The organism is Dysgonomonas reticulitermitis (assembly GCF_054601275.1).
The window spans coordinates 1-57671 of record NZ_BAAHWU010000011.1 but is presented as its reverse complement, the minus strand read 5'-3'; the positions used below and the strand labels follow the sequence as shown (position 1 = coordinate 57671).

Annotated in this window: 43 protein-coding genes, 1 tRNA gene and 1 pseudogene (1 of these 45 running past the window's edge); 22 read left to right on the top strand and 23 right to left on the bottom strand. The window is 40.4% G+C overall.

Annotated elements, in window-relative coordinates; translation table 11 throughout:
* Both ACYPZI_RS06785 and ACYPZI_RS06780 read left to right on the top strand, forming a co-directional pair.
* Positions 1–824, top strand: partial view of a ribonuclease Z gene (locus tag ACYPZI_RS06785; RefSeq protein WP_459599910.1) — the 3' portion only. It extends 91 nt beyond the left edge of the window; 824 of the gene's 915 nt are visible here — the last part of the coding sequence; the start codon falls outside the window, past its left edge; the stop codon is at positions 822–824.
* Between the two features lie 78 nt (positions 825–902).
* Positions 903–1238 (top strand): T9SS type A sorting domain-containing protein, encoded by a 336-nt coding sequence (locus ACYPZI_RS06780; protein ID WP_459599908.1) that lies wholly within the window; start codon positions 903–905, stop codon positions 1236–1238.
* Positions 1239–1355: 117 nt separating this feature from the next.
* Here the strand turns inward: ACYPZI_RS06780 and mnmL are convergent, their stop codons facing one another.
* From mnmL to ACYPZI_RS06750, 6 genes are all read right to left on the bottom strand, one after another.
* On the bottom strand, positions 1356–2285 hold the full coding sequence (mnmL, locus tag ACYPZI_RS06775; RefSeq protein WP_459599906.1) for a tRNA modification radical SAM protein MnmL/YtqA: 930 nt from the start codon (positions 2283–2285) through the stop codon (positions 1356–1358).
* A complete protein-coding gene (gene argB / locus ACYPZI_RS06770) occupies positions 2275–3048 on the bottom strand; it encodes an acetylglutamate kinase (protein ID WP_459599904.1) in 774 nt (257 codons plus the stop codon). Before argB ends, mnmL begins: the two co-directional genes overlap by 11 nt.
* A gap of 19 nt (positions 3049–3067) precedes the next feature.
* Positions 3068–4537, bottom strand: a complete 1470-nt coding sequence (locus ACYPZI_RS06765; RefSeq protein WP_459599902.1) for a hypothetical protein — start codon at positions 4535–4537, stop codon at positions 3068–3070.
* Between the two features lie 4 nt (positions 4538–4541).
* Complete coding sequence (locus tag ACYPZI_RS06760) at positions 4542–5009, bottom strand: CYTH domain-containing protein (protein WP_459599900.1); 468 nt, start codon at positions 5007–5009, stop codon at positions 4542–4544.
* Positions 5010–5161: 152 nt separating this feature from the next.
* The gene (locus ACYPZI_RS06755) at positions 5162–6241 is read right to left on the bottom strand and encodes a DUF4831 family protein (protein ID WP_459599898.1); all 1080 of its coding nucleotides are present in this window, start codon (positions 6239–6241) and stop codon (positions 5162–5164) included.
* Between the two features lie 78 nt (positions 6242–6319).
* The gene (locus ACYPZI_RS06750; protein ID WP_459599896.1) at positions 6320–7276 is read right to left on the bottom strand and encodes a tyrosine-protein phosphatase; all 957 of its coding nucleotides are present in this window, start codon (positions 7274–7276) and stop codon (positions 6320–6322) included.
* Positions 7277–7482: 206 nt separating this feature from the next.
* On the opposite strand from ACYPZI_RS06750, the gene ACYPZI_RS06745 reads away from it, so the two are divergent.
* Together ACYPZI_RS06745 and ACYPZI_RS06740 are read left to right on the top strand one after the other, a co-directional pair.
* Positions 7483–8544 (top strand): tyrosine-protein phosphatase, encoded by a 1062-nt coding sequence (locus ACYPZI_RS06745; RefSeq protein WP_459599894.1) that lies wholly within the window; start codon positions 7483–7485, stop codon positions 8542–8544.
* Between the two features lie 240 nt (positions 8545–8784).
* Positions 8785–9615, top strand: coding sequence for a phosphatidate cytidylyltransferase (locus tag ACYPZI_RS06740; RefSeq protein ID WP_459599892.1), 831 nt, complete (start codon positions 8785–8787; stop codon positions 9613–9615).
* Between the two features lie 529 nt (positions 9616–10144).
* Here ACYPZI_RS06740 and ACYPZI_RS06735 read toward each other — a convergent pair.
* From ACYPZI_RS06735 to ACYPZI_RS06710, 6 genes are all read right to left on the bottom strand, one after another.
* A complete protein-coding gene (locus ACYPZI_RS06735; protein ID WP_459599891.1) occupies positions 10145–11461 on the bottom strand; it encodes a family 10 glycosylhydrolase in 1317 nt (438 codons plus the stop codon).
* 18 nt (positions 11462–11479) lie between these two features.
* The gene (locus ACYPZI_RS06730) at positions 11480–12940 is read right to left on the bottom strand and encodes a DUF5018 domain-containing protein (protein WP_459599889.1); all 1461 of its coding nucleotides are present in this window, start codon (positions 12938–12940) and stop codon (positions 11480–11482) included.
* Positions 12941–12998: 58 nt separating this feature from the next.
* Entirely contained in the window at positions 12999–13439 is a 441-nt protein-coding gene (locus ACYPZI_RS06725; RefSeq protein ID WP_459599887.1) for a hypothetical protein, read from the bottom strand.
* 23 nt (positions 13440–13462) lie between these two features.
* Positions 13463–15169 carry a RagB/SusD family nutrient uptake outer membrane protein gene (locus ACYPZI_RS06720; RefSeq protein ID WP_459599885.1) on the bottom strand — a complete coding sequence of 569 codons (1707 nt, stop codon included), beginning with the start codon at positions 15167–15169 and terminating at the stop codon, positions 13463–13465.
* Positions 15170–15186: 17 nt separating this feature from the next.
* Positions 15187–18408 (bottom strand): SusC/RagA family TonB-linked outer membrane protein, encoded by a 3222-nt coding sequence (locus ACYPZI_RS06715; protein WP_459599883.1) that lies wholly within the window; start codon positions 18406–18408, stop codon positions 15187–15189.
* A gap of 123 nt (positions 18409–18531) precedes the next feature.
* Positions 18532–19734 carry a n-acyl-d-glucosamine 2-epimerase gene (locus ACYPZI_RS06710; protein ID WP_459599938.1) on the bottom strand — a complete coding sequence of 401 codons (1203 nt, stop codon included), beginning with the start codon at positions 19732–19734 and terminating at the stop codon, positions 18532–18534.
* Between the two features lie 485 nt (positions 19735–20219).
* Between ACYPZI_RS06710 and ACYPZI_RS06705 the strand changes: the two genes are divergently transcribed.
* The 6 genes from ACYPZI_RS06705 to ACYPZI_RS06680 are packed head-to-tail and all read left to right on the top strand — an operon-like array spanning position 20220 to position 29246.
* Positions 20220–21491, top strand: coding sequence for a family 10 glycosylhydrolase (locus tag ACYPZI_RS06705; RefSeq protein WP_459599881.1), 1272 nt, complete (start codon positions 20220–20222; stop codon positions 21489–21491).
* A 21-nt stretch (positions 21492–21512) separates the two neighbouring features.
* On the top strand, positions 21513–23489 hold the full coding sequence (locus ACYPZI_RS06700; protein WP_459599879.1) for a glycoside hydrolase family 97 protein: 1977 nt from the start codon (positions 21513–21515) through the stop codon (positions 23487–23489).
* Between the two features lie 37 nt (positions 23490–23526).
* The gene (locus ACYPZI_RS06695) at positions 23527–25002 is read left to right on the top strand and encodes a calcineurin-like phosphoesterase C-terminal domain-containing protein (protein WP_459599877.1); all 1476 of its coding nucleotides are present in this window, start codon (positions 23527–23529) and stop codon (positions 25000–25002) included.
* Position 25003: 1 nt separating this feature from the next.
* Positions 25004–26827 (top strand): FAD-dependent oxidoreductase, encoded by a 1824-nt coding sequence (locus tag ACYPZI_RS06690; protein WP_459599875.1) that lies wholly within the window; start codon positions 25004–25006, stop codon positions 26825–26827.
* Positions 26828–26849: 22 nt separating this feature from the next.
* A complete protein-coding gene (locus ACYPZI_RS06685; RefSeq protein ID WP_459599873.1) occupies positions 26850–28364 on the top strand; it encodes a Gfo/Idh/MocA family protein in 1515 nt (504 codons plus the stop codon).
* 36 nt (positions 28365–28400) lie between these two features.
* On the top strand, positions 28401–29246 hold the full coding sequence (locus ACYPZI_RS06680; RefSeq protein WP_459599871.1) for a sugar phosphate isomerase/epimerase family protein: 846 nt from the start codon (positions 28401–28403) through the stop codon (positions 29244–29246).
* Positions 29247–29408: 162 nt separating this feature from the next.
* On the opposite strand, the gene cdaA is transcribed toward ACYPZI_RS06680, so the two are convergent.
* The 5 genes from cdaA to ACYPZI_RS06655 all read right to left on the bottom strand — a co-directional run bounded on the left by cdaA (position 29409) and on the right by ACYPZI_RS06655 (position 36337).
* A complete protein-coding gene (gene cdaA, locus ACYPZI_RS06675) occupies positions 29409–30179 on the bottom strand; it encodes a diadenylate cyclase CdaA (protein WP_459599869.1) in 771 nt (256 codons plus the stop codon).
* A 91-nt stretch (positions 30180–30270) separates the two neighbouring features.
* Positions 30271–31116, bottom strand: a complete 846-nt coding sequence (locus ACYPZI_RS06670) for a GNAT family N-acetyltransferase (RefSeq protein WP_459599867.1) — start codon at positions 31114–31116, stop codon at positions 30271–30273.
* A complete protein-coding gene (gene coaBC, locus ACYPZI_RS06665; protein WP_459599865.1) occupies positions 31113–32306 on the bottom strand; it encodes a bifunctional phosphopantothenoylcysteine decarboxylase/phosphopantothenate--cysteine ligase CoaBC in 1194 nt (397 codons plus the stop codon). Before coaBC ends, ACYPZI_RS06670 begins: the two co-directional genes overlap by 4 nt.
* Positions 32307–32357: 51 nt before the next feature.
* Positions 32358–34175 (bottom strand): YgiQ family radical SAM protein, encoded by a 1818-nt coding sequence (locus ACYPZI_RS06660; protein ID WP_459599863.1) that lies wholly within the window; start codon positions 34173–34175, stop codon positions 32358–32360.
* 5 nt (positions 34176–34180) lie between these two features.
* A complete protein-coding gene (locus ACYPZI_RS06655) occupies positions 34181–36337 on the bottom strand; it encodes a polysaccharide lyase 8 family protein (RefSeq protein WP_459599861.1) in 2157 nt (718 codons plus the stop codon).
* Between the two features lie 283 nt (positions 36338–36620).
* On the opposite strand from ACYPZI_RS06655, the gene ACYPZI_RS06650 reads away from it, so the two are divergent.
* The 6 genes from ACYPZI_RS06650 (at position 36621) to mltG (ending at position 45293) form a co-directional block, all read left to right on the top strand.
* Positions 36621–37235 carry an SIS domain-containing protein gene (locus tag ACYPZI_RS06650; protein ID WP_459599859.1) on the top strand — a complete coding sequence of 205 codons (615 nt, stop codon included), beginning with the start codon at positions 36621–36623 and terminating at the stop codon, positions 37233–37235.
* Between the two features lie 162 nt (positions 37236–37397).
* On the top strand, positions 37398–38006 hold the full coding sequence (locus tag ACYPZI_RS06645) for an L-threonylcarbamoyladenylate synthase (RefSeq protein WP_459599857.1): 609 nt from the start codon (positions 37398–37400) through the stop codon (positions 38004–38006).
* 51 nt (positions 38007–38057) lie between these two features.
* Positions 38058–39623 carry a S41 family peptidase gene (locus ACYPZI_RS06640; protein ID WP_459599855.1) on the top strand — a complete coding sequence of 522 codons (1566 nt, stop codon included), beginning with the start codon at positions 38058–38060 and terminating at the stop codon, positions 39621–39623.
* Between the two features lie 20 nt (positions 39624–39643).
* Positions 39644–42085 carry a bifunctional aspartate kinase/homoserine dehydrogenase I gene (thrA, locus tag ACYPZI_RS06635; RefSeq protein ID WP_459599853.1) on the top strand — a complete coding sequence of 814 codons (2442 nt, stop codon included), beginning with the start codon at positions 39644–39646 and terminating at the stop codon, positions 42083–42085.
* A 101-nt stretch (positions 42086–42186) separates the two neighbouring features.
* Positions 42187–43404 (top strand): cofactor-independent phosphoglycerate mutase, encoded by a 1218-nt coding sequence (locus tag ACYPZI_RS06630; RefSeq protein ID WP_459599851.1) that lies wholly within the window; start codon positions 42187–42189, stop codon positions 43402–43404.
* Positions 43405–44276: 872 nt separating this feature from the next.
* Positions 44277–45293, top strand: a complete 1017-nt coding sequence (gene mltG, locus ACYPZI_RS06625) for an endolytic transglycosylase MltG (protein ID WP_459599849.1) — start codon at positions 44277–44279, stop codon at positions 45291–45293.
* A 22-nt stretch (positions 45294–45315) separates the two neighbouring features.
* On the opposite strand, the gene ACYPZI_RS06620 is transcribed toward mltG, so the two are convergent.
* The 3 genes from ACYPZI_RS06620 to ACYPZI_RS06610 are packed head-to-tail and all read right to left on the bottom strand — an operon-like array spanning position 45316 to position 48521.
* A complete protein-coding gene (locus tag ACYPZI_RS06620) occupies positions 45316–46728 on the bottom strand; it encodes an undecaprenyl-phosphate glucose phosphotransferase (protein ID WP_459599936.1) in 1413 nt (470 codons plus the stop codon).
* Between the two features lie 42 nt (positions 46729–46770).
* Positions 46771–47655, bottom strand: coding sequence for a CPBP family intramembrane glutamic endopeptidase (locus ACYPZI_RS06615; protein ID WP_459599847.1), 885 nt, complete (start codon positions 47653–47655; stop codon positions 46771–46773).
* Between the two features lie 2 nt (positions 47656–47657).
* Positions 47658–48521 (bottom strand): N-acetylmuramoyl-L-alanine amidase-like domain-containing protein, encoded by an 864-nt coding sequence (locus ACYPZI_RS06610; RefSeq protein WP_459599845.1) that lies wholly within the window; start codon positions 48519–48521, stop codon positions 47658–47660.
* 216 nt (positions 48522–48737) lie between these two features.
* Between ACYPZI_RS06610 and miaA the strand changes: the two genes are divergently transcribed.
* The 3 genes from miaA to ypfJ all read left to right on the top strand — a co-directional run bounded on the left by miaA (position 48738) and on the right by ypfJ (position 52579).
* Positions 48738–49652, top strand: coding sequence for a tRNA (adenosine(37)-N6)-dimethylallyltransferase MiaA (gene miaA, locus ACYPZI_RS06605; protein WP_459599843.1), 915 nt, complete (start codon positions 48738–48740; stop codon positions 49650–49652).
* A gap of 46 nt (positions 49653–49698) precedes the next feature.
* A complete protein-coding gene (locus ACYPZI_RS06600; protein ID WP_459599841.1) occupies positions 49699–51639 on the top strand; it encodes an NAD(+) synthase in 1941 nt (646 codons plus the stop codon).
* 88 nt (positions 51640–51727) lie between these two features.
* The gene (ypfJ, locus tag ACYPZI_RS06595) at positions 51728–52579 is read left to right on the top strand and encodes a KPN_02809 family neutral zinc metallopeptidase (RefSeq protein ID WP_459599839.1); all 852 of its coding nucleotides are present in this window, start codon (positions 51728–51730) and stop codon (positions 52577–52579) included.
* Positions 52580–52653: 74 nt separating this feature from the next.
* Here ypfJ and ACYPZI_RS06590 read toward each other — a convergent pair whose 3' ends face one another.
* Entirely contained in the window at positions 52654–54069 is a 1416-nt protein-coding gene (locus ACYPZI_RS06590) for an OmpP1/FadL family transporter (protein WP_459599837.1), read from the bottom strand.
* Between the two features lie 292 nt (positions 54070–54361).
* On the opposite strand from ACYPZI_RS06590, the gene ACYPZI_RS06585 reads away from it, so the two are divergent.
* The 3 genes from ACYPZI_RS06585 (at position 54362) to ACYPZI_RS06575 (ending at position 56975) form a co-directional block, all read left to right on the top strand.
* Positions 54362–55777: a tetratricopeptide repeat protein gene (locus tag ACYPZI_RS06585; RefSeq protein WP_459599835.1), complete on the top strand. Its 1416-nt coding sequence runs from the start codon at positions 54362–54364 to the stop codon at positions 55775–55777.
* Between the two features lie 219 nt (positions 55778–55996).
* A tRNA-Lys gene (locus ACYPZI_RS06580) sits at positions 55997–56069 on the top strand.
* A 240-nt stretch (positions 56070–56309) separates the two neighbouring features.
* Positions 56310–56975, top strand: coding sequence for a phage integrase SAM-like domain and Arm DNA-binding domain-containing protein (locus ACYPZI_RS06575; RefSeq protein WP_459599833.1), 666 nt, complete (start codon positions 56310–56312; stop codon positions 56973–56975).
* 3 nt (positions 56976–56978) lie between these two features.
* Here the strand turns inward: ACYPZI_RS06575 and ACYPZI_RS06570 are convergent.
* Positions 56979–57500 (bottom strand): annotated as a pseudogene (locus tag ACYPZI_RS06570) (IS630 family transposase); the annotation flags it as partial.
* Positions 57501–57520: 20 nt separating this feature from the next.
* Positions 57521–57671, bottom strand: a 151-nt coding sequence (locus ACYPZI_RS06565; RefSeq protein ID WP_459599934.1) for a winged helix-turn-helix domain-containing protein, incomplete at its 5' end; no start/stop codon positions are given.

Below are 57671 nucleotides of genomic sequence, written 5' to 3'. Positions count from 1 at the left end.
ACAAACTATTTATGATAGATTGCGGAGAAGGAACGCAATTACAATTGAGAAGAAGCAAACTCCGCTTTGGGCGGCTGACACAAATATTTATATCGCATCTGCACGGCGACCATTGTTTCGGATTGATAGGGCTGATTTCAACGCTAGGCCTCTTGGGGCGGACAGGCGATTTAGTTATTCATTCTGTTCCGGGATTAGAAGAAATACTTCGTCCCGAAATCGATTTTTTTTGTAAAGACCATCCTTTCCAAGTAAGAATACAGACATTCCATCCTGGAAAAAGCGAAATTATATACGAAGACCGTTCTGTAACGGTGAGAACTATTCCGCTAAAACACCGCGTACCCTGTGCAGGCTTTTTATTTCAGGAAAAACAGCAAGAAGCGCATTTAATACCCGACTTAATCAAGTTTTATAATATTCCGATAAAAGAACTGGCTAAAATTAAACAAGGGGCTGATTTTATTACTGAGGAAGGAGATATTATTCCTAATGCAAGGCTTACAACACCTGCCGAACGGGCGCGCTCGTATGCCTATTGCTCCGATACAGCTTATAACGAAAAAATAATACCTATCATCGAGGGAGTCGACATGTTGTATCACGAAGCTACATTCGCGGCTTCGGATAAGGCACGGGCACGCGAAACAGGCCATTCCACAGCCAGCCAGGCGGCAGAGATAGCAAAACGGGCGAATGTGAAAAAATTAATGCTGGGACATTTTTCGGCTCGCTATCCGGATAATAAGGTATTACTGAGTGAAGCAATGGAAATTTTCGAAAATACAATACTCGCTAACGAAGGACTTCGTGAAAAATTGTGAACTCATGTATTTTTTTCCTGTTTTTTAGTATTTTATAATCTTTAATACCTATATTTGCCTTTGTCAGTAGTATCGATAATGGGAAAATTCAAGTATATATTGTTCCTTATCTTGTTCACAGGAATCTCTTTTCAAGCTAATTCGAAAGGTGTGGATTTTCCGGTGAACGGTTTTTCTATTACAGACCAGCCATCGGACAATACCACAACGTTGGAGGTAAACATAAATAATACCACCAAAATAAAAATGGAGAATGTACCTACATCCGGCTATCTGGAAGTGTATAGCATCTTAGGGGTAAAAGTAACCAGCATTAATCTCAAAACGTGTTTTGGAAGCTGTTATATCGACCTGCCGAAAGGGTTATACATATTAAAGGCGGGCAAATCTGCTCAAAAAATAATAGTAAGATAATAAAACCACCAATTCAAATATATAAAATAAGGGTGTCTCAAAAGGTCTTTGATACGTCCTTGGTAGAGTTTTGCCCGAAGCAACCCAGATGGAATGATTTTCGTGCCCTGCCATAGGTTACCCTTTATTTTCATACAGTCGCCCCTGCCACGTCTCCCTTTCGGCAAAACGCTTCCATATTTTTGCTGTAAATTCAAAGTTCTTTAAACCCCAATCGGGAGCTATCAGCAGTTGTTTCGGAGATTGCGATATAAATCTTTCAATAATAAAATCAGGATTCAGTCTTTCAGCAAAATCGATACACAGATCGATATAATCATCTACTTCGAACAGGTTGAACCACTCAGGGTGTTCCCTGTACTGCTTCGCCATTACCGTTCCTTTGATGAGCTGTAATTGATGTAACTTTAATGTAGTTAATGGAAGTTTTGATACGACTCCGGCATGAGCCAGTACCTGCTCCCTGCTTTCGTGAGGCAGGCCTAATATCAGGTGAGCTCCTGTATAAATGCCCTTCGATGCCGTTTTTTCTATTGCAGCGACGCTCTCCGCATGTGTGTGCCCCCTGTTGATAAACTCTAAGGTAGAATCTAATGTAGATTCGAGTCCATATTCTATGATGAGGAAAGTTCGTCTGTTTAGTTCTGCGAAATAATCCAACAATTCATCCGGCATACAGTCGGGACGTGTGCCGATGATCAATCCTACGACACCGGGGTAAGCCAAAGCTTCTTCATACAGGGAGATCAGCTTATCGATGCTGTCATACGTGTTTGTGTAAGACTGAAAATAGGCCAGATATTTCATTTCGGGATACTTGTAGGAAAAGAAAGCAATGCCATCGCGTAGCTGGTCGCTTACGGAACGCTGTTTCCCTCCATATCCCGGGCTGAAACTTTGATTGTTACAATATGTACAACCTCCTACGGCTTTCGACCCGTCCCTGTTCGGGCAAGTGAAACCGGCGTTGATCGATATTTTCTGAACCTTATACGGGAAATGTTTCGTGAGTAATCCCCCGAATTCCTTATAGAATTTATTCTCCATTAATGCGTGTTCCTGTGTTCTTTCCTAATTCCGCGGCGCTGGTAATAATCACTTCCTTTACTCCGGCTTCTATCGAGTTGAAAGCATTCTCCAGCTTCGGGATCATTCCACCCTGAATAACACCTTGCTCGACGAACCGTTCAAATTCGGTTTTATTTATTTGAGGAATAACGCTGTCATCATCCTTCTCATTCATTAGTACCCCTTTCTTTTCGAAGCAATAAACTAAGCTCACATCAAATACCTGAGCCAATGCTTTCGCTGTTTCTCCGGCTATTGTATCGGCATTCGTGTTCAATATATTCCCCTTTCCATCGTGGGTTAACGGCGCTAAAACAGGAATTATACCTTGTTGTATGAGAGAGGATAGGATGTCAATGTTTACCTTTTTTACATCACCTACATAGCCGTAATCTATATCTTTAACCGGTCTTTTATCGGAAAGCATCATATTCATGTCTGCTCCGGTAAGTCCTAAGGCGTTTATACCCAGCGCTTGCAGTTTGGCGACAATGTTTTTATTCACCAATCCGCCATATACCATCGTCACCACTTGGAGTGTTTCCAGATCGGTTATCCTCCGCCCGTTTACCATCCGGCTTTCTATGCCCAGGCGTTCAGCTAACTTTGTCGCTGAGCGTCCGCCTCCATGTACCAGTATTTTGTATCCCTCTATTTGGGCGAAATCTTTTAATAATTGTTGTAAAGACTGTTCTTCCTCTACAATCTTGCCTCCTACTTTTATGATAGTTAACTTGTTCATTCTGTTTATTGTTACTTTTCTAATTTAATTCGCTTACATCGCTTATACCGTTCCGGTTGAACAATATCCGGTATTTTCGGTAATATTCATCGCTGTCCGATTGGCACTGTATGATAAAGTAAAGGGAATATATCTTGTTGCCTTCCATAGCCGCAAGCCCGTTTTCTTTGTCCGGTATATAGAGGGGGATAAACGGGTTATCCATTTTCTGAGTATAGTGCAATAAACTGAATCTGGTGATATCATTAATTCCCGACAAACGATATTCTTTATATTCCTCAATATCTTCTTTCGACAAGCTAACCCATTTCCGGTACAATATGATTTTTTCATCATACACTTGGTTCTCGGCTTCAACTAGTGGAGACCTGGCTCTTATGCTGCGTACTTCATCCGGAAGTTTACTCTCTTCGATGAAGTCAAAGCCTTCTTTCATCCAGCCGATCTCTTGTTTGCGAATACTCAATTTCAATTTCGTGTCAAAGTATTTTTTACTCAGTTTGGACGTGAAATAATAGCGCGTTATATCCTTTATGCGGTCTTTAAACATATAGCTGAACACCAGGATAACGAAAAGGTCAGTGGTGAAATTACCGAAGCGTTGTGTTGCAAAGAAAGAGATCACAGTCGCGAAAATCATGGCAATACCGGCAGCTATACTATAGTAAACCTGCTCGGCCAAAGCTCCGTCTTTTTTCTTTATGATTTGTAAAAACAGGTCGCTCTCTACAAATTTTTTCAGGACATTACGCTGGGTTATAACCAGGCTGTTATGCTTTGTGTCCTCTTTTTCGAGAAGCATAAACCCTCTTTTTCTTTTGTGGGCTGTTTCGTCCTCCAACAATTTATAAAGTCCGGGCTTTATTTTTTCAAACACCTTTTTATTGCCTGACAATTGGCGCATTATCTCAAACGAATACTGCTCTATTATATTTCCAAGAAAATCGTCGCCGAAAAGAAAATAATCCCGTTGTTGTTTCGATATATCTGTCTTTGTCAGTTCTTCCCATTTCTCACGGTACTGAAGGGCTATTTCTCTTACATCATGAATAAAGGATTCTATGTGTGAGATAATCTCTTCGTCGGCAGATGTGTCGCGTATGATCTGTACATGGCGGCGAAGAGCGCTTTTTACAATACAGACGAACATTTTTACCTGATATACAAAGCTCTCTGTTTTAATTTCGTCCGTCGGATTTATAACCAGATCATCTAATGCCTTTTGTAATCTTGGCAAAGGGCCGCGTCCGGCTTTTAGGATTTCTTCCAGAGAATAGACCGGAGTAATCAGACGAATATTGGTATTCACATCCCTGTAGAAATCTGTTTTCTTGTATGTTGACCGGTTAATATCCAGACTATTTGGTACAAATATCCAACTGTTAATCCTGAATTGATTAACGTCTTTCGGATTATCCTTATCGGGAATAAACCCGATTTTGAATTCCAGCGAAAAATTATCGTGGACTTTTACTTCTGTATCAATCATCCGGTCACCATTTAGTGTACGGTTTCTGACTCAAATATGAGTTGTAGTAACGCTCGTCTCCGGTAACTTCATCCCCAAGCCAATCGGGTTTTTCAAAAATGTCGGCTTCATCCGAAAGTTCTATTTCAGCCATCACCAAACCTTCATTGTCACCGTGAAATTCGTCGACTTCGAAAGTATAGTTATCATTCTTAATATAATGGCGGACTTTATCTATTATTCCCGGTTCGCATATATCTATTAACTCCCGAGCGTCATGTAAAGGAATTTCTTTTTCCCATTCGTAGCGAGATAATCCCGACGCGTTGCTGATCCCTTTTATTGTGAGATACGCTTTTTCCCCTTTTATCCTGACGCGGACTGTTCGTTCGGGGATAGACGACAGATAGCCCTGAACAATAACTTCTTTTTTATAAGCGTATTGTTTAAAATCTCCTTTCACCAAAAATTTCCGTTCTATTTCTAATCCCATATAAATATCGAAAGAGGGTGTGTTAAAAGGTCATTTTTTTCGTCATTGCGAACGAAGTGAAGCAATCCAGAGTGTTGATTATTAATGGATTGCTTCGGGCTATCGCCCTCGCAATGACGGGAACTCCATCTTTTGACACACCCTCTGGTGAGTTACTGTATTATTTGCTTGATAGCGCCCATGTCAGGATAGAAGATAACCTTTACCGGCATTTTATTGTTGTCGAACATTTTAGGAGTTAGGACATCCTGTACTCCGTATTGTACGATGTCACATTCTTTTCTTACATAGTCTTTTCCGTTATAAGAAATTTGCAATGCAGCTTTATTCGGGATATTGTAGATTATTCCTGCCGAAAACTTCTTCTCCATTTCTTTTTCTTCTTTAGGGGTGAGTATCTGCTCAACGCGCGGGTCTTTATTTTTCAGAGTAAAGTAAACCGGAGCGCCGGACAGGTCGTTCGCGTCAACAATGCCAAGCTTAGAAGAGAATCGGAAAATAACCCTGTTTTCGATGTCTTTTTTATCCGGAACAATAGTAAATGCTTTCGAACCGGTCTCCACACTTTCAGTCCCGATAAACATTGCCGTTAAAGCTCTTTCCTGTTCTTCGAGTTGTGTCATTACCAGTTTATAGGCATTTCCGTCAGGAGGCATATTGTCGGCTTCTCCTGTCAGGATATTATTCCGGCTTTCCCGTAAACGGTATATTTGTTTGGCGATCAACTCCGCTTGTTTAGCCGTAGAACCTGCCCTCAATATCTCTTCCGATAAAAAACTACGGGGATCAGATGTGAAACTTGACGGGGTAGGAGTGGCTTCTGTTACTTCTTCCTTCGGGAAAGTATAATCGTTATTGATAGCACATATCAGTCCGTCTTTTGTCAGTGTTACAAATGGAGTAGTTGTATTTGAGCGGAATTCTACCAGGTAGGATTTGTCTTTATCAACAACACCTTGTGTAGCAGCATCAATATTATCGATGGAGTAAATTGTACTGTTTTCTATTATAGGGTTTGAGATACTCAGGTAACGTTCGGCGTATTGATAGAACTGCCCGGCCTTTCGCGTAGTCTTTGTATATTTTACGGATACTGTAATAGAGGTTTTGGGTAAAGAATAAGCTACTCCATAGTCATTGCCTTTTACCGCGCTCATCTTAACCGTGCTTTGAGCGGAAAGTTGAGTTGCTCCGGTAAATACTAGGAAAATTAGTCCCCAATAATATTTCATAAGATTTTCGTTTAAAATATTAATATAGCAAAGCTAAGGATTTTTTTGTGAAATTAATAAGAGTTGAAAACAGTAGTTTTATTGAAGGTAAAGTCTTCTCATTTTCACAATGTCTACTTTTAGTACTTTGGTGAGGTAATCCATCACAGATCCGTGATCTCTTTTTATCTGATTGATACCTGCCTGCAAGAACATTTTTTTTACTGTAAATATAGATTCTGCACGTGGATATTTTGCTATAAACGCATCGTACTTGTCACTTAAATATATTTTCGACGACAAATAGTCTTCCATGATCGTCTGTTCGTCTACACCCAAAGAGTATAGGACAAGAGCTGCCGCCATACCGGTCCTGTCTTTTCCTGCCGAACAATGAAATATAAGAGGTGCGCTCAGATTGTTCTGTACTATGGCAAAAAATATGCGGAAGGCTCTTACACAGGCAGGATCGCTTACTAGCAAACGGTTCATGTACTTCATCTGAGTATCTATATTCGTGCTGAGTAAATTTGCCTGAATTCCTTCACTGCTTAGATTCCCGGGAGTGATGGCTATAGGATATGTGAAATGAACAGTATGCGGAAGCTTGTCCGGAGAACGTTTTACTTCGCTTTGCGCCCTGAAATCTATAACTGATGTTATCGGGATGCCGGACAGGTATTTGAGATCTTCTTCTGTGAGATTGGATAATTCGTCTGCCCGGAACAATTTTCCCCATTTTGTATATCTTCCTTCCTTTGTTTTGAAACCTCCCAGATCGCGAAAATTATAACCTCCTGCCATGGGTAAATGCCTTTCGGCCAATAATATTCTTTCCGTTTCACTAACCAGTTCAAAATAAGTGCGGCTAGAGCTGCTCACATTGAGAGGGAAAATACCACTGCCATTACCTGTCAGTATAGGAGCTGTTTTATCTATGCTCTCAAATGAAGTGCCAGCATATAATTCCCAATACTTTTCAGTCTCTATATCGAGACTTGTAGCTTTGGTCTGTTTATCTTTTATTATATAAACTTTTTGAATAACCTTACCCATTAACACTAAATTGTCTTGTTATGCGGCAACTATTTTTCATTAAAGAAAACAAATATAAGCAATTAGTTGGTATTGTATTGTTAAATGTATTTGAAGTGTGAAAAAAAGGTAAATCTTTGCAAAAAGAATACAGGGTATTGAAAAGCATTCGATACTAATGTATCTTTGTTATAATAGTGTTGGTCCGGATAGTTGATTTTATGTGTATGAAGCTTAAATTACTTTTTAGTGCTGCTAGTATTATTCTGTTTTGTAATTGTGCCTCTACCCCGTCTTTAACCGTTCTGTGCGAGAAAGACCGGAAAGGTAATTATGTATTGAAATGGGAAATATATCCTGATATGGATAATGTTCCTGTTGAAATCTTTGTATCGGATAACGACAGTGTGTTCCCATCGGTACCCGAATTTGTGGCAAACTCAAATGACTATATAGCAGTTGTTAAGAATGATTCGGGTGATGTGGAAAAGAGAAAATTCTTTCAAATAAAGCTTGCCGGGACTACGTCAGGTACAATAACAAACCGTTTTTTCGAGTTAGACAGTATCCAGAACTTCCGTGACATTGGAGGATATCTGACAAGTGAAAACCATCGGATACGATGGGGGAAAATCTTCCGATCGGGAAGTTTCTATAAAATGACATCCCGCGATAGCCTTGAGTTAGATAATCTGGGGATTAAAACCTCGATCGATTTAAAATCTGCAGATGCAACAAGAAGAGTGGTGGAAAAGTATACTAAGGTCAATAATATCCGTATTCCGATAGTATATAATGGCTATAGTGCTATTTCTCAAAAAATTATGGCTGGACAGTTTTTACGTGGAGACGCCATTGTTTATACTCAGGATACCTATAGAGATATGGTGAATAATTTTGCTAAAGAGTATGCCACCTTCTTTGATTATTTGTGCGATGAGAATAACTATCCCCTTGTGTACCATTGCTATTTGGGAAAAGACCAATCGGGGTTAGCCACATACTTTCTATTTAAAGCATTGGATGTACCTATGGATGAAATAGAAGATGATTATATGGCATCGGATATAGGCATTGATAGAACAAAGCTTGTAAAAGGAGCTGACAGTCTATCTGAATCGAGACAAGAGACATTTACCATGCTTACAAAAACAGACTTGGCATATTTGAGATACGGCATATCGTGTATCCGTGAAAAGAGTGGTTCGGTTGAAGATTACATGCTGAAAGAATTGAATCTGACCCCTGAGAAACGAAAGAAATTGAAATCTATATTGTTATATAAATAATGCGAATCAGTAGTTAAACTCGCTTCGCGAGTAAGTAGCAAATTAGTCAATATGCCAATGTGCCAATGTGCCAATGGCGCAAAGCGACAAAGGCTATAAGCTAACGGCTAATCTTTGAATCTTTAAATCTTTGAATCTTTGAATCTTTGAATCTTTGAATCTTTGAATTTTTAAATAGAATTTATATAATACTCCTATTTTTACTACTTTTGTCAACAACTTAATAAAAAATTAAACGCCTTGAAACTACCGAATATCGTTGTCCGCATCTTGTCAGGAATTATATTTATTGCCATTCTGGTTGGCGGAATGCTTATAAACCAGTATACTTTTGCCATCGTTTTTTCTCTTATAACAGCGTTGTTACTTTACGAATTTTACGGATTAATAGAGAAAAAAGCTAAAGTTCCGATTGTGCGCACATGGAATATCTTAGGAGGATTTGCACTTGTTCTGGGAGGATTTTATTATGCGGCTTTAGGGAGTTCGTTCGTCGTGTTCGTTCCCTATGTTTCCTATTTACTTATATTATTTGTAAGCGAATTATATCTGAAAAGACAAAATCCTATTCATTCGCTGGCGTACTCTATTCTAGGGCAAGTGTATATCGCTGTGCCTTTTGCATTGACCAACTATCTTGTATTTGCATACGAACCGGCTAGTTATCATTCTGTATATGTACTTGCATTATTTGTCTTTATATGGGTCAATGACTCTTTTGCCTATCTTACAGGTATGGCTTTAGGGAAGCATCGTTTGTTTGAGCGCATATCTCCTAAAAAGTCTTGGGAGGGATTCATCGGGGGTGCTGTGTTTTCGATGGCTTCGTCACTTATATTCGCTCATTTTTATCCTAACTTGTCTATCCTAGCATGGATAGGATTTTCTGCTATAACAGTTGTTTTTGGCACATGGGGCGATTTGTTCGAATCTCTTATTAAACGTACTTTAGGTGTAAAAGATTCAGGGAATATGATACCGGGGCATGGAGGTATCTTAGATAGGTTCGATAGTACGATACTTGCCATTCCTGCAGTGTTTGTATATCTTGTTTTGATAAATCACCTGTAACAATATCAATATTTTATCTATCTAAAGAAATTAATATAATTACTATGAATAAGAAAGTTTTAGCTGTAACTTTAGTAGCTGCGGTAGCGAGCGTTGCCGTTTATGTATATGTTCAAAAAAAGAAAAAAGATAAATGTAAGAATTTCCCGGTAACGTTTATTTGATTCGTTATTTCTTTCAGGTAGCATATCTATTGACCTTTCAGACTATTTGTCAATTGGTTACAGTGTATATATTCTAGAGAGGTAACGATTTGGCAACGGTTCTTTTAACTTTGGTTCGCGTTACTTTACAAATACCAAATAATCCATGTTAAAGATAAATAGAAACGTTGATTCTATAAAATATCTGAAACGATATTTTACATTTCACTTCATCCCTTTTTTACAAAAATAATCGAGGTTGTCCCAAAAGTAAAATTAAGTCTCTGAGAATTGAATATATAGACCCGAAGAAAAACGCATAAAAAAAGAGAGAGGCTGTCCCAAAAGTATGGAACAGCCTCTTATACAGAAACAGTTACTTGATATTATTTTATCACTCGACCAATACCTTCTTTGATAGCAGCCCATTGGCTATTGTTAATCACATGGGATAATTCAAAGACCATCAATCCGTCTGTGTTTTTCAAACACAAATAAACAGCGTCGGAAATCTTTATTTTGTTAGTCCCATAGCCGGGTGTATTTATAGAACCATATACTTTACAATCGCCCATGGTATATGTGGAATAGATGTTAACAAAATTTTCCACAGACCAATCAGAACCCGGAACTTCCGCTTTCCAAATAGCATCGGCGTAAGCGCCCAAAGAGAATACTTCCAATTGGTCGGCAAAACCGGTTTTGTTATAGGCGCTTGTATAAATACCACTGGCAGCGGGAACATACTTTTTACTAGCCCAATTCTGTCCCACACTATAACGTGAAGTCCAATGAGCCGATGCCCATAAATGAAGCTCTATATTAGGATTTATGGATTTTACTTTCGACCGGATATTGGTAATCAAATTGGTTATCGTCATGGAACGAAATTCAATCCATTTATTGTATTTGGGTCCTACACCGCCGGTATTGGTAATTATATCATTATTACTTCCTAATTTTTCTCCGGTATATGCTTCATAAGCTGCGATGGTAGCGTCTCCAAATCCATAATTGGCGCCGTACCAACGACAATAATCCAAGCAAATACCTTTCAGCTTCGGATATTTTGTCACAATTTCCGCTACAATGGAAATAACAAAGGCTTGTACTTCAGGCAAGCAAGGATTCAACATCACCGCGTCCACACCGGTATAATCTTTCATATCCGTAATGACGGTCGGTTTAGTATGATCCAGCATAATCATCTGTGTTTTACCATTCCATGTGTCATTATCGTAAACCAATCCTTCATGTGTGCCTGTAATACCGAAGCCGAGTGTGGAGATACTCGCGTTGACAGCTATACCCAACCGTTCTCCTTCTTCTATAAAGAAGCTCAAATAATCCCAGTCGCGGGTAACTGTTTCCGTACCCCATTTGGTCAATTTCGGCAAAATATCACTATTATACAGCGCATAACCGATACCCGGTTTCACATCCACATAAATTTCAGTGAATCCGGTTTCTTTCATTCTTTCCATATAGGTCGTAATATTCGCTTTGTCCTTAAAACGGCTGAAATTGGCATGCGCGTCAATCCACAATTGTACCGGTTTATTGACTTTTCCACCCGGACCGCCGCCGGGATCGACAGGAATATCAGGCTCTGTACCCGGATCCGGGTCATTGCCTCCATCCGAACAGGCGAAGACAGCACACGAGATAACAAATACTAACAATAAATATAAATATTTTTTCATCTTTCAATTAGTGATTATTCATTCAAAGCAAGTCAGCTTATAAGTACGCAGTCCTAATCGGCCAAACCACACGGCTAAGTAGCCGGTGTCTTCGCCTTCGTCCCAATACCAATCTAAATAGCTGCCATAGCTCCAACCGGAATTTACGCTCTCGGCGATATTTAGGTTTTCATGCGACAACGTTGACAAGTCGGTGCCCATTACGGTAGCCGCGTGCCACCATGCCGTGCCGCTTGTTATCGCCACATAGCTTTTGCCATTGATAACCATACCCGAAACAATAGGTCTGCGAGTGCCTCGCGCGCAAACTTGTCCTGTACCTGCCCACCATGCTTGCAGGATGTTTTGCCACAATCCCGGCATTACGGCAACGGTTGAACCGGCACGTGAATTAACATAACATTTAATGGAATTGTTAGCGCTCGGTGAACCTTCGGCGTCGCCTATCACATAACTTGGTTGATCCGAATCATCCAATGGGGAAATCATCTGGAAACCTCCGCAGTCGCTGCTTGAATAACCGGTGCTTACCGTCGAATAGTCGGAAGCCAAATGACCGCCTGTGACTTTCACACGATAATGTTCGCCGCTTGCGTTGCGTGGCGCTAAAGCTGTAATCCACGCGTTGCCGGTGATGTCGCCGGCTACCTGGAAGTTTGCCGAACCATCGGTAGTCGACGCCATGTTTATTCCAATGCTACCCACCGATACAGGGGCGGAAGTAGGAGCTGTCCAATAGAAAACCTCTGTTGAGCCGCCACTAACCACCAAACCTACGCAATGTCCTTTATAGTCGGAGGTTATCAGTTTCAGATTAGCCAAGGAGATTGATCCTAAGTTGAGAGAACCGGATTCAGCCAACGTGTTTTTATCAAAAACTTTCACTCCATACGAAGAAGTAGGATCGGCGTCAATATAGGCGCGTGAAAGCAATACGATATAATTGCCGCAATACGCGGGATACATTATCAAATCGCCATATTGTTTAGAATCGGCGAGACCGAAATCACCCTGTGTACCCGGATAACCCAATTTATCGAAATTCTTGCTGACGCCGATTTCCGCGTAACTGAAACCTGTACCTTCCGGCATTTTATCGGAAATGCCCCAACCTACGGTATATTCCCTCTTCGTCTTTTGGTCTTCCGCGGTCACGGTATATTTCACACCGCCACTTTTGGCAAAGTTCTGCGGAATGGAAGGATCCGGACTTACCGTAGCGCCTTTGGATAGGTAGAAGGATGGTACAGCATCAGCCAATACCGTAGTCGCGTCAAGGTAAGGAGACACTTTAATAGTCACCGTGTTATCGGTATTGATGACGGCGTTATATACCTCATTCGCCGTATTTTTAACTTTGAAGGAGATGATTATTTCCGCTTCACTCGACAGGTCGTCATCGTCCTTGCAAGCGCCACACAACAAGCTGCAGCCTGCCACCGCAAGCATTAGATATAGTTTTAAACTTCTATTTTTCATAACAAATTGTTTTTAATATTAAGAATGTAAATCAGGAGTTGAATCCCTCCGATTCTCATTACTCATAATAGCCTCTCACTCTATATTGGCGCGTTGTTCCTACTCCCGACTTCACAGTAATAATGATGCCGTCGCCGGTAATGTCATGCCTGCCATCCAAAGAAGGAGTGATAATCTCATCGTAAGTTATAGTGGCTACCAGGTAGATGTTTGTCAAATCCACATCAGCTTGCAGCGACGCGGAAATAGCAAATAAAATCAAGCCGTACCCGCCTTCCACTTCTTCTTGTGTAAAATCCCCGGAGACCATGTCGCCGTTTTTGTCATATTCGAAAATGGTAGAGGCGAACGCCCCTGCCGTATGCGAGGCTTTGCAGGTCATTTGCGAGATAGTGTTCTTTGTATGTACAAATTCGGGATCTGCTTCGGCGCAACTCCACAACGAAAAGACCATAGAGACGCTTAAAAAGAATAGTCCTATTTTAGTTATTGTTTTCATTGTTGCTCTATTTTTGTTTTTAATTACCATAAAGGATTATTTAGACATAATTTATTATTCGCCAATTCGGAATCAGGCAATGAGAAATAGTAAAACCGTTCCTGGAAAATACGTAATGTAGCGGCGTCACAATTTATCGTTTCGTACGTGAGCGGGCTGCCATTTGTGATTCTTACGCCATGCGCGTTTTTACCGTTAATAACATTCATTGCTAATTTCCAACGGCGCAAATCCCAATAGCGGAAACCTTCGCCGGCTAATTCCACGCAACGTTCCTTGCGTAATAAGGTCATGAAAGCCTCTTTGTCCGGCGCGTCGGCTGTGGTTTTTGCCGGTAAGTGCACACGGGCGCGCACTTCGTTCAAGGCTGCCAACGCCTGTGTCTTGTATTGGTTATAATCCCACTCGGCATACGCTTCGGCTTTGTTCAGCAATACTTCTGCATAACGAAGCACCACGTCGGCTTCGTAGCTATAATTCGCCACAAAGTCATTATTTTCTTGTAAATATTTACGTAAGTAATAGCCGGTACATGTATGCGCTTGCGTTGATCCGGCTTTTGTGAAAGCGATAAATCCGTCTGTTCCGCCTACATAAGTCTGGATGGTTCTGCCTTCCCATTGGCTTCCGTTATACAGTATGGTTGCTTTGAAACGCGGTTCCCTGTCTGTGTAAGGATCGGCGTGACTCGCGGAGTAAGTAGTCCAGTTAAAAGCTGTTCCGTCACTAAATTCATAAAGGTCCGCCAGTTCGGCGGTTGGCACATGTGCTCCATATACAGCCGCTCCATTATGTGTCGCTATATCGCCAAAAGGACGGACGAAAGCGTCATACCGATGAGCGTCCGGAGCATTCCATTCAGGGTCTTTCGCAAAATACAGCGTGAATAAATTTTCATGCGAATTGTCTTGACCGCCATCTACCTGAAATACTTTGGCATAGTCCAACGCCAGCGCGCCGCCCAATTCTTTCACTTTTTCCGCCGCTTTAGCCGCTACTTCCCATTGATGGGCGTACAACGCCATGCGCGAAATAAAGCCATAAGCGGTTTTCTTGGTGGCGCGACCTTCCCATGTGCTTGGCCAAGCATCGGGCAAATGAGTAGCCGCCCAGTCTAATTCTTTAAGCACAAAATCCCAGCTTTCCGCTTCGGTAGCGCGCGCTCTATTGACGTCCGCCGGATTGGCGCTGTCATCCAAGCCTCCGTTTACTCCGGATATATCGGTACGGATGACCACGCCGCCATAGACGCGAATCAACCGATAATAGGTAAACGCGCGGCATAGGCGCGCTTCGGCGCGGCGGATGTCGCACCAGTCTTCGCCAAATTTAGGGACGCCATACCGGCTGATATCGTCCAACAACACATTGACGCGGCGAATACGTCCATACGCGTCGCTCCAACAGTCGAACGGACCTGCGCCACCGGTTTGGATATTGGCTTCCAGCAACGCCTTGTTGTAAGGATGATTGTATTGATCCCACGAGGTCGATTTTGTGAGGTCGGAATAACTGTCGTAAAACGCCGATTCATTACTCTTCAGTTGCGACACGTCTGTAATTGTTTTATACGACGCTGTAACGTATAGTTCCGCGGCACGTTCCGTGCTCCAAACGGCTGCGTCGGATAGATCCTTGGTATTCTGCACATCCAACACATCGGTACAAGCAGGCGTGGCCAAGCCGAATACAATACCTGCTGCTAAAATTATGATTGTTTGTTTTTTCATTTTTTTCTTCTCCTACATTAGAATGATACTTTAAGACCCAAACTATATGTTTTTTGTTGCGGATAATATCCGTTGCTTACCGACGGACTTTCAGGATCGACATATTTGAAGTGGCTAAGTGTAAGTAAGTTTGTACCTGCCAAATAGATATATACTGAACTGAACGGGGTTTTCGACAATATTTTCGCCGGAAGCGTGTAGCCGACATTGGCGTTTTTCAATCGTAAATATTCTCCATTTATCAACCACCAAGTGGATTGCCACGCGTTGTTCCCGTTCGCTACCGTAGTCAAACGCGGCCATTTCGCGTCCGGATTTTCCGGCGTCCATGCGTCTTTTATACGATAGCTTGGCGAGTTGCCGTTTTCAGGGAATGTACTGGTATAAACCGTAGAAGAAGTCACCCCTGTCTGATATACGCCCGACAACTGATAGTCGGAGTGCGTTACGCCTTGCCATAGCAACGCGGCGGAAAAACCTTTCCATGACACATTCATATTCAACGAGAAGTTGATTTCAGGGATGTCGCCATAACCGATTCTTGCATAATCGCCTGTCGAATTAATGATTCCGTCGCCGTTGTAATCCAAATATTTAATGTCGCCTAAGTGGAGGCTACCTGATGGCGCGGCAGGATAATTGTCTATTTCTTCCTGCGTTTGGAACAAGCCAAGAGCTATGAAACCTTCCCTATAATTGATCGGTTCTCCTAATTTCGCGCGATAGTTCGGATAATTGTCCGCGACGGCTCGCTTCAATACGCGGTTATGCGCGTACGAAAAGTTTCCGCTCAAGGAGTAAAATAAATCCGAATTGACTCTGTTTTCATGTTTCAGGGTGATTTCAAACCCTCTGTTATCCACTTTCCCTGAATTTTGGTACGATGGGTAATAGCCGCCTAACGAAGGAGGATAGAGACCGCTTTGTGTTTCTAAGATATCGTCGTTGACTTTATAAAACAGATCCAATTCAACGCCTAACTTTTTGTTCCATACATCCACATCGAAGCCTAAGTTATACAAGGTGGCGTTTTCCCAATACAAATTGCGGTAAACGAATGCGTTGACCGTGTATAATTGCGTTATCGGCGCGCCGCCGAGTACCATGCTTTTTTTAGACAAGCCAAAGTTGTTTAGGTACGTCCACGCCGGGATGTTACTGTTTCCCGATTTGCCTATACTGGCGCGCACTTTCAAATAATCCACGGCAGGCAAGGCGTTGGCGAAAAATTCTTCCGACGAAACAACCCAACCTAAGGAAGCCGAAGGAAAAAACGCCTTACGGTTTTCAGGCGCGAATTTATAAGTGCCGTCCTGACGGAAAGATACTTCCGCCAAATATTTTTTGGCAAATACATAATTGAGACGTCCTATCAATGATTGCTCGCCTGTGGTCTGATGAGATCCGCTTACCAATGATCTTGTGGCAGGATCATCATTTCCCGTACCTAAAGTTAAATCTACCGGATCATCGCTAAGATAGTTCCTGTTGGTTCCGGTCATCGTGCTCGAATAGTTTTGTTGCGCTTCGTACGCCAGCATCGCTCCCACAAAGTGTTTTCCGTCTTTTCCAAATTCACGCGCGTAATCCAGTTGCGGACGATACATATAGGTGTCGCCCCATGAAGCCGATTTGGCATAGCCACCGCCCGGAGAGAATCCGTCATTACCGTGTATTCCTTCATCAAAAGTCGTGTTTACGTAATACATTTCAAAATATTTGTCGTAGTCGGAATTGGTGGTGTTATTATAATTATAAGCGCCAAACATCGAAATTTTCAAGCCTTTCAGGATGTCGGTCAAACCGGAGAAGTCGTATTGTAATTTAAAATTGGAATCTAATCCCCATCTGGTCGCTTTTTTGTAACCCGATTCCATCAAGGAGGCATATCCGTTCTTGTAATACGTGGCGCCGTTCCATGCGGTAGGATAGCCTTGGAATTCGGATTTGATAACAGGCGCCGTGTTGATGGCTTGCCTTATCGGGTCAAATTCGCCCTGAATGTTGAGAACCGTCCCCGGATAGTTCGTATCGGTGCGGAGTCCTGCTAAATTGGCTGAGAATGTCAAATTTTTAGCTACTGTAACATCCAAGTTCACGCGCATGTTGTAACGGGTATAATTGGTGTTATGCAAGGTTCCGTCCTGATCCATAAAACCGAGACTGGCATAATATTTTGTTTTGTCCGTACCACCTGCCGCCGAAATATTGTGTTGCTGCGTGATACCTGTACGGAAGATTTTATTGATCCAATCCGTTTCGCCCCATATACTGTTCGGGTCATTGCTCAGCACCAGGTTTTGGATGTCCGCCGAGAAGAGCGGTGTGTTTCCATCCATAGCCCGCGCTTTGTTGTGATAATACATAAATTCCCTCGCGTTCAAGAAATCAGGCATGGCTGTGTTTTGTGTGGCGGTAAAAGAACCGTCGTAGGTGATCTTAGCCGGACCTTCCCCTCCTGATTTAGTGGTAATTAGGATAACCCCGTTGGTTCCATGCACCCCGTAGATGGCCGCCGCCGCGTCTTTCAACACGGATATGCTTTCCACATCGTTCGGATTGACATAGTCCATCGGGCGCGGCACGCCGTCCACAATGATCGTCGGACTATTTCCCCCGTCATTCCAGTTGAACGTATTAAGGCCGCGCACATATATTGTAGTACCGTCGGCGCCGGGTTTCCCTGTTTGCTGGATACTGGTCACGCCGGATACCTTCCCGGTAAGCATATTGGATATATTCTGCATTGGAGCTTTAGTCAATTCCTTCGCTCCAACCGCCGAAACCGCTCCAGTCATGTGAATACGTTTTTGAGTACCGTATCCTACCACCACCACTTCGTCCAGTTCCTTTAGGTTTTCCACCAGTACAATCTTTAGAGTAGTGGCGCGATCTACTTTTATCCATTGTTCTATATATCCGACATAGGATATTTTGATCGTTGAATTAGCGTCAACAGACAGTTCAAATTTCCCATCTATATCTGTAAATGTACCTACATTGGAATTAACCGCCGCGACGGTCGCGCCAATGACAGGTTGTTGGGCTTCATCAACTACTACACCCGATATTTTGATTTTATCGGGAAAGGCTAGCTTCGTTTCTCCCTGCTCCAGCGCTGAGAGGGTGAAGCAATAAAGCAGCATTGGAAATAAGATCAATATCACTTTATATACAAGTAAATTTTGTCTTTGCAGATAGGTATTTCGCCTATCGTACTTGTCTTTCTTTTTTTCCATCTTTTTCTGTATTGATTTTAAGTTCATAAATTAGGAAACAATACTTTTTTTGTTCACTTTTTGATTCAGGTTCATGTTCTTCATAGATTTGTTTTGTCTTCTTCGTTAATTAATTTATTCGGATTATTCTATATCTTCAAGTGTTTTCCAGCATTGATACAATCCTCGAGGGACATGGAAACAACCTTTCCATTTTCCTCCTTTCAGATCGAGCAATACCTCTCCTTGCCTGTTCAAATATCCATACCATTCAGGATATTTTTTGTCCTTAAAATGTTCCCATGTGTAATTGTGTACTATTTCAAACCATTCTTTACAAGTTGTGTTTCCCGTCAGGCGATACCCTTTCGACAGGGCGATAAGCGTTTCGATGTGTACCCACCATAATTTCTGGTCCCATTCCAATTGTTGTGTCGGATGATTCTTATAATCAAGGAAATAAAATATTCCTCCATATTTTTTATCCCATCCGTACTCTAATGTCCGTAGCGTGGTGTCTACCGCGAAATTGATTAAGTCCTTATCTTTGAGGCGTACACCTGCGTCCATCAGAAACCACATCGCTTCTATGCCATGTCCGGGATTAATCACACGCCCTTCAAAAGAGTCGGACAAGTCGCCATTCGCTTTTACGTTCTCAAAGATGAGACCTTTGTCTTTTTGATAAAAATCCTCTCGGATTTCTTTTATAAGAACTTTCAGCAGGGAATCTACGGCCTCTTTGCCGATAATATCTTCTAAAATAAGTGATAAGTTGCATAGAATCATCGGTAAAGAGAAATTTTTGAGAGGTCTTGTTCCCGGATATGTCTTGGAATAGATTCCTTTTGGATTTTCTTTCCTGCTGATTATATTATTATAGGTGTCCAACGCTATCGCGCGATGTTCTTCATTGCCGGTGGCTTTGTACAATTCGCCGAATCCCATACAGGCAAAGCAATCGGAGAATATATTGTAAGGCTGTACTAACGGGCTGCCATCTTGAGCAAGCGCAAAATACCAGTTTCCCGCATCATCCCGCCCATACTTTTTGAGAAATTCCGCGCCATGCAAAGCTATCTCCAACCACTTCTGCTTTCGTTCAATATTATTGTACGCCATAGCGAAAAAATAAACCTCCCTGTTTTGCATCCATAAGAATTTGTCGGTATCAAATACTTTACCTTCGCGATCCAAGCAAGAAAAATACCCTCCATATTCTAAATCTAAAGAATTATTTTCCCAAAAAGGGATAATGCCGCCGATTAATTCGCTATGATAGACAGAGGCGTATTTGTTTAGCTTTTCTCCGTTGTCCTTTTGATATTGTGTTTTCTTAACATTCATATAAAATAAATTATCCATATAAATAAATATTTATGTGCTTATATAGTATTTTAAATAAATTATAATATTCGCATCACAAATATAAATAATTATTTTTTATAAACAATTATAAACAATTATTTTTTTATTAACGAAGATATTTTTTTATTTTCGGAATTTTAATTCACATAATGTGTTGTATAATACAGGTATATACACAGATATATTATATGTACCGCCCGACGTCATTTCAAGAGAAGTTATTTAAAACTAAACAAACAGCTTTTTAGCGCTTTATTATTCAAGGCAGTGTTAATTATTTTAGCTATTCAAGGCGAGACTTTTATTGGAATACGTTATTATTTCCAATTTAGAATATAGATATATGATATATTAATAAAATATTTTAATTTTCAAATAAGATTATAAAAAAATTATTCTTTATATTTGCTGTGTGAAAAGTATCTTATTCCTTAAACTATTAAATGTAACCAAAATAGACAGCCATGTTTAAAAAATTAATCTACCTTGTATTTATAGCATGTATCTTTATATCATGTGGTTCTCAAAAAAATGAAATAGTTGACACGGGTAAGCCGAAATACTTATGGTTTGATTCCGAAGCAAACTTCAAAAGATTCGCTTCAAAGGATTCGATCAAATATTATCTTGACAAAGCAAAAGCGGCTGGATTTAATCAAATAGTTGTCGATGTACGTCCGACACAAGGCGATGTATTATACAAAAGTAATTTTATGCCTCTCTTGACGGAGCACAAAGGATATAAAGTAGAGCGTGATTGGGATTATCTGCGATTCTTTATAGATGAAGCAAAAAAGAGGAAATTGAAAGTAACTGTATCCACAACGATTTTCCCTATAGGAAAACCAAATAATAGGGATGGGGCGGCTTACAGGGATAGTAGATGGGATGGAAAAACGGCGGTTGAATACACCAAAAGTAAAGCGATGATTGATGTCAAGGACGATAAGTCTAAAGTCGCGGCTTTCTTAAACCCTGTATTACCGGAGGCTCAGGATTACGCGATGAAGTTTGTGGAAGAGCTGCTCACAAAATACGATTTTGATTCGTATGCGCTCGATTACTGCCGCTACGCGGGAGATGAAAGTGATTTTTCGGAGGTTTCCCATATCGCGTTTGAAAAATATATAGGAGAAAAAGTGGAAAACTTTCCGGCTGACATATATACGTGGAATGACGATGGAAGTAAAACTCCGGGGAAATTCTATAAACAATGGTGGGAATTTCGGTCAATGGTTATCCATGATTTCGTAAAGAAGGTGAAAGAAAAAATTAAGGAAGTTAAACCTGAAGTTAAACTTGAATACTGGGCCGCGTCATGGATCGGATATTTGTATAATCAGGGACAAAACTGGGCAAGTAAATCGTATGATTTTTCTAGTGACGGTTATGATGAATGGGCTTCTCCAAATTACAAGAATACCGGTTTCGCGGAACACTTAGATGTGTTTTTATGTGGAACTTATTTGGAGCGGATATTCGGTATGGATGATAACGAATCCATAGAATATGGGCTGGCAAGAGCTAACAGGATAATAAATGGAGATTGCGCGATGTATGGAACGATATATGCGCTCAACCATGAAAAGAATATTGAAGATGCTGTATATGTTTGTCTTACTCAGTCGGAAGGACTTATGGTATTTGATATTGTGCAAGTTATTGGATTCAATCTTTGGGATGATATAAAAAAAGGTATTGACAGGGCGGAAAATGCTGATAAAAAAAATAAATAAACACATTAAATATTTATTACTATGAGAAATAGGATTATTTTTTTAGTCATTCTCTTTTTATCTTTCGTTGGAATCAGTAGTGCCAATGATTATATAATAACTTCACCGGATAACAAAATAAAAGTTACTGTGTCGGATGGTAAAGAATTGACGTGGAGCATCCAATACGGCAATGAAGTATTGCTCAAACCGAGTCGGATAGCGTTGTCAATAAAAGAATCGAGCCGAATATTAGGAATCAATACTTCCGCCCCAAAAGTAAGCAGGCGAACTGTGGATGAAACGTTTGAATCGGTGATTCCGACTAAGTTCAGGCAAATCCAAGATCATTACAATGAAATGAGTTTGAGTTTCAAGGATAATTACGCGGTAACATTCCGTGTGTATAATAATGGAGCCGCGTATCGGTTTGAAACGAACATCGCATCTCCTAAGATACATGTGGAAAATGAGAAGGTTGAATTTAATTTCGGAAATAAATATGATACATATTGGCCAAAAGAAGCCAGTCCGAATTTTATAACACATTGTGAAGGTGATTTTGATTATATTCAGCTATCAGATATACCAAATCAAAAATACGCCTATTTACCTATCTATTTATCGTCCGAATTCGGAACAAAAATGGTTGTGATGGAAGCTGACCTTTTTGATTATCCGAATTTGTTTTTGGCAGGAACAGCCGGAACAACATTAAATGGCGTATTTCCTCCTGTTATTTTTGAAAAGAAAATCAAGAAAAACTCCGATCGAAATGAGGAGATTATACGAAATGCCGATTATATTGCACAAACAAATGGAACAAGGAACTTCCCTTGGCGGTTGTTGATAATAAATGCCGACGATAAGTCCCTGCTTGAAAATAACCTGGTCTATCAACTATCTACCCCTAGTGTGGCAGGCGATAAAAGCTGGATAAAACCGGGTAGGATTTCATGGGACTGGTGGAGTACATTGAACGTGTATGGTGTTGATTTCGAAGCGGGTGTAAATACCCAAACGTACAAGTATTATATCGATTTTGCCGCTGAATATGGATTGGAATATATACTATTGGATGAAGGTTGGTCTGCCGGTACATGGAATATAAGAGAGCCGAACAAGGATGTGGATGTACAAGAATTGATAAGATATGGAAAAACCAAAAATGTAGGAGTTGTCCTGTGGGCTTTGTGGAATCCTTTATACGAGGACATTGAAGGTATATTGGATTTATATAAGCAATGGGGAATAAAAGGTGTGAAAATAGACTTTATGCAGCGCAATGATCAAGATATGGTCAACTTCTACGAGAATGTGGGGAAAGCCGCTTTCGAGAGAGGTCTTTTGGTTGATTTCCACGGCGCGTTCAAACCATCTGGTTTACAACGGAAATATCCGAATGTAATGACGTTTGAAGGGGTTTACGGCCTTGAGCACAACAAATCTTCGCATGATATTTCGCCGAACCATGATTTGATTCTTCCATTCACAAGGATGGTGGCAGGTCCTATGGATTATACTCCCGGAGCTACGGTAAACGCGACTGAAAATGATTTTCACATGAACTTTATACATCCGATGAGCCAAGGAACAAGGGCGCACCAGGGCGCGTTATTTGTGGTCTTTGAAAGTCCGCTGCAAATGTTCGCGGATAGTCCTTCCAATTATTACAAGACGCCTGATTTCACGAGTTTTATCGCCCGGATTCCAACGGTTTGGGACGAGACAAAGGCGATAGAAGCCGAAGCCGGGAAATATCTGACAATCGCACGCCGTAGCGGGGATAAATGGTTTGTGGGATCGCTTACAAACTGGGATCAGCGTTCGTTGAAAATCACCCTCGATTTTATTGATAACAAAAAATATAAAATTGATATTTTAAAAGATGGCGTGAACGCGAATCGATATGCTTCTGATTTTAAGATTGAAAACGCGGAAGTCTTTAAAGGACAAACGATTGAAATAAAAATGGCGAAAGGTGGAGGATGGGCGGCTATCCTGACTCCTCTTGAATAATATGAAAAGATTGTCGTAGAACTTAAAAAGAATAGTAATGCGGACTAAAAGACTAATTTATATAGCAATTCTATTTATCACATCGATAAATATAAACGCCCAGGTGGATATACGCAATATAGAATTTATGGGGAAAGTTTGTGACAACAAAGGTTCGGCTATTACGGGTGTTCCTGTTACAGACGGTTACAATATTGTTGTGACAAATCAGAAAGGCGAATACCGCTTGTTAAGCAATGCGACCGCTGAATTTATTTATATTACAATTCCATCCGGATATATTATCCCGATGAAAGACAATTCACCCTATTTTTACTACAGGATTGATGATAAATTGAAGCTAAAGCAAAAATTTGATTTTGTTTTGGAAAAGTCGCGACAAGATGAAAATAAGCATATAGTTATTGCGTGTGCCGATCCGCAGGTGGGGTTTGACGAAGAGATACCAATGGTAGAAGAAGCCATAAAGGATATAAAGTCATTGATAGCCCAAAATTATGCGAATCTCCCTGTACACGGGGTGATATGTGGGGATATAATAGCCGAGATAAGCAGAGAGCCGAAGTTCTTTGAATGGATGAAACGTACTTTCGCGGAAAGTAATATACCGTTCTTTTACGCGGCGGGCAACCATGATATGGATGTTAGCGGTCGATCTAATCACGATTCCAAAAAGACATTCAAGAATGCTTTAGGTCCTACCTATTATTCCTTCAATAGAGGAAAAGTTCATTACATAGTGCTCGATGATGTCTTCTTCATCGCGAGAGGATATGCTTCGATAGGATACCTTGACGAGGAACAATTATGCTGGTTAGCACAAGATTTAGCCCTGATACCGGAAGGTTCCACCATAGTAGTGTCATTCCATATACCGACATATTCACGCGAAGCCCGTCGGGGAGAACCGGCAAAAGAAGAAATGAATAAAGTATTGCAAAACAGGAGCGCTTTATATAAAATGTTGAAGCCGTACAATGCTTATATACTTTCGGGGCATGAGCATTACAATGAGAATTATCAATTAGCGGATAACCTTTTTGAGCATGTGCTTGCCGCCCTTTGTGGCATTTTCTGGCAAGCGCCATATAATAGCGATGGAACGCCCTTAGGTTACGCCGTTTACGAGTTTGACGGCGACAAGGTAAAATGGTATTACAAATCGGTTGGAAAGGATAAAGACTACCAATTCAACGCTTATTTGCCCGGAGCTGATAAAAACAGGCCGGACGCTGTCATCGCCAACGTATGGAATTATGATCCCCAATGGAAGGTATATTGGTATGAGAATGGTGTAAAAAAGGGAGAAATGAAACAATATACAGGTTGGGATCCGGCTATCGCGCGTTACGTGGATAAAAACAAAGGAAATTTCAGATATAAATATATCGGAGCCGGTTCGACAGATCACCTATTCTTTGCTGAACCTGCCTATAAAGGCGCGAAAATAACAATAGAAGTAATAGACAGATTCGGTAATAAATATATCGATGAAGCGATAAAAGAAGAATAGTATGAAATATATAATGTATGTATTCTTAATCTTTGTTGCGACAAACGTTTTTGCTCAATCCTGTAAAGGTAGTCGGAACACAGAAGAAATCACTACCGATATTTTAATCATCGGAGGCACGACCAGCGGTACTTCCGCCGGAATTACCGCCGCGCGGGAAGGTGTGAAAACGCTTATCGTGGAGGAAACGCCATGGTTAGGCGGTATGCTAACAGCTCAAGGTGTTGGTGCCTGCGATGGCAATAGTAATTTACCATCCGGCATTTGGAATGAATTTAGAGATAAACTCCGTACTCGTTATGGAGGGATAGGTGGCGTATGGACAGGATGGGTAAGTAGTACCTTGTTTGAACCGCATGTAGGAGATAGTATTTTCAAGGCGATGGTTCACGCGGAAAAATATTTGGATGTTGTTTATGGTTATCATTTAAAAGATATTATAAAGAAGGGCGATACCGTAGAAGGAGCTATCTTCTTAAATGAAAAGAATGAAAAACTGGTAATAAAAGCCAAAATAACGATTGACGCCACCGATATAGGAGAAAGTCTAAAAATGGCAGGAGCCGCGTATCGTTATGGAATGGATTCAGGGAAAGAAACTGGAGAAAGCAATGCTCCGGAAGAAGCCAACAATATAGTCCAAGACCTTACTTGTGTCGCTATTCTTAAAGATTACGGGAAAGGAGTGGATAAAACGATTCCGAAACCACAGGATTACAATCCTCTGAATTTCCATGGCTGTTGCGAAGAAACGGTAGATAAGGTTAAGATAGATTGCCAACGTATGCTCGAATATGGGAAAATGCCGAATAATAAATATATGATCAATTGGCCTAAGTTTGGTAATGACGTGTATCTAAATGTGGTAGAACTTCCTCGTGAGCAACGTGAAAAAGAGCTGCAAAAAGCAAGAGATTTCACACTACAGTTCGTTTATTATATACAGCATGAATTAGGTTTTAAACATTTGGGTTTAGCGGATGATGAGTTTGATACACCGGATTTATTGGCATATAAGCCATATCACAGGGAAGGACGAAGGCTTAAAGGTTTATCCTTCCTGACATTTAATCATGTGGCTGACCCGTATGGGCAAAAGGAATCATTATACCGCACAGGCATATCTGTCGGCGATTATCCTGTCGATCATCATCACGGAAAGAATCCCGATGCGCCGAAAATAGGATTCGATCCTGTTCCCTCTTTCAATATTCCGTTGGGCGCTCTCATCCCCGAACAAGTAAATGGGTTGATCGTTTCAGACAAAGCTATTTCCGTGTCGAACCTTATAAATGGGTCAACACGGCTACAACCGATAGTGCTGCTCACGGGACAAGCGGCAGGCATCCTCGCGGCGTTAGCTGTAAAAGAAGGAAAGCAACCGAGGGAAGTGTCTATAAGAGCGGTGCAAAGTACCTTGTTGGAAAGGGATGCTTATATCGCGCCTTTATATGATATACAACCGGATGATCCCGATTTTGAAACAATACAAAAAATATGCGCGACCGGCATCCTAAAAATGATAGGTGAACCTTTCGGATGGGCAAACCGCACATGGTTCTACCCTGATAGCACTATTACGATAGCTGAATTTACAAAAGGGCTGAACTTGTATGACATAAGTGTGGAAATTGTGGATAGCGACAAGCAATTAACAGGAAAAGCGGCGATCGATTACATTCAAAAGGTTATAGGTCAAGACAAACCTATTGCGAATGAATATAAAGATACTCCTGTCACAAAGCGGGAATTGGCAAGGATACTGCATGCCACATTAAATCCTTTTGGCAAAGAAATAGATTTTAACGGGTATTATAAGAATTAAGATAAATTTAATAATTGAATCCATGAAAGACATAAGCAGACGTAAGTTTTTAAAGACAGGGGTTGTGGCCGCCGCCGGATTAACTATTGTGCCGAGTACCATTTTAGGGAAATCATTTGGACACACAATGCCCAGCGATAAATTGAATATAGCGGGAATTGGCGTTGGAGGAATGGGTCGCCGTAATTTGGCGAATATGAAGACTGAAAATATCGTGGCTTTATGTGATGTGGATTGGAGCTACGCGGATAAGACTTTTAAAGATTATCCGGCGGCTAAACGCTTCAAAGATTGGCGGGTAATGTTTGAAGAAATGGGGAAATCCATTGATGCTATTGTGGTAGCTACTCCCGATCATACGCACGCGGGCATAACAGCTCACGCGATTACAATGGATAAGCATTGTTATACCCAAAAACCGCTTACTCATTCTGTGTATGAGTCTCGACTGCTTGCCAAACTGGCGAAAAAGCATAAGGTCGCCACCCAAATGGGTAATCAGGGGAACTCTTTCGACGATTGCAGGAGGGTTGCCGAGTGGATTCAGACGGGAGTGATTGGCAGCGTTTACGAAGTACATTGCTGGACTGATCGTCCTATTTGGCCACAGGGACTACAAGAGCCTAAAGAGATTGTGAAAACACCTAAAACCTTGGATTGGGATTTGTTTATAGGACCGGCGAAAAAACGTCCGTATAATCCTGTATATACCCCTTGGAATTGGCGTGGTTGGTGGGATTTCGGGACAGGCGCGCTTGGTGATATGGCATGTCATATTATGGATCCTCTTTACTGGGCTTTAAACTTGAAATACCCAACCAGCGTGATAGGAAGCTCCACATTGAGTAATTTATACTCGCCTCCTTATTCCCAGATTGTAACTTATACGTTTCCGGCGCGGGATAATCAGCCTAAAGTTACGATGCCGGAAGTTAAGGTTTATTGGTACGATGGAGGTTTGATGCCCCCTCGCCCTGAAGAACTGGAAGACGGAGAAATGATGGGCGATTCCAATGGCGGGATTATATTTATAGGTACAAAGGGCAAAATCATGACCGGTTGTTATGGATTGAATCCAACGCTATTGCCGAAATCAGAGATGGCTCATTTCAATCAGCCTAAGCCTACCATACCTCGTATAAAAGGAGGAGCCGGAGATATTTGGAATACTGATGCCCATGAACAGGATTGGATTAGGGCTTGTAAGGAATCTCCTGAAAACAGGGTGGAAAGTTCATCTAACTTCCAATTCTCCGGTCCATTCAACGAAATGGTGGTAATGGGAGTGTTGGCGGTACGCTTGTCGGGATTGTATGGCTTGCACCGTGAGTTGAAATGGGATGGGGAAAATATGCGGTTTACCAATATATCACCAAACGATAAGATAAAGATAGTAACCTCCGACGACTTTCAGGTTATCGATGGCGACCCAAGATTCGACAGGCGGTTCGCTGACTTCTCGGCGATAGACATGGCGAATGAATGGATAAAGCATACTTACCAAAATGGCTTTACATTGCCGGAAATGCCTAAATAATTGATAATAAACTATAAACACATAATATTTGAAATAATGAAAAAAGTGCTTTATTTATTGATTATTAGTGCTCTGGCTATTTGGTGCGTTTCATGCGGGGGTAAACAGAAACCGGGATCGGGACAGGACGACTGGCGATTATCCATGCAGTCTTATTCTTTTCACAAGTTTACCCTTGTCGAGGCTTTGGATAAGACGAAAGAATTGGGATTGAAATACATAGAGGTGTTCCCGGGACACAAAATCGGCGGCAAGTGGAACGATAAAGTGTTTGGTTTCGGCCTTACCCAAGAAGAACGCGAGGAGCTGAAGGACTATGCCCAATCGAAAGGGATAAAGATTATCTCCACAGGGGTGTATGTGACTGATGATCCCGCAAACTGGGAGAAGATATTTACCTTGGCTAAAGACATGGATATGGAGTTTATATCCTGTGAGCCGGCTATTAATGATTGGGATCTGGTAGAGAGCCTGGCGAAAAAATACAATATAAAAGTGGCGGTACACAATCACCCTCAACCATCGGTCTATTGGCATCCCGATTCCCTGTTAACCCATATCTCAAAGCGTAGCGATATGATTGGTTCGTGCGCCGACGTGGGACACTGGAGAAGAGAAGGCCTCGACCAAATAGATTGCCTAAACAAACTTAAAGGGCGCGTCGTATCCCTTCATTTCAAAGATATAGCGGAGAAGAAAGAGGGAGAGGCGGAACAGCATGATGTAATATGGGGAACAGGTATCCTCAATGTCGCCAAAATGCTGGAGGTATTAAAGGCTCAAAATTTCAAAGGCGTCTTTACTATTGAATATGAATATAATTGGGACAATTCCACGCCTGACATCAAAGAGTGTATAAAATACTTTGAATCAGTGAAATAAGTTCAATTTACCGCGAACGCGGTTACTTTCCAAAATGATAATAGAAGCCGGGCTGTCCCGGCTTTTCTTTCTGTAACGCCTTAATAGGATTGTTTTGAAAAAAGTGACAAACGTACTATGCAAACGTAACACTTTTCTCCTCTTTCGACAACCTCGGATCTCTCAGATCCTTATCGTTTCTGTCAGTAGTTCCTGTAATTTTTCGGGAGTAATGTTTGTCTGTATCTGGCCATCATCTACAAAGGATATTTTACCTCTTTCTTCGGAAATGATAATTGCTTTAGCATCTGTTTCCTGCGAAATGCCTAAGGCAGCCCGGTGTCGCAATCCGAATGATTTTGGGATATCCTGGCTTTGCGATATAGGCAAAATGCATCCTGCCGCTTTAATCCTATTCCCGGATATGATAACAGCTCCATCATGCAGAGGGGTGTTTTTAAAGAATATATTTTCTATTAGTCGAGTGCTAATGTCAGCATCCAGTACCTCCCCAGTTTCTGAATAATGCCCTAATTTTATTTCCTGTTCAATAACTATCAGCGCCCCTGTATATGTTTTTGCCATATTCATACAGGCTAATACCAAAGAAGTAATAACAGGGTCGGAAAGATCTTTTCTTTCTTTGGAAGAGAAGAGACGTGATAAAAATCGAAATGTCCGGTTTGAGCCCAATGTCATCAGGAAACGGCGGATCTCGTCTTGGAAAATAATGATTAATACGATTAGCCCAATATCGACAAATTTGTCGAGGATGATTCCCATAAGGCGCATCTGCAATACTTGTGAGATAAGTATCCATAAAATCATAAAAGCCAATACCCCATTAAATATTGCACCGGTCCCGGACTTGGAAACAATCCGATATAGCCGATACATCACTATGGCTACCAATATGATGTCAATTATATCTTTTATTCCAAAATCATTGAGCATGAGCAGAGAGCTTTTAATCAATCTAAATTCAAAGATAAGTATTTCTTCAACAAAAGATATACAAAAAGGCAGGTGTCTTCTTAAAAAATATTTATTCGAGCATCAGGTTCATTACAGAATGATGCTCAGCAAACAAGGTGACTGATGGTTTTTCCAGTTTATTGGTCTTATATCCAAATAATAAACGGCACAGCATCCGGCGATTTATTTCTATATCCGGGCTTTCCCTGGTTTTTTCTACAATCCCATTGTTTAATAAGTAAGTTTGTTTTTCTATTTTCAGCCGGATTTTAGCAGCCGGATTTTTCTTAGTATAGAGTTTCAATAAAAACTCCTTGTCTATAACCCGGGCCATTCCGGCCAGATTGTATTTCTCCGGAGAACCGTCATTTATATACTCTTCCACTATGGTTTTAAAATCTTCGAAGCTTTTTTGCACACAGAAGTCTTTATCTCTGTATAAAGAATCAAAAAACGAATACGCTAATTCAATATCCGGGCTTTCCTTTAATATCCTGTCCAATGGATAAATAGGTTTTTCACTTTTGTCAAAAACCTGTTCATAGTCGAATTTTTCATAAAACCGGAATAGCCGGTTTTCCGCGGGAATAAGTATGGCTAATGGGATTTTTCTTTCTTTAAGGATCTGATGGGCTTCGTTAATCAGTTGGCCCATATATCCCTTATTCCTGTATTCCGGTAACGTACATAAGCCTGCCAGATAAGCAAAGGGGATTTCCTCTCCGTAAAAAGAAATTGTATAAGGATGCATCTGTAAAGACGCGACGGCTATATCGTTTTCAAAGTAGACGAGTGTATTTCCGGGTTTATATTTTTGAGTGAAAATAAGGTTTATAAATACATCTGTATCCTCGAAGCAGACCTTCCACATCTGTCTTACCAACGGTTCTATATGTTCGTTTGAAAACTGTATCATCCTACTGTTTCGTCGATAATGTCCGAAGCTACCTCCTGTTTCGACTTCAACGCATAATCTTTCTTTTCTCCGTTCCTGTTCAGAATAGATATTTTATTGGTATCGTATTTAAATCCCGCTCCGGGATCATTCAGAGAGTTAAGTACAATATAATCAAGATTCTTCTTAACTATTTTTTTTAAGGCATTTGTCTGTTCGTCATTGGTTTCTAAAGCAAAGCCTATTAAACGCTGATTCGATTTTTTTATTTTTCCGAGCGATGCCGCTATATCCTTGTTTGGTACGAGGTCAATATTAAGAATATCCTCGCCCCTTTTCACTTTCTCCGTATATTGTAGCGATGGCCGGAAGTCGGCCACTGCGGCACATAATATCGCGGTATTCATGTCAGGGAAAGCTTTCATTGAAGCGTTATACATTTCCTCTGCCGATTCTACATCTATTCTCGTTATATTCGGGTGATTTATTTTCATAGAAACCGGCCCGGCGATCAATGTGACTTCGGCTCCACGGCGAGCACATTCTTCAGCAAGGGCAAAGCCCATCTTACCCGAAGAATAATTTCCTATGAAACGTACCGGATCTATTTTCTCAAACGTAGGTCCGGCTGTTATCAGTATTTTTTTTTTTGAAAGAGATTCTTGTTTCCTGAAAAAGTCCTCTACAACAGACAATATTTTTTCAGGCTCTTCCATGCGTCCTTTACCTATCAGGTGACTGGCCAGTTCGCCTGCCGCCGGTTCTATTATTATATTTCCATAAGACCGTAGCAGATCGAGGTTTCTGGCTGTAGAAGGATGGGCAAACATATCCAGGTCCATAGCCGGAGCGACCATAACGGGGGCCTTCATCGAAAGGTATGTGGTTATGAGCATATTATCGGCAATTCCGTTTGCCATCTTGCCCACTGTGGCAGCAGTAGCAGGAGCTATCAGCATCAGGTCGGCCCATTGTCCTAAATCCACATGACTATGCCATGTGCCATCGTTGGCGGTAAAAAATTCGCTTACCACCGGTTTTCCTGTAAGGGCTGATAATGTTACCGGCGTTATGAATTCTTTTCCCGAAGGAGTAATTACGATTTGTACTTCGGCTCCGGCCTTAATCAATAAACGGGCTAGTGATGCGGCTTTGTATGCAGCAATGCTTCCTGTGACGCCCAATACAATATGTTTATCTTTCAGTGTCATGTCGTTCTTATTTTTGAACAAAGATAACAGCTAATCTTTACCCGGCGTTCTTTACGGGTATAATTTCTTTAGCAGATCTTCTCGTTTTAGCCGTTTCAACTCTTTTATTATTTGCGGACGATAGTTTTTATCGTACCAGAAAAAGAACTGGCGTTGAGCTAGTTTCTGCTCTTTGGTATGTGCCGTATATACTTTTTCCAGCGTGTACGGGTGATAGCCTGTATAATAAATTTCGGTTGCTAACGTCATTGGCGAAGGAGTGAAATCCTGAATCTGCTCCAGCTTAAATCCGAGAGGCTTTGTTGCTGCGGCAAGTTCTGCCATGTCGACTTCCGTGCAACCGGGATGCGAGGATATGAAATAAGGGATGAGTTGTTGTTTTAGTCCGGACTCATTGTTTATCTTATCGAATATCTTCTTGAATGTATAAAACTGCTGAAAGCCGGGTTTGCGCATATAATTTACAACTCTGTCCGATGTATGTTCGGGCGCTACTTTCAATCGCCCTGAGACATGATTCAGTATAAGTTCTTTTGTGTATTCGTCCGAAAATTTATTCAGTCTGTCATCTGCATTCCGGTGCAACAGCATATCGTAACGCACCCCGCTGCCTATGAATGATTTCTTTATTCCGGGCAATGAATCCACCGCTTTATATATATCTAAGAGATGCGAGTGGTCTACATCCAGATTTTTACAGATTTTCGGATGTATGCACGAAGGACGTTTGCATTTTGCACAAATGCCTTCCTCCTTGCCTTTCATTTTGTACATATTCGCAGAGGGGCCTCCCAGATCGCTCAAATAGCCTTTGAAATCCGGCATTTCTGTCACTTGCTTTACTTCTTTCAATATCGATTTTTTCGATCTCGACGCGATAAATTTTCCCTGATGCGCCGAAATGGTACAGAATGCACATCCGCCGAAACATCCACGATGTATGTTCACCGAGAACTTAATCATTTCGAAAGCAGGAATGGTTTTTCCTTTATATTTTGGATGAGGGAGACGGGTATAGGGAAGGTCGAATGAAGCATCTATCTCCTTTTCCGTCATTGGGGGGTATGGAGGATTGATGACAACAGCCTTATCATCGTAATTCTGAATGATGCGTGATGCATTGAGCATGTTAGACTGTTCCTCAACGATACGGAAGTTTTTGGCCTGCTTCAATTTATCTTGTGTGCATTCCTGATGAGAAAACAGATATGTGTCGTTCTCATTTGTTACTAAAGAAGATGAATCGGTAAGATAAGCAGTCTGAGGTATTTCTTTCAGGCTATTAAGTTGTTTTCCTCCTCTTAGTTCCGATACAATAGCTTTTAACGGTGTTTCTCCCATTCCATAGACTAACAGGTCTGCCTTCGAATCCAATAAGATCGACCTGTGTAATTTGTCATCCCAATAATCATAATGAGTAACTCTTCGCAAAGAGGCTTCGATTCCTCCAAGCAAAACGGGTACGTCGGGGAATAAATTTTTGAGGATATTCGTATATACAACTGATGGCCTGTCGGGCCTCATGTCGGCTCTGCCGTCCGGTGTATAAGCGTCATCGGAGCGAAGCCGTTTGTTGGCAGTATAATGGTTTATCATCGAATCCATTGCTCCGGCCGTTACTCCGAAGAAAAGGCGGGGACGTCCCAGCTTTTTGAAGTCACGCAAATCGTCACGCCAGTTTGGTTGTGGAACGATAGCTACTTTCAGTCCTTCTTGTTCGAGTATTCGTCCTATTACGGCCGCGCCAAATGAAGGATGATCTATGTACGCGTCTCCCGAGAACAGGATTACGTCAAGTTCATCCCATCCTTTCAGTTCCACTTCTTTTTTGGTCGTTGGCAACCAGTCGGTTAGCCTGTATTCTTTCATATAGATTATTCTGCTGTTTTAGAAACAGATGTTCCTTTCATCTCTCCCTGAGGAAGTTTTACTGTAAAAGGTTTTCCGTTGAGAGAAAAGTTTACTTCTTCCAGTTTTTGAGTAGGGTCTGACACAGTTGTTTTTATTGTTTTACCTTGGGTTTGGATTAGAAACAGTCCGGCATCTGAACTTTCGAAATGAATGTTTTTAGTAAGTTGGATGTTAGCAGGCTTATAAGCGGCAACATATATTTTCCCATCAAATTCTACAACTTGTAAATCTCTATTATTACTAATCACCTTTATTTTCTTTGTGTCAAACCGCTTTACTTTATCTTTGGTAGAGGCCGGTAATATCATATACTCATATGATGCGTCTTTTGGTTTCAGCCCATGATCGATCCATAATGAAAAAACATCTTTTTCTTCAACAAAATCCTCCGGATACATAGACATGATATCTCCCCACGAACCCGGTCTTTTTTCTGTGATTGCTTTTCCTTGCGATGGTTGCAGGATTATGTAGCCGGTCTTATCGTGAAAAAAACGATCATTTCCCGATATTGTTACAGAATTTACTTTCTCCCAATTGTTGTTATTCAAATAATATAAATCGTCTTTTTTTATCCGTTGATCGATAGATGTGGTTACGACGAAACTGCTATCGGAAGTTATCCCCGCGCCAAGGCAAAGCACAAATTCACCGGTAAATATCCATGATTTTCGGGCAGTAATGCGGTCGCGATTAAAATCCATAGCTGTCATTCCCGTTGTGCCGTCAGAAACATTGCCGACAAAATCACTTTGGTTACGGTATCCGCCCCACGAAAGTTGCTTCAAAGGGGAATCTGTTTCGTATGAAGTTATTCCCGGAATCTTTCGCCAGTCCCAACAAGGGAAAATGTTGAGATATTCGTTTCCATCGATATATGTATAAGTTGCTCCGTCTGCTACGTAATAGCCTTTGAGGTTGTCTCCGTTTCCGGCTTCTCCTCCAATCACTCTTTTAGATGACATTTTAACCGAAGCCATCCATTGTGGGCGACGATAAACAGTCTGGTCGGACAGCCAAAAATGTTTCAGGCCAATAAGTTTTGAGCCTTCTCCTGCGGAGGAAAAATTATCGGTCAGCAAGCTTTGGTATTCATTTTTATTCGTATTGTCAGCCTGCAACATGGCATTAGCTGTAAACCCTACGGTAAATGCTTTATGTCTTTGTGCCTGATGGAAAAACTGGCGTCCCAGAGCGTTAATGTCCATATATCCTTTCCACAGTATCCAGGCATAGCCTTGGTTTATCAGCTTGTTTAAAATATCCAGTTGATCTTGATTGAATGCGATAGATGTCCCACGAAACAGCTGTGCCCACATACCCATACTGGAAATATATGCAGCGCCATAGTTCCCGAATTGCTGTTGTGCTCCATGTTGATGGAAGCTATTATCGGCCTTGATCCCTTCAATCTGATCTGTCCTTATTTCGGAAGCAATAGTGTCGCGAGAGGCTTTGACCAGCTCAATGTCATTTTGCATCAGTCCTCTCACCAGTACATTCCCTGCCAGCCAAACTTTATTTTGTCCTGTCATCCCAAATTTCGCGTTCTTCATTAATTCGATTGTGTTCTCTTTTTCGGCGATACTAAGCTGATCTTCAAAGAGAATGAATATAGCTCCCAATATTTTGGGTACACCTATCTGATTGTGCCACCAGTTGAGGCTTACAGGTTTTTTATCGAACCAATATTTTAAAGTTTGATGAATAGCATCCGCTACCTCCTTTGAGTTGTAAAACTCCGAATCGGACTTGGCGTACACTCTTGCCAGCTCTAAAATTCTTTCCACATGAATTTTAGACCGCCATCCCGAACGGTTTTGGTTGGCATAATCTATATCAGACCATGAACCATCGGCTTGTATTTTACCGAGCAATTCTTCTACTCTTGCCCTACTGATTGGATACCGTTCCATTAACTCCACAACCATCTGGTCGGAGAAAAAGGTCTCTTGCGGATACGATATCAGTATTGCCAGCAAAGGCTTATTCGCAGGATCTTCGGATAGCAATACTTGCTTGTAGTTTTGCTTAATTGTCTTTATTTCATCTGCTATAGCTATTTGGGCAAACGTAAAAAACAGAAACGGGAATAATGTAAGTATGGCTCTTCTATTCATTTGTATTTATATTCTGATTAGATTGTGCAAAGATAAGATTTAATGAGGCCTAAAATAACAATAAAATGTGAAAAAGCTTATAATAACAAAAAGAGAATTAGGGTATCAAAATTTATTTCTTTTTCCGGATTGCTTCGTTCCTACCAATGACGTGTAAAAGACCTTTTGAGACAGCTCCTGCAAGTAAAAAAATCCATCTGAAAATACCTGTAAAAAAGATATGCTATAAAATTTAAACAGTTTATTAAAAGAATAATATCTTTGCAGTAAATAAAATACAATAATGAACTTAGAGGAAATAAATTCCATACTTCGTCAGGAAGCGGAAGCAATACAAAGTATTCCGGTAACAGATGTTTACGAAAAGGCTATAAATTTTATCGTGGAACAGGTTAATATAAAAAAGGGGAAACTTGTAACCAGTGGGATGGGTAAGGCCGGACAAATAGCTCAGAATATAGCGACAACCTTCAGTTCGACAGGAACGCCGTCTGTATTTTTGCATCCAAGCGAAGCTCAGCATGGCGACTTGGGTATTTTACAGGAAAACGATATTGTTCTAGCCATATCCAATTCGGGTAAAACACGCGAAATCGTGGAGCTTAATACTTTAGCAAAAACTCTTGTTCCCGGTATCAAGTTCATTGTAATAACCAGCGATCCTGATAGCCGGTTGGCTCATGAGGCCGATGTCTGCATTCTTACGGGGAAACCGGCAGAGGTATGTAATTTGGGGCTTACTCCTACAACATCTACTACGGTGATGACAGTTATCGGAGATATATTGGTGGTAGGGACTATGAAGAAAATAAAGTTTACACCTACAGATTATGCTAAACGTCATCATGGAGGATATCTGGGCGACAAATCGCGGGAAATGAGCAACGGGAAAGAATAATATGAGTTCTTTCCATGATTAATATATAAGTAATCTAAAATATTTACTGTCGCATGTCATCCTGACCGTAGGGAAGGATCTCGACCCCAAAAAGAGACACGAGATGCTTCGTCCCTCAACATGACAAATACGACAATAAATCTTATCATTTATATAATGGCTATGCTTGTAAAAATTTATCCGGAAAATCCGAACGAAAAGGAAATCGATAAAGTAGTGCAAATATTGCAGGACGGAGGGCTTATTATTTACCCTACGGATACAGTATACGCCATAGGTTGCGACGCGCTTAATGTAAGGGCTGTGGAGGAAATTTGCAAGATGAAGGATATTAATCCGGCAAAAAGCAATCTCTCCATTATTTGTTACGACTTGAGCAACATCAGCGAATATGCCCGCGTGGATAATTTCACATTCAAACTGATGAAGAAAAACCTTCCCGGGCCATTTACCTTTATATTGAACACAACATCTTCACTCCCTAAAATATACAAGAATAAAAAGACAGTAGGGATACGCGTCCCCGACAATAATATTATCCGCGAGCTCGTTAATAGTTTAGGTAATCCCATCCTTACCACATCTATCAAAGATGATGATGAGATGCTCGAGTATTCAATCGATCCTGAACTGATCTACGAAAAATATAAAGAGCAAGTTGATATTGTTATCGATGGCGGATATGGAGGAATAGAAGCATCTACTATTGTGGATTGTACTGACGGCGAACCTGAAATAATCAGGCAAGGAAAAGGAGAATTAATATTATAGAAATTAAATGCGTACATTTACAAAAATTATATTCAACATATAAATGATATTATGAAGGTAAAATTAGTTTTTTTATTACTTTTGTTGTTGTCCTTCAATGCATGTAAGGATACTAAGGAGGAGGATGGTCCTAATCCTGAACCCAATCCTAAGCCATCGGAGCTTACAGATGATGAGTTTACAAATCAATGGGCTTACAATAAAATGAAAAGCCTTTATCTGTGGAATACAAATCTTCCTTCTAAGCCGGATTATACGCAGGACCCCGAAGCATTTTTCAAAAGCATATTATATAATTATGGGAATGTAAACGGAGATCGTTTTTCGTGGATAGAAGAAGATACTTCTAAAAAAACAAAGGCTCTTTATGCTGATACAAACCTAGGCTTCGAGTATCTTCCAATGAATTATTTTCCAACATCCACTTCGAGCAATACATCGATAGGATTCTTTGTCTTATATGTTTATGAAGGTTCGGATGCCTATAAAAAAGGGCTAAGAAGAGGACAAGTAATATATAAGGTTAACAATGTCGATGTAAATTACAATAACTATAGCACATTGTTGAAAGATGTTTCTTCAGTTTCTCTTTCTGTATACAACAATAAGGGAGAACAGGTAACATTCAGTTCTATACAAACTACTGAATCAAAAAAATCGCCGGTATTTATTAGTAAAGTAATTACAGCGACTACAGGAGCTAAAATCGGATACCTTATGTATACCGGGTTTGAACGGAATTCCGATGATAAAGATAATAATTATGAGTACGATATTGAACTTATTGAAAGTATACGAACTCTGAATAGTCAAGGAATTACAGAATTTGTTCTCGATCTGCGCTACAATCCGGGAGGATACCTTACATCGGCAATGGACTCAGCCAGCGCGTTAGTGCCTAACAGAAAGCCCGATAATGTTTTCGCGAAAGAAGCGTATAATACCCATTTTCAGGATTCTATAGTCAAAAAATATGGAGCGAATGTTCTGAACGAGTACTTCTTAGACAAAGTATATGGAACAAACACTGCTATACCAAACTTAAATCTCACAAGATTATATGTCCTTGCCGGCGAATATACAGCATCTGCCAGTGAATTGATTATTCATGGTCTAAGACCTTATATGACAGTTGCACATATTGGAGAAACTACCGTTGGAAAGGATAAGGCTTCTATGACGGTAAAATCCGATAATAGCCGGATTAAATGGCAACTGCAACCTCTTATTTCCAGATTGACAGACGCAAATGGAAAGGGAAATTATATAAATGGCTTAGCGCCGGGTATTGGCGCCGGCTCCGGTGATGCTTCCTATAAGGTATCGGAATTGGAAGAAGGATATACGATGCAAGCTGCGTATTATGCTGATGGTAACGGGAACAGAGTTGAGACTCAATGTCCTCTTTTGTCAAAGTGGACAGGCGGCTTGAAAGAATTGGGAGATCCATCCGAGCCTTTACTTGCCGAGGCTATTGCGAAAATAACAGGAGTAGCTCGGGTTAAAACAAAATCAGCATCAACTTCCGATAGAGTTCCGGTGCAAGTGCCAAGACTAAAATATAACGAAGAGCGTCAGAGAATCATAATAGACCAAGACAAGTTTTCCGGGAAATAAATATAAGTAATAACGTATTAATGAAAGTAATGAAGTTTGGCGGGACTTCCGTAGGTTCCGCGACCAATATCGCTAACGTAAAAAAAATAATAAGTTCTGTTGAAGAACCTATAGTTGTGGTTGTTTCAGCTTTCAAAGGTATAACGGACAAATTATTACTAACGTCCGGTTTGGCCGCCAATGGAGATTATTCCTATGAACGCGAATTCCGGGAAATAATAGAGCAACATGTAACCGTTGTCAGCAAGCTCGATATAGCAAGAGATCGCCGGAGTGAACTCGAAGTAGAAGTCGGCAGATTATTGGAGGAACTCAGCAATATTTTCAAAGGCGTATTCCTCATAAACGATCTTTCTCCTAAGACATCGGATAAGATTGTCAGTTACGGGGAACGCCTGTCTTCTCTTATCATCAGTTATACTTTCGATGACTATCAGCTATTGGATGTTACACAATTAATCAAGACCGACTCTGCGTTTGGGAAGCATACACCGGATATAGAGTTGTCGAGCAAACTGATACAGGATGCCTTCGAGTCGTCGAGCCAAAAAGTGTTAGTTGCCGGCTTTATTTCTTCGTGTAAAACAACAGGTGAGATCACCAATCTAGGGCGTGGAGGTTCAGACTATACCTCGGCTATTTTCGCTGCTGCATTGAATGCGAATATACTCGAAATATGGTCGGATGTGGACGGCTTTATGTCGGCTGATCCTAAGATTATAAATAATGCCCATGTAATAGAAAGCCTTTCTTTTACAGAGGCAACCGAGCTTTGCAACTTTGGAGCGAAAATTATTTATCCTCCGACAATATTCCCTGTTTACCATAAGAATATTCCTATACGGATAAAAAATACATTCAGGCCTGATGCTCCCGGAACCTATATCTCTCACAATGGGTTGGAAAAAAAGAGTAAGGCCCAGATAAAAGGAATATCATCCATTGCCGACTCTTGCCTTATTACTGTGCAAGGGCTGGGAATGGTAGGGATTATTGGGGTAAACTACCGGATATTCCGCGCTTTGGCGAAAAATGGTATAAGCGTCTTTCTTGTTTCTCAGGCTTCGTCCGAGAATAGTTCTTCTATCGGAGTTCGCTCTGTCGATGCGGAATTAGCAGTACATGTATTAGAGGAAGAATTCGAGAAAGAAATCTCCATGGGTAGCATAAATCGCGTTTTATTAGAGAGGGAACTTGCCACGGTAGCTATCGTTGGCGAGAATATGAAATATACTCCCGGTATTGCCGGAAAACTATTCGAAACTCTCGGGAAAAGTGGTATTAGTGTCATTGCCTGTGCACAGGGAGCTTCGGAGGTGAATATATCGTTTGTAATAAAGAACAAATATTTGCGTAAAGCTCTTAACTCTATCCACGACTCGTTCTTCCTTTCCGACTATAAGGTTTTGAACCTTTTCATCGTAGGAATAGGGACTGTTGGTGGAAATTTGATAGAACAGATAAGACAACAGCAACCAAAGCTAATGGAGCAATATGCCCTGAAATTGAATGTGGTGGGTATTGCCCGTGGGAAGAAGGCTTTATTCTGTCGCGAAGGCATTAATTTGGATAACTATCGCTCTGAATTGGATGAGAGGGGAATCCCCAGTTCGCCGGATATACTCAAAGAGGGCATTATCAATATGAATATATTCAATGCCGTATTTGTGGATTGTACCGCTAGTGATGCGGTGGCAGAAATATATGGCGACCTGATGTCGAAAAATATATCTGTAGTCACAGCTAATAAAGTTGCGGCTTCGTCCGGTTATGATAGTTACATCAAGCTGAAAAATACGGCACGGGAGCGCAATATTAAATTCCTGTTCGAAACAAATGTAGGCGCCGGGCTTCCAATTATCAATACAATGAACTCCCTTGTCAATTCGGGAGATAAGATAATAAAGATAGAAGCTGTACTCTCGGGTACTCTTAATTTTATATTCAATACGATCAGTGCGGATATTCCATTCAGTAAAGCTATTTATATGGCAAAAGAGAGTGGTTTTTCCGAGCCTGATCCACGTATCGATCTTAGTGGTACGGATGTTGTCCGCAAGTTGGTGATCCTTACCCGTGAAGCCGGTTATCCGGTAGAGCAGTCGGATGTGGAAAAGAATTTATTTATTCCCCAGAGTTATTTTGACGGAACAATTGAGGAGTTCTGGGCAAGTATAAGGAAAGAGGATTCAACATTTGAAGAGAGAAGAAAGAAGCTTGAAAGTGAACATAAGCATCTTCGCTTTGTGGCTAAATATGAGAATGGAAAATGTAGCGTGGGTTTGCAGGAGGTTTCTCAAAGCCATCCTTTCTACGATCTGGAGGGTAGTAATAATATTATCCAGATAACGACAGAGCGATACAATGAATATCCGATGATAATAAAAGGATATGGCGCGGGAGCCAGTGTTACCGCTGCCGGAGTATTCTCTGATATTATCAGTATCGCGAATGTAAGGTAAGCGCCCCTCTAATCTCCCCAAGTAGGAGACTTCAGAGAGGGTCTACAAATTATTTATCAAAGGTATTAATTCCTCCCTTAAGAGGAGGCTAGGAGGGGCTAATGAAAACAATTATTATTCTTGGCGATGGAATGGCCGACGAGCCTATCGCCGCTTTAGGAGATAAGACTCCTTTGCAAGCAGCGAAAAAACCGTATATAGATATGCTTGCCGCTAAAGGTAGAAGCGGAGTGTTAGACACAATCCCTCCGGGTTTTAAACCGGGGAGTGAGATAGCGAACCTGTCAGTATTAGGTTATGATCTTCCGAAAGTATTTGAGGGCAGAGGCTCTCTTGAGGCAGCCAGCATGGGAGTCGATATATCACCCGGAGAGATGGCAATGCGCTGTAATTTAATCTGTATCGAAGACGGAAAGATAAAAAATCATTCGGCAGGCCATATATCGAGTGAAGAAGCGGCAGAATTGATCAGGTTTCTCGATGAGCATTTAAACGATGGAAAGGTTAGTTTTTATCCGGGAGTATCATATCGCCATCTGTTAAAACTGAAAGACGGTGATAAACATCTGGATTGTACGCCTCCCCATGATGTAACAGGTGTTCCATTCAAAGATGTCCTTATAAAACCGGATATGCCCGAAGCCGGAGAAACCGCCGGTTATTTGAACGATCTGATAATTAAATCTCAGGAACTTCTTAAAGATCATCCGGTGAATAAAAAGCGTATAGCAGAAGGTAAAGACCCTGCGAATAGCATCTGGCCCTGGTCGCCGGGCTATCGCCCTCAGATGCAAACCTTGCAGGAACTATTTGGGATAAAGGGTGGTTCTGTAATCTCTGCCGTCGATCTGATTATGGGTATTGGAGTTTATGCGGGGCTTAAGGTAATCCATGTGGAAGGAGCTACCGGGTTGTACGATACAAATTATGAAGGCAAAGCTCAGGCTGCAATCGAGGCATTGAAAGAAGAGGATTTTGTATATTTGCATATAGAGGCTAGCGACGAGGCCGGGCACGATGGAGATTACAAACTGAAAACCAAAACGATAGAATATCTCGATAATCGTGTTGTAAGGCTGATTTATGAAGCTACTAAGGACTGGAATGAGCCTGTCACGATAGCGATTTTGCCGGATCATCCGACTCCTTGCGCTATCAAGACGCATACCAATACTCCCATTCCGTTTCTTATATATAGATCAAACGGAGATGCTGACGATGTGCAGGTATACGACGAATTTGAATCTCCAAAAGGCGCTTACGGCCTAATAAAAGGGAGAGAATTTATGGAACTTTTATTTTTTAGAAGTGAAAAGTGAAGCATTGTCCGGTGTCCGTTTTATCTATAATAGATAATTTGTAAATTAGCGAATGAGCAAATTTGAAAATTAGCAAATGAGTGTGGAGTTTGTTACTTTTTAGTTAAAAAGTTACGAGTCGACGAGATACGAGGTACGAGTTGTTGGTTGTTTACTGATGACTGATGACTGATAACTGTAGAGGTTTGTTACTTTTTAGTTAAAAAGTTATGAGTTATGAGTTCTGAGTTTTAAGTTATGAGTTCTGAGCGCTAACTACTAGCACGCTCGCGCAGACGTCCCGTCTGTGTGTTGTGAAGCAAACCTTTTGCTCTATCGAGCAAGACACGGACTAGAAGTCCGCGCCAGCAGGGGGAGGAAGGAGTTTTTCTCTCGTCATTGCGAGGGTTCGCCCGAAGCAATCCAGAAAGTAAAAAACGAAATGAGTGTGGAAGATGTTACTTTTTAGTTAAAAAGTTACGAGTCGACGAGATACGAGGTACGAGTTGATGACTGTTGACTGTAGAGGTTTGTTACTTTTTAGTTAAATTCCGGTTTGTCATGTTGACGACAGGAAGCATCTCCTGTCTCTCAGGGATCGGGATCCTTCCCTGCGGTCAGGATGACAAAGAGGGTAGCCGCGCGAGCAAGGGGCTAACGGCTAAAAAATAACTGTAGAAGTTTGTTACTTTTTAGTTAAAATGAGGAAGGAGTTTTTCTCTCGTCATTGCGAGGGTTCGCCCGAAGCAATCCAGAAATAATCAATACTCTGGATTGCTTCACTCCTGTTGGCTCCGCCGATTTTCAATTCGCAATGACGAAAAGGCCTTGTTGACTGCTAACTGCTAACTGATGACTGATGACTGTTCACTGTGGAATAATGTTTAATAAATATGAAAAAAAAGATTTTGTACATATTTCTGATAGTTGTAATCGCTATTATTGCGGTTGCTGTTTATGGGTATAGCATTGTATCCACAGGTTTCAATATTGACAAAACAGTATATGTTTATATCGATGACAGCAAAGATTATAACGCATTATTAGACGAACTCAGAGATAGCGCGAAAGTGAAAAGCATTTCAAATTTTGAGATGTTGTCTACTGCGTTGGGGTATAAAGATAATATGCGGACAGGACGTTATGCTGTGGCACCCGGTATGACTATATACGACTTGATTAGGGATTTGCGGAGTGGTCATCAAGTTCCTGTAAAATTGAAGTTCAATAATATACGGACAAAAGCGGATTTATCGAAACGTATATCCGACCAATTGATGTTATCCGACGAAAGCTTGTATAACAAACTGAATGATATAAATACATGTGAGTCCTTAGGTTTTACACCCGAAGATGTTGTAGCTATGTTTATACCTAATACATATGAAATATATTGGGATATAGATACTGATGATTTCCTTCAGCGGATGAAAAAGGAATATTCACGTTTTTGGGACGAAAAGCGTATTTCCAAGGCTAAGGAAATAGGATTATCTCCAGCTCAGGTTTCTACACTCGCTTCTATTGTAGAAGAGGAATGTACATTTTCTGATGAATACCCTGTTGTTGCCGGATTGTATTTGAACAGGCTCCGTATAGGCCAGCCATTGCAAGCCGACCCTACCGTGAAATTCGCGGTCGGCGACTTCTCGCTCAGGCGGATATTGAATAAACATAAAATTAACTCTCCCTACAATACTTATCAGCATACAGGGCTCCCTCCGGGACCAATCCGTGTACCGTCAATCAAGGGGATCGACTCGGTACTAAACTACGATAAAAATGATTATCTGTATATGTGTGCAAAAGAAGATTTTTCGGGAAGGCACAATTTTACAAAAACGCATGGTGAACACCAGATTTATGCCGCAAAGTATTGGAAGGCATTAAACTTAAGGGGGATAAAATAAGAGTGAATATCGAAGAAAGTGGCTAAAAGGCTTTCTCATCTCCTCTGAACATATTAAAGACAGTAAGGAAAATGATTTTAAGATCAAGGAAGAAAGTCCAGTTCTCAAGATACCATACGTCTCTTTTTACACGTTCTTCCATCTCTTTTACCGTTTTGGTTTCTCCTCTACAACCTGTAACTTGAGCCCAACCGGTGATTCCCGGCTTAACCAGATGGCGTACCATAAATTTGTCGATAATGGCGCTGTACTGATCCGTATGCTTCAACATATGAGGACGAGGCCCGACAAGGGACATATCGTTTTTGAAAACGTTTAGAAGTTGAGGGAGTTCGTCGATGTTAGTCTTTCTCATAAAAGCGCCAACCTTTGTAAGACGAGGGTCGTTGGCTACAGTCTGAAGCTTGTCAGCCTCTTCGTTGGGCTTCATGGATCTGAATTTATAACAGTTAAACTCCTGTCCTTTTATACCTGTCCTTTTCTGAATAAAAAGGATTGGCCCGCGAGAGGATAATTTTATTATAATCCCAAATACTAAGAGAATAATGGGGAAGATTGTTACAAGCAGAATCCCCGATACGATAAAATCAAAGCTTCGTTTTACGAATCTATTTGAAAAATGTTGTAGAGGCTCATTTCTCAGGCTCAATACAGGAGTAGATTCCAAAAAGTAGAATGTAAACCTTCGCTTTATATACTTATGGAATTCAGGAATATATTGGAAACGGATCATGTTTTTCTCCGAAAACAAAATTAGATTTGCAATTGTTTCCTCTTCGATTCCCGGCAGAGTGCAAAAGAGTTCATCAACCTTCTGCTTTTTTATATAATCCTTTATATCAGAAACTTTTCCTAAATAATTAGGCAGGGCTCCAATCTTTTCAGGATCATCATCAAAGAATCCCATTATTTTATATCCAAAGTCGCTGCATAAAAGAGATTCGTGGATTTTGACACCATTAACACCTCCTCCTACAATTATGACTTGCCTATAGTTATAGCCTTTACGGCGATATATCTTCAGTAATATTCTGAAAGTGATATGCCACATTACAAATAGAGTTCCTAATGTTAAGAATCCTATAATCCACGGTATGATGGGAATGGATGGAATTACTTTAAATATGGAAAATCCGGCTGTAAGAAGAATGGAGTATACCGCTATAAAAACAGTAGACTTCTGTACAATTCTATCCAAATAAATAATATTGGAAGATATATGGAAACGGATGAAAGAGTTCACGAAGAAATAACATAAATTGATAATTAAGAGGGCAATTATCTGCTCTCTGTAATGTATATTATCTATAATTTCATAATCACGGAAAATAGAATATACAACTAAGAAAAAAAGGTTTATGAGTAGTAAATCACTAATTCGTATGACCCAGTCGATCAGGGAACTATAGCTTTCTCTCTTTCTCGTAACATTCATCATAGTGTGAATAAAAATGCAAAGTTAATAATTAATCTTAAACTATTTTGATATTTCTAGTCTTTTTCTATTTTTAAAAATAAGCACTATAAAAATAGACGTTAGTATAATACTTGGAATAATAAACCGGATGTTAGTTTCGAAACTAACATCTGTTATTTGTTCATAATCAGAAGTCCCATAGTATATATATGCAAAAATAACACCGGCTGCATTATTTATCGTATGAACTATAACCGGTACCCATAAATTACGTGACCAAACAAATAAGTAGCCCAAAACAGCTCCGAGTAGTACCCGGGGAATGAAACCAAAGAATTGAAAATGAATGACACTAAAAATAATTGCAGTGACCCAAACTGCAATATGTTCATTCTTTGAAATCTTAAGCACGATTTGTTGTAAACATCCTCTGAAAAAAAGTTCTTCTGTCAATCCTGCTACGATGGCAATAACTAATAAGTTGAAGATCAGTCCGAAAACAGACTTGTCAGAGAATAGAAGTTCCACAGCCTTTTTTGCCGAAAGCTCTCCATCCCTCATCTTTTCCTCTATAAACTTCATTGAGTCCGGAAGGCTCATCTGCTGATTATAATACGCAATGACATCAATAAGAGGCTGAATCACTAATATTAGAACAATAGCCAGAGCTAAAAGCACCAGATTTGTTTTAATATCTAGTTTTAGGTATGTTTTTGACGAACCTTGACATAAAAAAGAAAAAGCTAAAGCGGGAATCAGGAAAGCAAATACCTGTGAAATCATTTGCGACATTCGCATAACGCGCGCAGATGTTTCCATTTCTTTCACATCTACTCCTAGTATCAATATGAAAGATCCGAAAATAATGCCTGTGAAAAAAAGAAACCAAAGAAAGAAGAATTGAGCCCAACCTCCCATTCCTTGTAAAAGGCCTTTGTTATCCATAACTAATTATTAATCCGGAAAATACTTATTCCTGTGCAGCCCTTAGAATCATTACAGTACTCGAAAAGTGTCTTTTGTTCGATAACAACTTTTTTCATCTTACTCGAAGCATGGATAAAATGTAGCTGCTCATTTTCCCAATAGGCAATGCCAACATGTGAATAGTCTAATCCGTCGGCCGAGGTGGCAAAGGCCACAATATCTCCGTTTTGTATCTCTTTGCTACTTACAGGTATTGCTGAAACAGGTATTACTATATACGCTTTACGACTGTTGATACTATCTTCTATTTTCTTTATTTTGGAAATATTTTCCTTATTATCCTTCAAATGTTTATACGACTGTGGGTGAGTAGACATAAAGTTGATGGTTTTCAGAATCACCTGTCCGCTTATTTCCCCACTTATATTTTTCAAAATTCCCTTTTCCTCATTCTCGTATGCCCAATCGCTTGTATAATGAAGTCGCGATGTGTAACCATCTATTTCGCCGGCTCTGTAGCGTATATAGGTCAGTAAGGCGGAATAATCGTCGAGTGAAGAGCGCCCGAATTTAATAATGCCGGATAGGGCGACGCAGTTCTCCATGAAAGTGGTGCAATCCAACTCCCTGAGGTTTACAATAAGAGTCTCGTTATCCGAAACTTCGAGAGTGGAGGCAACATATGGTTTTTCTAAAAAATATTTTGCCGTGTTAATTATCAATTCACTGAAAGGCTTTTTCTCATCTTTGCTAAAGGTTTTAATATAATCTTCGTAGATGAGGGAGTCTGATGTATTATAAATGACATTCTGTCCCTTGATTGCATTAGAAAACAAAACAAAGAAAAGAAAGAAGAATACGGAGTTTCGCCGGATAGTATTCATATTTATTATTTTTATATCAGTTTTAGGAAAGGCAAAGATATGAAATTTTTTAAATCGAAGCTAGAGGTAGAACTCTCTTGTGTAGAATATATTTTTGTGGATAAAGTGCATATAATAAGTATTTTATAATCTTTTTATTTTCAATTCGTAAAAGAAAAACCTTTATTGTTTCTGTCTTTTGATAAATAATACGAATTTCAGCTTAATTTTGTAATTATGAACAGATATGATCTGATAACTATAGTGGGGCCTACTGCCTCGGGAAAGACAGGGTTTGCCTGCCATCTTGCCCATGCCCTCGACGCAGAGGTTATTAGTGGAGATTCGCGCCAGGTGTACCGGTCTATGGATATCGGTACAGGGAAAGATCTGGGAGACTATATTGTTAACGGCAAAGCGATACCTTATCACCTTATAGATATCCGTGAGGCTGGCGACAAGTATAATATCTACGAATATCAACACGATTTTCATAAAGTTTATACCGGGATAAAAAGCAGGGGTATACTTCCTGTTTTATGTGGAGGATCGGGATTATACATCGAATCGGTGCTGAAAGGTTACTCTTTGGTAAATGTGCCGGAAAATAAAATTCTGCGGGCTAAATATGAAAATTATAGTCTGGATGAATTAACTAAAATACTTGCAGATTATAAATCATTGCATAATACTACGGATGTGGATACCGCACAACGTGCAATCAGGGCTATTGAGATTGAGGAATATAAAAAAGAGCATCCTCTGGAGCAAAACGAGTTTCCTCCACTCAACAGTTTGGTTGTCGGCGTAGATATAGACCGGAAATTACGGCGCGAAAAGATTACGCAGAGGCTCAAGGCTAGATTGGAAGAAGGCATGATAGAAGAAGTGAAAAATATTCTGGATAAAGGAGTGAAACCTGAGGATCTGATATATTACGGTCTTGAATATAAATATGTCACCATGTATGTGCTGAAAGAACTTACTTATAATGAAATGTTCTCTCAGCTCGAAATTGCCATACATCAGTTTGCCAAACGTCAGATGACATGGTTTAGAGGGATGGAAAGGCGAGGCGTTCATATTCATTGGATCGATGCCCTGTTGCCTGTTGAAGAAAAAATAGAAAGGGTTAAAGCCCTGTTAATATGATAATAAAATAACTTTCGTAAGTTTGTATAAATAATATTGATTCATTATGAACAATTACGGATTTGTGCGGGTAGCGGCCGCTACTCCTTCGCTTAAAGTCGCAGATTGCGATTATAATATAAATGAGATACTTAAACTGGTAGCTGATGCTGAAAAAAATAAAGTTTCCGCTATTGCCTTCCCTGAACTAAGTATTACAGGATATACATGTGGCGATTTATTCCTGCAACGCACATTGCTCGAAGGCGCGAAACAGTCCCTTCGCAGAATACTGGATGCAACAAAAGGATATTCTGTAATGACAATAGTGGGAATGCCTTTAGAGGTGTCTGATAAGCTTTATAATGTAGCAATTGTAATTTGCGGAGGAAAGATCTTAGGCGTTGTTCCGAAAACATTTTTACCCAATTACAATGAGTTCTACGAGAAGCGTTGGTTTTCTCCTTCCGGTGAATTAAAAGATGAAGTTGTTTATTTGTGCGACAGTTATGTCCCGGTTGGTATAAATCTTATTTTCGAAACTCAGGACTTCAAATTTTCTATTGAAATATGCGAAGACCTGTGGACACCAATCCCTCCGTCCAGTATTGCTTCTTTGAATGGAGTGGAAATCGTATTCAACTTGTCGGCAAGTAATGAAACTACAGGAAAACATATTTATCGGAAATCCCTTATAGCCCAGCAATCGGCACGTTGTATTGCCGGATATGTATATGCTGCCGCGGGTAGTGGGGAATCTACCACTGATGTTGTCTTTTCGGGCAGTAGCATGATCGCCGAAAACGGATCGTTATTGGCTGAGGCTGAACGTTTTTCGTTCGATAGCCAAATGATTGTCGCAGATATAGATGTAGATCGCTTAAAGAGTGACAGGTACAGGAATAAATCATTTTCATTGTCGGAATATAAGCTGATAAATGAACTTGAATACCGGAATATCCGCATCGATAGAGAAATATCTGTAGAGGAGTCTTCCTTGAACAGATATGTTTCGCCAATGCCTTTTGTTCCTTCAGGCGACAGTACGTTGAATGACCGTTGCGATGAGATATTCTCGATACAAATAGGTGGATTGGCTAAGCGACTGTTACATACCAATAGCCGGAATGCTGTAATAGGCATCTCCGGTGGATTGGATTCTACATTGGCTCTGCTTGTTTTGGTGAAAACATTCGATAAGCTGAATATCCCTCGCGGGAATATATATGGCATTACCATGCCGGGATTCGGGACAACCGGGCGTACATACAACAATGCCGTCAAGCTGATGCGGTCGTTAGGCGTTACCATTAAGGAAATATCTATAAATGAAGCTGTTATCCAGCATTTTAAAGATATAGATCACGATGTAAATATCCACGACATTACTTACGAAAATTCTCAGGCACGCGAACGCACGCAGATATTGATGGACTATGCTAATAAAGTAAATGGGCTGGTGATTGGTACAGGCGACCTGTCAGAGCTGGCTTTAGGCTGGTGTACTTATAATGGCGATCACATGTCGATGTATGCCGTTAATACCGGAATACCAAAAACCTTAGTCCGCACATTAGTAGCCTGGGTATCCGCTACACATATGGATAAAGCTTCGAAAGAAGTGTTGGACGATGTGGTAGACACGCCTGTAAGTCCGGAGCTGCTTCCTGCCGATGAAAACGGGAATATTGTTCAAAAAACAGAGGATACAGTAGGACCTTATATATTGCACGATTTCTTTTTATATTATGTGCTTCGCTTCGGATTTACTCCCGCGAAGATATATTTTCTTGCAAAACACTCCTTCGGAGAAGAATATACAAAAGAGGAAATACTCAAATGGCTCAAAGTCTTTTTCCGTCGTTTTTTCTCCCAACAATTTAAACGGTCTTGTTTGCCCGACGGCCCAAAGGTCGGGTCTGTCAATCTCTCTCCGCGTGGCGACTGGCGTATGCCGAGTGATGCTTCTGTATCTCTGTGGATGAGCGAGCTGGATGCATTGGGGTGATCTTTAGTTTATTTCTTGATTACCTGAGAAAACAATAGAATCGTTATATTTGTTTTTTTTTATATTAACAATTTAGTATTGGAAAAATATGAGACTCGATGGCAGGAGAAAAAGCGAGAATTATGAAGATCGCAGGGGAAAAGGTTCAGGTAAAACGTCTTTGGGCGTTATCGGTACCATTATCGTAGGATTGATTATATGGCTTACAGGTGGTAATCCGATGGAATTTGTATCCCAGCAGCTTTCGGATAGCAGCGTTACGTCGCAGAATTATGTGTCAACCGAAAAGGAAAATGAGGCTAGAGAATTTTCCCGGACTATTCTGGCAGGGACGGACGATGTATGGACCGATATATTCAATAAGAATGGCAAGAAGTACATACCTCCGAAAATAATCTTTTTTACGGGGGCTACTACCTCAGGTTGCGGGAGTGCCTCATCATCGACAGGGCCGTTTTATTGCTCGGCAGACCAGGCTATTTACATCGACTTGTCATTTTTTGACCAGATGAAAGATCAGTTGGGCGCAGGAGGCGATTTTGCATATGCTTACGTGATAGCCCACGAGGTTGGCCACCATGTGCAATATCTGCTTGGTACATTAGATAAAGTGCATCAACAACAGCAGCGGGTAAACCGAAAAGAGAGTAACCAGTTGAGTGTTAGACTGGAATTACAAGCCGATTTTTACGCCGGAGTATGGGCTTTTTATGATAATAATAAGTTCAACTCATTGGAAGACGGGGATATAGAGGAAGGTTTGAATGCTGCAACTCAAATTGGGGATGATCGTCTTCAAATGGAATCGCAGGGATACACAGTCCCCGATGCATTTAATCATGGAACGTCTGCACAGCGTACACGTTGGTTGAAGAAGGGGATGCAAACGGGTGATATCTCTCAGGGAGATACATTTTCTGTCTCTTACTCTGATTTATAATGGCTTTTGGGATAAAAACAAGTAGGCTGTCAACACTTTTTTGACAGCCTACTTATTTTTATTTTGAATATTGGTTAGAAAGAAAAGTCTACTCCGGCGGCAAATACTTTGTTTGTACGTGAAAATACGTCTTTATTGGTTATCAGCGTACCGATGCCACCTCCGGGTTCTTTTGTATAATCCGAATATGTAGTCCAGAAGTATCCTGCATTTATTCTTACTGTAGGTGAAATGTTGACAGCACCACCTAATCCGATAGAATAAGAATCACAAGAGAAGCTTAAGTCTCTCTGATATGTATTTCCTACACCATATTTAGTTATCTGCCCCCCTGCGCTTACAAGGAACATGCTGTTAATCTGATATTCTAAACCTGCGATATATTCATTTGTAGAGCCGGCGTCTTTTTGTTTACCGTCAGCCATCTTAGCTTTTGAATCGAAGAAACGGTGGTAGCCGATGCTTGCTTCTAACTGAGGCAATATCTTATAAGATACCCCTGCTGTAAACAATGCCGGTATATCATGGGCTGTATTGACACCATCGGAGAACATACCTGTATCATCCCTCTTGGTACTATTTTCGACATCTAATGCTGTCTTAAACTCATATTTCATGCCGATGTTGAGCTTGTTTTCATAATTGAAGTTAAAACCTATTATCGGAGCAACACCCCATCCCGACTGAGTAGATTCTAATTGTGCACCTTCGTCACTAGAAGCTTTAGCCAAAATACCTATCAATTGTTTTTGTTCAGCTGTCAGATTAGGACTTGCACCCATTGCTTCAAAAATCTGTGCTGCATATACCATCTGAGGAGAATAACCTTCAGCAGCAGCAGGAGTAAGGTTTATTTTAAGCCCACGTAAATACCCTTCATATTTGTTATTTACAACATTTAATCTAAAGCCTCCGTAAACCGAAAACATTTTATTTATCTCGTAGCTACCTCCAAGTTGACCGCCAAATATAAAGTTTGAACCTTTCATACTCTGATCTACCTGATACTGGTTTGCTTTATAACCTGCCAATTGCACAACCGAAGTACCTGCTCCTGCTACAGCCTCAAATGAAGGAAGCCCATTATCGAATGTGGCTTTACCTCCACCGCCCGAAACAGCGATACTTCCGGACAACACCCATTTACCTTTTTTGTATGCACCTTGCAAACTTGGAATGATGGGCGCGGAAGCTGTCCCTTTGAATGATTGGGTTTCTCCGCCTCCATTCATCTTGAAGATAGGAGATGTGGAAGTAATTGTTCTTGTCTGAAATGCACTTTGATTCGTAAAAGAAAAATGGAATCCATCTTCCAGTTTTACGAGTCCGGCAGGATTGGTATATGCGGCATCTATTTGTGTTGATGCATCACGTGCCACCATTCTTATGAAATGGGCGCTCTGGTTTGTATTGGTTAATATTCCTCCTGCAAAAAGGGAAGAATAACCTAAAGTTAGTATGGCAACAATTGCCGCAGTTCTTTTATTCATTATGATATCTAATAAATGAGTTAAATTGGGCACAAAGATATAACGAATATATTAGTTTCAAAAGAAACTATGTTAAAAATGAAGTATATCCTGCTGATTATCAAATATATGTTGCATATGCAACTTTGTTAATGCACTGTCAAATGGTTAATTGTGAATCCCTTGTTTATATTAATGGGTTTCTTATATAGATTTTTTGACACAGAAGTCGTGCTTCTGAAACATAGCTGAATAATAGTTTGATGTAACGAACTATTGAATTACCTTTGTCACTCTTTTAGATGGAGTTATAATGTCGAGAAAAGATATATCAGAACTTGCAAGAAGGTACGAACAGGCAATAGAATCGGGTAAAAATATTTATCTTGATGCCGACGAATTCGGTGATTTGGCAGAGTATTATGATATGCAGGATAACGCGGATGTTGCAAGAGAGATTATCGAATCAGGTCTTGCCATTCATCCCGGAAGCACATCTTTGCTTGCCAAAAAAGTGAAATTTGTTATCTACGACGGAGATTACATAGAGGCACTCGGTATGCTGGATAAAATAGGTGAGTATAATTTTGATTTATATTTGCTAAAAATAGAGTGTCTTTTGCAATTGGAACGTTACGATGAAGCCTATAATTTGACAGAAGAGTTGTTGGAGAAAGAAGAGGAAGAAGATCAGGATCATATCTTTGCAGAGCTTGGATTTCTTCATGTGGAAGCCGATTGCTTCAAGGAAGCAGCCATTTATTTTCAAGAAAGTTTAAAATTCAATCCGGAGAATATTGAAGTTTTATCTGATTTGGCTTATGCCTATGAAATGTTGGGCGATTTTGACGCCGCTATAGACGCAACGAATAAGATTCTCGATATAGAGCCTTATACCTATGAAGCCTGGATAAATCTGGGAAAGCTATTTTCGCTGAAAGAGGAGTTTGAAAAAGCTATAGATGCCTTCGATTTTGCTCTTACTATTAACGATTCGGACAGTAATGTTTTGAAATTAAAAGCTCATTGTCTCTCTATAGCAGGAAGAGTAGAAGAGGCTGTTGAGATTTTCAAAGAGTTGCTTGTGTCCTATCCTAAAGATACTTCTCTTTATCTCCTGTTGTCGGAATGTTATCTGTCATTGGAAATGTATAAAGAAGCATTGCACAGCCTTGATGAATACGAAAGTATTATAGGAGAAACAGAAGATTTGATGGTAAAGAAAACCTGGCTCTTCCTTCAAAAAGAGGATTATAAAGCTGCAACACTAATTGTAAAACGGGGTTTGGCCTTATATCCCGAATCAATTGATCTGGAAATAGCTGCGGGAGAAATCGCATTTAAACTTGAGGATTATGTCGAAGCCAAATCTATCTATTTATCCGCATACTCCAAAAGTCAGGAAGATTTTCACCTGATAGACAGGTTGGCCATTATCTGTATAAAGGAGGAAGATTACAGTCAGGCTGCTTATTATACCGAAAACCTGTTGGAGTTAGATCCTGATAATTTGGGTACAAAAGAGCGTTTAGCGCTACTGTATTTTGAAATGGATGACAAGGAGCTATTTAATGATATATTAGACCAATTTACAGACAAGGAATTGCTAGGCTTGTTCAAGTTGATTTATACACCTGAAAATTCGAATTATTTTGATCGCGATATGTTAATTGCCTATTTGAACAGGGCTCGTGAGACTCGTACTTTATTTAAGAATCTAAAATACTAAGAGCCTGTTTAAATTTTACCAAAACATTTTATTATAGCTCTTTTAAACAGGTTCTAAGGGTTTTCATTTAGAAAAGAGGGAAAAATAATTTTTATAAATAGTTGTATATGATATATTTATATCGCATGATATGTTTGGTGATCGTATTTTTCTATCAGATTATTTGGTAAATAAATATTTTAGACTACCTTTGCACTCGCTTTAATAAAGCAATAGGGAGATTCCGTAGCTCAGCAGGTAGAGCACATCACTTTTAATGATGGGGTCCTGGGTTCGAGCCCCAGCGGGATCACTAGCAAATGATGCAAAAAGAAGTAAAACCTTGATTTTCAGCAGAAAGTCAAGGTTTTTTCTTTTGTCCAACTAGGCAGAAAAGGGCAATTTACGACAGTATATACATGCCTAAATCGTGGACAGGCAAGCGTGTGAAAAATGGTCCACGATTTTGAGCATTAGTCATTATTTGTCAGCAACTTACCTCATAGCTACTTGATGGTTTAAACGTAATTTTAACCACAAAAAAAGTAGTAAAATGAAACAAAAATCCTTTCATGTTTTATTCTTTCTCAAAAAGAATAAAATCAAAGCAAACGGAGAAGCCCCTATCGCTATGAGAATCACTGTGGATAAGCGGTTCTGTGAAATGTTTGTCCGAAGAAGTGCATTAGTAGAGAATTGGGATCAGACTAAAGGGAAGCTTAAAACCAAAGACAAGCTGTCCACCGAGATCAATATGTATATTGATACCGTCAGAGCTAAAATTCAGAATATCCACAGACAACTCGAAGCCGATAACCTCGAAATATCCGCAAAGGAGATATGTAACCGATTTTGTGGTGTTGAAGAGAAACACAAAACTCTCCTAGAAGTTTTTGAAGAACATAATAAAGAGATCAAACAACTGCAAGGTAAAGGTTATGCTCAAAAGACAATTATCCGCTTCGAGGGGACAGTAAGATATCTGAAGGAGTTCTTAAAGAAAGAGTATAAGAAGTCCGATATCAATCTAAAGGATATTGATCTACCCTTCATTCAGAAATTCGATACCTTTTTAAAGACTGAGAAGAATTGTGCACAGAATACAGCTATCACCCGATTGAAACAAGTAAAGAAGATTATGCGTATCGCTTATTCTAATGACTGGATTCAGAAAGACCCTTTTATGACTTACCGATTCAAGTTCGAGGAAACTATATAATATCTAAAAATTAATTACACAAATATTTTTAATGAATTCATTCGGCCTGTCCGCCGATGAAAATAGTCGCCAGAATTTGGCAATGCGTTCTTTGAGAGATGATAAATAACGATTGTGAGTAATGCTTTTTCGCATATACCACCATACTCTTTCTACCGGATTGAGGTCGGGAGAATATGCGGGTAAATATCTAATTTCGAGCTTTGGGTGCGCCTCAAGAAATGGTTTGAGTATTTTCGCGTGATGGAAACGAACATTATCAACATACATGATGATCTTTTGTTTGTCTTTGTAAGTCCGCAGAACTTTTCGCAAGTGTTTCTTAAAAGAGTCCGAGTTTCCTTTTTGAGCAAAATTTACCGTCAGTTGCCCGCTAAGAGGGTTAACGCTTCCAAAGCCTGTTACCCGCTCTCTTTTGACTTGTTTGCAGTCTATCTCGGGTTGCTTGCCTTTGAGTGACCATGGGGCGGAAAGAGTTGCAGTGTTGCTTAACGAAAACTCGTCTTGAAATAAGACAATCGTATCCTGATTTTCAGCACATTGTTCTAAAGTTTTTTTATATCTGTTTTAGCTGTTTCGCGCTTGGTTTCGTCCTTTTCGGGATATTTGCCTCGCGAACGCTGAAAACTGAAGCCCAGCTCGTGCAGAAGCAGATAGACTGCCGCTTGCTTGTAAGCAACCTGATAAGCACTTACC

Bases quoted from the DNA above. Each gene is read 5' to 3' on its own strand.
- mltG (WP_459599849.1), top strand. From the start codon at position 44,277: ATGAAAAAAAAGATTTTGTACATATTTCTGATAGTTGTAATCGCTATT.
- ACYPZI_RS06730 (WP_459599889.1), bottom strand. From the start codon at position 12,940: ATGAAAAATAGAAGTTTAAAACTATATCTAATGCTTGCGGTGGCAGGC.
- ACYPZI_RS06705 (WP_459599881.1), top strand. From the start codon at position 20,220: ATGTTTAAAAAATTAATCTACCTTGTATTTATAGCATGTATCTTTATA.
- ACYPZI_RS06760 (WP_459599900.1), bottom strand. From the start codon at position 5,009: ATGGGATTAGAAATAGAACGGAAATTTTTGGTGAAAGGAGATTTTAAA.
- ACYPZI_RS06610 (WP_459599845.1), bottom strand. From the start codon at position 48,521: ATGAATACTATCCGGCGAAACTCCGTATTCTTCTTTCTTTTCTTTGTT.
- ACYPZI_RS06765 (WP_459599902.1), bottom strand. From the start codon at position 4,537: ATGATTGATACAGAAGTAAAAGTCCACGATAATTTTTCGCTGGAATTC.
- ACYPZI_RS06600 (WP_459599841.1), top strand. From the start codon at position 49,699: ATGAACAATTACGGATTTGTGCGGGTAGCGGCCGCTACTCCTTCGCTT.
- ACYPZI_RS06700 (WP_459599879.1), top strand. From the start codon at position 21,513: ATGAGAAATAGGATTATTTTTTTAGTCATTCTCTTTTTATCTTTCGTT.
- miaA (WP_459599843.1), top strand. From the start codon at position 48,738: ATGAACAGATATGATCTGATAACTATAGTGGGGCCTACTGCCTCGGGA.
- coaBC (WP_459599865.1), bottom strand. From the start codon at position 32,306: ATGACACTGAAAGATAAACATATTGTATTGGGCGTCACAGGAAGCATT.
- ACYPZI_RS06670 (WP_459599867.1), bottom strand. From the start codon at position 31,116: ATGATACAGTTTTCAAACGAACATATAGAACCGTTGGTAAGACAGATG.
- ACYPZI_RS06575 (WP_459599833.1), top strand. From the start codon at position 56,310: ATGAAACAAAAATCCTTTCATGTTTTATTCTTTCTCAAAAAGAATAAA.
- ACYPZI_RS06715 (WP_459599883.1), bottom strand. From the start codon at position 18,408: ATGGAAAAAAAGAAAGACAAGTACGATAGGCGAAATACCTATCTGCAA.
- ACYPZI_RS06655 (WP_459599861.1), bottom strand. From the start codon at position 36,337: ATGAATAGAAGAGCCATACTTACATTATTCCCGTTTCTGTTTTTTACG.
- ACYPZI_RS06720 (WP_459599885.1), bottom strand. From the start codon at position 15,169: ATGAAAAAACAAACAATCATAATTTTAGCAGCAGGTATTGTATTCGGC.
- ACYPZI_RS06630 (WP_459599851.1), top strand. From the start codon at position 42,187: ATGAAAACAATTATTATTCTTGGCGATGGAATGGCCGACGAGCCTATC.
- thrA (WP_459599853.1), top strand. From the start codon at position 39,644: ATGAAAGTAATGAAGTTTGGCGGGACTTCCGTAGGTTCCGCGACCAAT.
- mnmL (WP_459599906.1), bottom strand. From the start codon at position 2,285: ATGGAGAATAAATTCTATAAGGAATTCGGGGGATTACTCACGAAACAT.
- ACYPZI_RS06735 (WP_459599891.1), bottom strand. From the start codon at position 11,461: ATGAAAAAATATTTATATTTATTGTTAGTATTTGTTATCTCGTGTGCT.
- ACYPZI_RS06780 (WP_459599908.1), top strand. From the start codon at position 903: ATGGGAAAATTCAAGTATATATTGTTCCTTATCTTGTTCACAGGAATC.
- ACYPZI_RS06620 (WP_459599936.1), bottom strand. From the start codon at position 46,728: ATGAATGTTACGAGAAAGAGAGAAAGCTATAGTTCCCTGATCGACTGG.
- ACYPZI_RS06685 (WP_459599873.1), top strand. From the start codon at position 26,850: ATGAAAGACATAAGCAGACGTAAGTTTTTAAAGACAGGGGTTGTGGCC.
- ACYPZI_RS06695 (WP_459599877.1), top strand. From the start codon at position 23,527: ATGCGGACTAAAAGACTAATTTATATAGCAATTCTATTTATCACATCG.
- ACYPZI_RS06650 (WP_459599859.1), top strand. From the start codon at position 36,621: ATGAACTTAGAGGAAATAAATTCCATACTTCGTCAGGAAGCGGAAGCA.
- cdaA (WP_459599869.1), bottom strand. From the start codon at position 30,179: ATGCTCAATGATTTTGGAATAAAAGATATAATTGACATCATATTGGTA.
- ypfJ (WP_459599839.1), top strand. From the start codon at position 51,728: ATGAGACTCGATGGCAGGAGAAAAAGCGAGAATTATGAAGATCGCAGG.
- ACYPZI_RS06745 (WP_459599894.1), top strand. From the start codon at position 7,483: ATGAAGCTTAAATTACTTTTTAGTGCTGCTAGTATTATTCTGTTTTGT.
- ACYPZI_RS06590 (WP_459599837.1), bottom strand. From the start codon at position 54,069: ATGAATAAAAGAACTGCGGCAATTGTTGCCATACTAACTTTAGGTTAT.
- ACYPZI_RS06660 (WP_459599863.1), bottom strand. From the start codon at position 34,175: ATGAAAGAATACAGGCTAACCGACTGGTTGCCAACGACCAAAAAAGAA.
- argB (WP_459599904.1), bottom strand. From the start codon at position 3,048: ATGAACAAGTTAACTATCATAAAAGTAGGAGGCAAGATTGTAGAGGAA.
- ACYPZI_RS06645 (WP_459599857.1), top strand. From the start codon at position 37,398: ATGCTTGTAAAAATTTATCCGGAAAATCCGAACGAAAAGGAAATCGAT.
- ACYPZI_RS06615 (WP_459599847.1), bottom strand. From the start codon at position 47,655: ATGGATAACAAAGGCCTTTTACAAGGAATGGGAGGTTGGGCTCAATTC.
- ACYPZI_RS06725 (WP_459599887.1), bottom strand. From the start codon at position 13,439: ATGAAAACAATAACTAAAATAGGACTATTCTTTTTAAGCGTCTCTATG.
- ACYPZI_RS06750 (WP_459599896.1), bottom strand. From the start codon at position 7,276: ATGGGTAAGGTTATTCAAAAAGTTTATATAATAAAAGATAAACAGACC.
- ACYPZI_RS06755 (WP_459599898.1), bottom strand. From the start codon at position 6,241: ATGAAATATTATTGGGGACTAATTTTCCTAGTATTTACCGGAGCAACT.
- ACYPZI_RS06710 (WP_459599938.1), bottom strand. From the start codon at position 19,734: ATGAATGTTAAGAAAACACAATATCAAAAGGACAACGGAGAAAAGCTA.
- ACYPZI_RS06680 (WP_459599871.1), top strand. From the start codon at position 28,401: ATGAAAAAAGTGCTTTATTTATTGATTATTAGTGCTCTGGCTATTTGG.
- ACYPZI_RS06585 (WP_459599835.1), top strand. From the start codon at position 54,362: ATGTCGAGAAAAGATATATCAGAACTTGCAAGAAGGTACGAACAGGCA.
- ACYPZI_RS06690 (WP_459599875.1), top strand. From the start codon at position 25,004: ATGAAATATATAATGTATGTATTCTTAATCTTTGTTGCGACAAACGTT.
- ACYPZI_RS06640 (WP_459599855.1), top strand. From the start codon at position 38,058: ATGAAGGTAAAATTAGTTTTTTTATTACTTTTGTTGTTGTCCTTCAAT.